Here is a 56,980-nt window from a genome sequence, read left to right as displayed (position 1 = left end):
GTCCGTGCGGACGTCGCCTTCGGGCCGGCCGCCGCCGGGGTGCGCGGCCCGGAGCTGGAGGCCAGGGTCACCGCGGCGCTGCGACAGGTCGGCATGGCCGAGTACGCGGAGAGGCCGCCGCACCACCTCTCCTTCGGTCAGCGGCGCCGCGTCGCGCTGGCGACCGTGCTGGTCATGGAGCCCGAGATCCTGGTGCTCGACGAGCCCTCCTCCAACCTCGACCCCGCCTCGCGCCGCGAACTCGCCGACGTCCTGCGCTCCTTGAGCGTCACCGTCCTGATGGTCACCCACGACCTCCCCTACGCCCTGGAGCTCTGCCCGCGCTCCGTGATCCTCCACGACGGCGTGATCGTCGCGGACGCCCCGACGGGGGCACTTTTGTGCGATCGAGAACTGATGCGGACGCACCGACTGGAGCTGCCCTTCGGTTTCGACCCCAGCTCCGTGACTCCTTGACCCGCTGACGCCGTGACTGGGTGGTCACCGCACCCGACTGACCCGGAAGTCACGAGGGCCCGCCGGCGTTGCACCATGGACGGATGCACGGAAGCGGAGCGGAGGGGACGACGGTGGACGTACGGGGCACGACCGACACGATCGACACGGCTGGTGCGGCCGACACGGCGGCCGGCGCGGTGGACGTACGGGGCGCGGTCGACGTACACGGCACGGTGGCGGCCGGTTACGAACCGGTGCGGGACGCCTTCATCCGCAACTTCCAGCAGCGCGGCGACCGCGGCGCCGCGGTCGCCCTCTACCGCGACGGCCACCAGGTCGTCGACCTGTGGGCGGGCACCCGCGACGTGGACGGCGACGTGCCCTGGGCCGCCGACACCGCGCAGATCGTGCGCTCCGTCACCAAGGGCGTGGCTGCGGCGGCCGTCCTCCTGCTCCACCAGCGCGGCCGGATCGACCTGGACGCGCCCGTCGGCACGTACTGGCCCGAGTTCAAGGCGGGGGGCAAGGAGCGCGTCCTGGTCCGTCACCTCCTCGCCCATCGCTCCGGGGTCCCTGCCCTGGACCGCCCGCTCACCCCCGCCGAGGCCGTCGACGGCGTCACCGGCCCGGCGGCGGTGGCCGCACAGGCCCCCGCGTGGGAGCCCGGCACCGCGCACGGCTACCAGGCGCAGACCCACAGCTGGCTGCTGTCCGAGCTGGTGCGCAGGGTCACCGGCCGCACCATCGGCCGCTGGGTCGCCGACGAGATCGCCCACCCCCTCGGCCTGGACTTCTGGATCGGGCTCCCCGCGGATCAGGCCGGCCGGGTGGGCCGGATCGGCCCGGTGGACGAGCCGGCGACCGCGGACGGCGGCGGCCTGAGGCTCCGCCCCAAGCGCTCGGTCTCCGAGGCGTACCGGGACCCGGAGTCCCTGACCCGCCGCGCCTTCGGAGCGATCACGCCGCTGCCCGACGAGAACGACCCCGGCTACCGGGCCGCCGAACTCCCCGCCTCCAGCGGGGTGTCCACGGCCCGCTCCATCGCCCGCTTCTACGCCGCCACGATCGGCGAGGTCGACGGCGGGCACCGGCTCTTCGCGCCCGCGACGCTCGCCCTCGCCCGCACCGAGGAGTCCGCCGGCCCCGACCGCGTCCTCGTCGTCCCCACCCGCTACGGCCTGGGCTACATGCTCCACGGCCCCGCGGCCCCCCTGCTGGGCCCCGGTTCCTTCGGCCACCCCGGCCGCGGCGGCTCCCTCGGCTTCGCCGACCCCGAGACCGGCGTCGCCTTCGGCTATGTGACCAACGGGCTGCGCAAGGGAGTTACCGCAGATCCCCGTGCCCAAGCGCTGATCCGGGCGGTACGTTCGGCGCTATGACCAGTGGACTGAAACGTTTCGACGGATACGGCGTGCTGATCACGGGCGCGGCTCGGGGCATCGGTGCGGCCACCGCCCGCCGGCTCGCGTCCGAGGGCGCACGGGTCCTCATCACCGACCTCGACGCCACGGCCGCGGAACGGACCGCCGCCGAGATACCCGGTGCCGACCACATCGGCTGCGACGTGGCCGACCGCGCCCAGGTGGAGGCGGCGGTGGCCCGCGCCGTCGAACGCTTCGGCACCCTCGACGTCCTGGTCAACAACGCCTTCTCCTGTTCCGTCGACGCCCCGGCCTTCGAGGACGAGTCCGATGTGACCTGGGCGCGCGACCTCGACATCACCCTCACCGGCGCCTTCCGCTGCGCCCGCGCCGCGCTGCCGCACCTGGCGGCGTCCGGGCGGGGCGCGATCGTCTCCATCGGCTCCGTCAACGCCGAAGCGGACTTCGGCAACCACGCCTACAGTGCCGCCAAGGCGGGCCTCGCCTCGCTGACCCGCACCCTCGCGGGCTCCGCCGCACCCCGGGGCGTACGCGTCAACCAGGTCAACCCCGGCACGATCCGCACCCCCGGCTGGGCCGGCCGTGAGGCCGCGCTGTCCGCGCTCGGCGAGCAGGTCTATCCGCTCGGCCGGGTCGGCGAACCGGAGGACATCGCGGCGGCCGTCGCCTTCCTCGCCTCGCGCGACGCGGCGTGGATCACCGGGACCGTGCTCAGGGTGGACGGCGGTCTGCTCGCGGTGCACCCGGAGTTCGCCCGCGTCATCACCGAGGCGGACACGGTGGACACGGTGGAGACAGAGGACGCGGGGGACTCGTAGGCAACCGCGGGCGGGTGAGGGGGAGGGCGCCGAACGGACACCGAAGGACACCCAACGGACTTCAACCGGGCGCCGAACGGACGTCGACCTGTCAACGGCGGCTGTCCGTGATGCGGTAGCCCCCCTCGATCACCTTGTCGGAGGGCGCCTTCACAGAGCACTTCCGCACTTCGGGCCGGTCCGCTGCCGCAGGGGCCGTGATGGCCACGCGCGCCGGGCCGTCGCCCTCCTTCGGTATGTGGAAGCTCAGGCCCATCCGCGCGGTCGGCTTGCGCTCCATGAACTCCTGCCAATACGGGCCGGCTTCGACGATCCGGCCGGTGACGGCCACCTCGGAGCCGTCGATGCGAAGGCAGTCGACCTTGAAATTCCCCCAGTTGAACAACGGGGGCTGGCCGTCCGGCTGCGGCACCAGGTGCTGGACCCGGAACATGCCCCAAGACCGCGTCGTCGTTCCGGAGCCAGCCCCCGAGTCAGCCCCGGATCCAGCCCCGGAACCGGGACCGGGACCGGCACCGTCACGCGCCGGAACCAGGCCGCGGGCATCGATGAAGATCCGGACCTCGTCCTGAGGGAGGGGATAGTCCATGCGGCCCCATCCCTTGATGCCCACGACGCCCGGCGTCTGTGCCGCCGTGATGACGGGCCGCTCCGCCGGCCTCCCGGAATCCGCACTGGCCGGGGCGCCGGCCACGCCCATCGTCGCGAGGACGAGGGCGAGCGGAATCGCGAATCGCATGGGCGACTTCAGCGTGGACCTCGCCGGTGACTTGAACATGGTGACCTTCCCCTTCGCACTGGGCCGCAGGGCCGAAGCAGCCGCAGCGACTCCCGGCAGCCGCCGCCCGTCGCGACGACCGCTCAGGTCCACTCCGATCCTGCTGGAACCACCGCCCCCAGCCATCGCGCCCAGGAGCGAACTCCCTCTCCCCCGTTTGGGGGAGCCCCCACCGCGAGCGCCTCTCCACCACCCGGCCTCGCAGGTCACAGCCGCTTTCCACAACCAGGACCCCGCGCTCGCGTCCATGATCACCCTGTGCAGAATGTCCGTATGGCGATAAAGAGCATGCCGAAGCCGGCCGTGATCGAGGACGCCGCGCAGATCAGTCGTTCCCTGGCGCTGGCCTTCGACGACGACCCGATGATGCGCTGGTTCTTCCCCGCGGACTCCTCCCGTGAGGCTTCCCTCACCAGCTACTTCTCCACGATCTTCACCCGGCAGTACGTCCACAACGGCGTGTGCGAGCGCACCGACGACGCCGCGGCCTTCTGGGTGCCGGCCGAAGCGCAGGCCAAGGCCGTGCCCGACGCGGAGACCATCCAGCACCTGACGGACCTCCTCGGCGAGCGCGCGGGCCTGTTCAAGGACGCCGTCGAGACGGCCGCGCAGCACACCCCGCAGGAGCCGCACTGGTCCCTGGCGCTGATCGGCGCCGACCCCGCCTGCCAGGGCCAGGGGCAGGGCGCCGCCCTGGTGCGCTCCGGCCTGGCGAAGGCCGACGGGGCGGGCCTGCCCGTCTATCTGGAGTCCTCCAAGAAGTCCAACCTGCCCTTCTACGAGCACTTCGGCTTCACCGTGCGCCACGAGGTGCAGCTCCCCGGCGGCGGCCCGGTGCTCTGGGGCATGTGGCGCGAGCCGCGTCCGGCCGGCGCGTAACCAAAGAGCGTCGAACGCACGCACAACGCAGCGCGTCGGACGGCACGTGTGACCACGGCGCTGCAAACGGCACGCGGGACCGCATCCCGCGTGCCGCTCCTCCGTACCGGCGCTGCCCGCACCCCCTGCGTACCCGCCCCCTGGACCACCGCGTCACGCCCCCGCGACCGCCGTGCGCACGGGGGACAGTCGATCACTCGATGGGGGAACGGCAGTGCCCGCGCCCGGTGCGCGTGGCTACGCTCCCCGCCATGGCCGTGCTTGAGCCCCCGTGGTGTCCCACCTGCTCCGGCAGGCCGTCCCTCTGGAAGGACACCACCAGCGTCGTGCCCGCCCGGCCCGACCAGTGGCGCTGGTACTGCACGGGGTGTCGCGGCGAGTGGGAGCCGACCTTCGAGCAGCGGATGAAGTTCACCTACGGGACGCACCGCGCCCCCCGCCGCTGACGCCCCAGCCGGTACCCCGCCGCTGACGCCCCAGCCGGTACCCCGCCGCTGACGCCCCAGCCGGTACCCCGCCGCTGACGCCCCAGCCGGCCCCCCGCCGCTGACGCCCCAGCCGGTACCCCGCCGCTGACGCCCCCGCTGACACACCCGCCCCGGACGCGTCCGTCAGCCGACGCCCGACGCCTCCGCATGCAGTTCCGCACGCACCAGCTCCAGCAGCCGCCCCATCCAGTTGCGGCCCCGCCCGCCGTTGTCGCCCCAGAAGGCCGAGTCGCCGTCGTCGTACACGAGCGTCGCGTCCCCCGTGCCCCGCAGCACCGCCGCCAACTCGGGGTGCTGGGCGTACTTGGCGCGCAGCAGGCGGGTCATCACGGCGGTGCGCGCCCCGTCGAAGCCCTCGCGGCGCGGCGCCCCCTGCGCGATGCGGCGCGCCGCGTGCGCGGACTCCGCCGCCACGACCTCCGCCGGTACGGCCGGCTCCGCCTCGGCCACCGACAGTGCCCAGTAGGCGTGCGCCACCGTCGGATAGGTCGTGCCGTCCAGCTCGACGGGCGCGGGGTAGTCGTTGCGCAGCGCCGACTTGCCGGGCGTCCCGGAGCGCTTGTTCGGGTAGGACTCGGGGAGCTTCAGCGCCGGCTCGTACGACTGCTCCGGGCCGTCGGTAGGGGTCCGCGCCGCGCGCTCGGCGGCCCACCGGTCGCGTTCCTCGAAGTACGCGACGGCCTCTTCGTACTCCTCCTCCGTCACGACCTCCGGGTCCTCCTCGGGGCCGTCCGGCAGCGCGCCGCCCGGCCCCGCGACCAGCGCTTGCAGCGGCCAGTCCCTGCGGTCCATGTCACCGAGCGCGTAGTGGCGCTGGGTCTCGGGGATCGCGAGGTACGCGGTGCGCGCCGCGGCGCGGTTGGCCTCGGTGCGGTCGGCGAGGAAGGCGTCCACCGCGCTCAGGCAGCGGTCCGTGGAGTCCGGGCGGTCGTTCAGCCGGTCGATCGTGTCGCGGATCTCCGCGAGCAGCAGCTCGGGGGTGATCCAGGTGCGCGGCTCGGTGAACTTCCAGCTCGCCAACTCGTGGCCGGACGCCCTACCGCCCTCCTCCAGCGTCGTCGCCACCCAGCCGGAGGCCAGCTTGCGCTCGAACTCCGCCAGCGTGACCAGGTCCCAGCAGTCGACGAGCCCGTCCGCGTAAATGAAGAGGTCGGTGAGGTAGTAGTCGCCGTTGCGGATGAAGACGGGGCGCCAGGTGCCCGGTATGCGACGGCCGTCCGCCGTGCGGTGGATCGTGCGCTTGCTGGAGATCATGCGGCCATTCTGTCGGCCGGACGGGAGCGGCCGAACGCCGTTTTGTGGCGCTATGCACGAGAACGCGCCGTGAAGCGCGGACCTTTGCGTGAGCACGACACTCCCCGGTTATCGTCGGTCCGGCCCCGGACACCGACCGCCCGGGGCCGCACCGACCGGGGGACGGCAGGGCGAGAACACCGTGAACACACCGCACGACGCGGCACTGCCGCACGCCCTCTCCTTCCAGATGCTGGGCCCGGTCACCGCCCGCACCGCCGACGGCCGGCCGGTCCCGCTCGGCTCGCCGCAGCAGCGCGCCGTCCTCGCCGTCCTGCTGCTGCGCGAGGGGCGGCCGGTCACCACGGAGGAGATCGTCGACGGCGTGTGGGGCGAGGCGACCCCGCGCTGTGCGTACGGCGCGGTCCGCACGTACGTCTCCAAGCTCCGCACCGCCCTCGCACCCGGAGCGCCGGCGGGCCCCGACCGCGGCCGGCCCGTGGCGTCCGTGCCCGGCGGGTACGCGCTACGGCTGACCGGCCACGCCGTCGACGCCCTGCTCTTCGAACGCGAGGCCGCCGACCGCGACGGCGACGCGCGCACCGTCCACGACCGGCTCGCCCGCGCCCTGGAGCGCTGGCAGGGCGTGCCGCTCGCCGGCGTCCCCGGGCCGTACGCCGAACGCCAGCGCACCAGGTTCGCCGAGGTCCGCCGCAGCGCCCGGGAAGCACTCCACGGGTGCGCGCTCGACCTCGGCCGGCACGCGGACGCCGTCCCCGCGCTCAGCGCGCTCGTCGCCGAAGAGCCCTTCCGCGAGCGGCCGTACGAGCTGCTGATGCTCGCCCTGCACCGCGCCGGCCGTCGGGCCGAGGCCCTGGAGGCGTACGGGCGGGCCCGTCGGCTCTTCCGCGCCGAACTCGGCATCGAGCCCGGGCGGCACCTCACCCTCCTGCACCGGCGCATCCTGACGGCCGATCCCGAGCTCGCCGCCTGGACCTCGGGAGTGCCCGCCGCACAACCGGGCCCCGTCGTTCCGCCGACCCCGGCGGCCCCACCGGCCCCCGCCCCCGACGGCCCGCCCCAGCAGCTCCCCGCCGACACCGCCGACTTCACCGGCCGCGCCGCCCTCGTCGACGAACTGCGCACCCTCCTCGCCCGCGCCGCCCACGGCCGCGACGGCCGGGCCGTGACCGTGGTCACCGTCACCGGCACGGCCGGCGTCGGGAAGACCGCCGTCGCCGTGCACGTCGCGCACGCGCTCGGCGCCGAGTTCCCCGACGGACGCTTCCACGTCGACCTGGGCGCCGGCAGTACCCCCGCCGACCCCTCCGCCGTGCTCCTCGGCTTCCTCACCGCCCTCGGCACCCCGCCCGACCGCATCCCGCTCGACCCCGACCAGCGCGCCGCGTACTTCCGCACCGTCCTCGCCGGCCGCCGGATGCTGCTCGTCCTGGACAACGCGTACGACGTCGAACAGGTCAGGCCCCTGCTGCCCGGCACCTCCGGCTGCGCCGTGCTCATCACCACCCGCTCCCGCTCGCTGGCCGTCCCCGGCGCGCACCGCCGTGACATCGATGTCCAACCGGAGGGCGAGGCGCTGACGCTGCTCGCGGCGATCGCCGGGGCCGGGCGGGTGGCCGCGGAGCCGGCCGCCGCTCGGTCGCTGGTCGCCGCGTGCGGTCGACTGCCGCTCGCCGTACGGATCGTCGGCTCCCGGCTCGCCGCCCGCCCCGGCCACGGCCTCGCCGCCCTCGACGCCCGGCTCCGCGACGAACGCGCCCTCCTCGACGAACTCCACGCCGGGGACCTGGCCGTCGAGACCGCCTTCCACCTCGGCTACCGCAACCTCGCGCCCGAACCTGCCCGCGCCTTCCGGCTGCTGTCCCTGCTGGACGCCCCGAGCCTGCCGCTCCCCGTCGCCGCCGCCCTCCTCGGGAAGGACGAGCGCACCGCGGAGCGACTCGCCGAAACCCTCGTCGACGCCGGCGTGCTGGAGCCGTACGGCCCCGAGCGCTACCGCTTCCACGACCTGCTGCGGCTGTACGCGCGCCGGCTCGCCGAACGCACCGACGGCGACGACGAGCGCGGCGCCGCGCTCCACCGCGTGCTGGACCTGCTGTGCGCCAGCGTCGTACGGGCCGCGCGGGCCGCGGTGGACCCGCCGCCGCCCGCGGTGTGGATCGAACCGGTCGTCCACGAAGGCATGCCCTTCGCCGACATCGACGAGGTCAGGGCGTGGTTCCGGGCCGAACACGCGCTCCTCGCCGGCACCGCGGACCAACTGCTGCGCTCGGGGCCGCGGTCGCTGCGCGGGACCGTCGACCTGCTCGCGATCACCGCGGTCTGCGGCATCTTCGAAGGGCAGGCGCACTACCAGGAACTGGGCCGGATCGCCGGGGTCGCGGCGGAGCGCGCGGCCGGCTCCGGCGACCTGCTGTACCGGGCGAAGGCGCTGCACATCCGGGGCTGGCTCGCCTTCGTCACCCAGCGGTACGCGGACGCGGAGGCGGAGCTGCGGGCCGCGCTCGACTGCGCGGACGAACTGGACTGCGCCCAGCGCCGCCACGTCTCGGGGACGCTGCTGGCGCTCGTGCTGTGGGGGCGGGGCCGGCCGAAGGAGGCGGAGGAGGCGATGCGCCGGGCGCAGCGGTACGCGGGGGACCCGGCGGACCCCGACAGCCCGGCGTCCGTGGTGCGCTACACCGCGCGGCTGCACACCGCGCTGGGGCCGGACCGGCAGGACCGGACGGGGGTCAGCCACGTGCTGCGGGAGGTCGACGCGACGGGGACGTCGCTGACGACGCCCGAGGGGGTACGGAAGTTGGGCGTGGCGCTGAGGGACGGCGCGCGCGGGTGAGGTCCGCCGGACCCGGCTTGACCCTCACGTAGCGTGAGGCCGGAGGGTGAGGCGCATGAGCGACCACTACAACGCGTTTGAGATCAGCCCCGTACCCACCCCCGGCCCGGACGCGGTGCCGCCGGAGCCGTTCCGCGGCATCTACGGCATGCCCGCCTTCGTGACCGTGCCCACCGGTGACCTGGCGGCATCGGTGGACTTCTGGACCCGCGGCCTCGGGTTCGTCGAACTGTTCGGCATCCCCGGCGAACTGGTGCACCTGCGCCGCTGGGCGTTCCAGGACGTCCTCCTCGTCCCGGGGAGCCCGGCGGAGCAGACGCCGACGACGAGCGTGAGCTTCGCGTGCGTGCTCAGCCAGCTCGACTCCCTCGTGGAGGCGTGCCGCGCGCTGCGCCCGACGTCGGTCGACGGTCCGGTGGACACCCCGTGGAACACCCGCGACGTGGCCGTGATCACCCCGGAGAACGTACGGGTCGTCCTCACCGCGGCGAAGCCCTTCGACCCGGACAGCGAGGAGGCGCGGAACCTCGCGGCCATGGGGATCACCCCGCCCGCCGTCGGCGGCGACAATGGGGTACATGCCTGAGGACACCGACGTCGACGGCCTGACCGTCGGGCAGGTCTCGACGCGGGTGGGCGTGACGGTCCGCGCGCTGCACCACTGGGACGAGATCGGCCTGGCGCGGCCGTCGCTGCGCACCGCCGCCGGCTACCGGCTCTACACCGCCGGCGACCTGGAACGCCTCCACCGCATCGTCGTCTACCGGGAGATCGGCCTCGGCCTGGACAAGATCCGGGCCGTCCTCGACGACTCCGCCGCGGACGTGCCCGGAGCGCTGCGCGCGCAGCGCGCCCAGGTCACCGAACGGATCGGGCGGCTCCGCCAGCTCGGCACCGGGCTGGACCGGATGATCGACGCCCACGAGCGCGGTCTGCTGCTCACCGTCGAGCAGCAGACCGCGATCTTCGGCCCCGGGTGGAACCCGCGGTGGCCCGCCGAGGCCCGGCAGCGCTACGGGAACACGCCGCAGTGGCAGCAGTACGCCGAACGCTCGGCCGCCCGCGGCCCCGAGGAGTGGCAGGCCGTCGCCGCAGCGGTCACCGACCTCGACCAGGTGCTCGCGGACGCCATGGCCGCCGGCGTCGAGCCCGGCGGCCCGGAGGCGAACCGGCTCGTCGAGCGGCACCGCGAGGTCTTCGCCGCGTACTTCCCCCTCAGCCGGCAGATGCAGGTCTGTCTGGCCCGGACGTACGAGGCGGATCCGGCGTACGCGGCCCATTACGACGGCATCCGCGCCGGCCTCGCCGCGTGGTTCCGGCGCGCCGTCGACGCGAGCGCCCGCGCCCACGGCATCGACCCGGCGACGGCGACGTGGGAGTGAGGTCCCACCTCCCGCGCGGTCGCAGGTCGCGTCCCTTGAGCCTCTGGACGTGGCACCGTAACTCCGCCGGAGCGTTGGTCCCTACCGGCCCGTGGTGGGTTTGTCGCGCAGTTCCGCCCCCTGTGCCCTGCGGGCACGGGGGGACCCCCAGCGCCCCTGAAACCCCGTCCTCGGCCCCGCAGGCACATGACGGGGGAAGCGAATCAGGGGCGCGGGGAACTGCGCGAACAGCCACAGACGGGTCGCAGACGCCATCACTGCACACTCATCGCGTCGCAACGGCAACGGCAACGGCAACGGCACTGGCCAGTCAGGCGGGACCCTGCGGACAAGACCTACGGCTTTCTCGCCACGAAGCCGTAGACCGCCACGTCCCCGTCCGCGAGGCCGTGCTGGCGGGCGTCGGGGCGCCAGTGGTGGACCGGGAGGACGCCGGGCGGGACGAGGTCCAGGCCCTCGGCGAACGCGGACGCCTCGGCGTGGGTGCGGGGGTGGACCGTGATGCCCTGGCGTTCGTACTGGGACACCATGTCCCGGGAGGTCTCCTCGTCGCTGAAGTCGGACGTGCCCATCGACAGCGCGACGAAGCTCCCGGACGGCAGCGGGTCGACCAGTCGCCGCACCAACGCGTGGTCGAGCGGCGGCGGAATGAAGTGCAGCACCGCGATCACCGTGAGCGCCACCGGCTGCCCCAGGTCGATCAGGGACCGGACCTCCTCCGCCCACAGGATCGACTCCGGCTCGCGCATGTCCGCGTCCACGTAGGCCGTACGGCCCGGGGACGCGCTGGTGAGCAGGGCCTCCGCGTGCGCCAGCACGATCGGGTCGTTGTCCACGTACACCACCGACGCGTCCGGGACCTCCCGCTGCACCAGTTCGTGGAGGTTGGGGGAGGTCGGCAGGCCGGTGCCGATGTCGAGGTACTGCCGAACGCCCTCCTCGCGGGCGAGGTACCGGGCGACCCGCTCCATGAAGAGCCGGTTCTGCCGCATGGTGATCGGCAACGACGGCAGCCGCGCCACCAGTGCGTCGCCCATCTCCGCGTCGACGTCGTAGTGGTCCTTGCCACCCAACAGATAGTCGTACACCCGTGCGGCGTGCGCCTTCGTCGTGTCGATCCGGTCGCGTGCCGAATGCCGTGCGCGGTCCGCCATGTGTGCCTCAGTCCTCACCGTGGTGGAGCGTGCCGTCGTCGTCCATCGTCGGGTGCAGCTTCATGGGGCCCCAGTGGTCGGCGTCCGACGGCCGTGGGGGTTCGGGTCCGTCGGGGCCGTAGCGGATCGCCCGTTCGATGCGGCAGACGCGGAAGAGGGAGTCGCCCACCCGAGCGTCGTTGGCCCGACCTGCGGCCCGGAACTCCTGCGCGGCGCGCGCGTACGCCTCCCGGTCCTCCTCCTTCAACCGGTAGATGAGGGGCCAGAACTCGTTGAGCCCGTCGAAGAGGACGCGCCGGGCGTCGTGCGGCGAGGGCATCAGCACGCCCCGGGTGGTCCACGTCCCGTCGTGCAGCTCGACGACGCTGAACCCGACGGGCAACAGGGCGACCTCCGGATGCGTCTCCATCGCCCGCGTCGCGTCGCGGCGCATCTCCACGGGGAAGACGCCGCCCGAGTAGCAGAAGGTGCGCAGCCCCAGCTTCATCGCACCGGCCATCAGCCCCTCCTCCCGGTCGGGGTCGACGAGCTGGCCCTCGTCGGTCCAGGTGCGGTTGCGCTGGCTCTCCCAGGTGCGGTCCAGCGGCTCCGGGTCCGTCGGGCGGGGCGGCTCCAGGCCCTCGGCGCCGCGGCGGGCGAACTCGTCGGCGCGCACCACCCGGTAGCGCAGCCCCAGCACCTCCAACTCGTCCACCGGCTCGCTCTCCAGGACGGCGACGGCGTCGAGCAGCGCGCGGCGCTCGCGCGGGTCGTCGGTCTCGTCCTTCGCACGGAACCACAGATGGGAGTTGAGACTGTCCCGGGCCTCCTGCGGGGTGCCGCTGATCACCGGCTTCAGTAACCGCCACTCGCCGGGGCACCCGGGGTCGTGGGTGGCGAGTCCGAAGACGGGGCCGCGCACGAGGAGGTCGGGATAGCGGTACGACGCCTCGACCGCGTCCGCCTCGGTGACCCAGGCCGCGGGGTCGTCCCGCCGCACCAGGTTCTCGTGGAGCTCGTCGATCCGTCGCTTCCAGTCATCAACCATATGCACATTGTTGTCCCGGCTTACTGGCGGGACAGTTGATGATGCGTCAAGTGGCCAGAAGACAACGCCCAGTTGGGGGAGGCTTCGAACGTTCGGTCACATTCGCGGGGTGGTGCTGCGGGGCAGTGCGGTCAGGGCGGCGCACTGGGTGGCGCTCAACCGGCTCGCGCGGACGCCGAGCGCGTACGCGTCGGGCGCCACCCGCCGCGGGGCGACGGGGTCCGTGAGGTCGGGGTGCCGCTCCGCGTCCGCGATCGCCCGCACGACGCGGTCCACGGGCCAGTCGAGGCCGGTGGCCAGCTCGGCGGCGGTGAGCGGGGCGCCGGCGTGCGCCAGGGCCGCGACCACGGTCAGCGCGTTCTCCCCGGCGGCGGTGGCGACGGGGCCGCCCGCCATGTCCTCGCTGAGGCGGGTGAAGAACAGCGCCATCTGGTCGAGCCGGGCGCCGGCCGGCGACGTCGGGTCGAACACCTCGGCGCCCCGGCGCGCGGTGTCGGCCCACACCGCGGTCGTGCGGGCGCTGGAGGACCACGCGCCGAACCAGACGTCGTCGGCGATGACGTACCGCTCGTGCCGGCGCCCCGCCTCGCGCTCGCGCCGCAGCAGGTCGAGGCCGTCGAGATAGCCGACGGCCTGGGAGACGGAGGCGGGGCTGACGCGCAGCTCGTGGACGAGTTCGGCGGCCGTGAGGCTGCCGGAGTCGGTGGTGAAGAGCGCGGCAAGGACCCGGGCGACCATGCGGGGCAGGCCCGTGCCGACCATCATCTCGGTGAACTGCTCGCGGAAGGCGCGGGCTTGCGCGGGGTCCGGGGCGGGGTGCCCGCCCGGCGCGTCGGTATCGGCGCCGGTGTCGGTCGGGGCGTCGGGGGCCGTCGGGCCGCGGCGGCGGGCGCGCCACCCCGTCGCCCGGTGCGCGTACTCGGCGCGGTAGCGGCTCCGGCCGCCGTTGCGCGCCACCTCCCGGCTGACGGTGGACGTCGGCCGGTCGAGCCGTCGGGCGATCTCCGCGTAACCGAGCCCTTCGGCCAGCCCTGCGGCGATGGCTCGGCGCTCCTCGTGGCTCAGTCTGCCGCCCGGCATGGTGCTGCCCGCCTCCCCGTCGTCGTACGCGTCAGTATGCGTTCAGCGCCAGTCCATTGCAACGGACCCGTGCGATGTCGCTGGGTGCATTCATCGTCAGTGCCATTGCAACAACGCGAGAAATTCCCCTCTCTGCTGCGACATTGGCCTACCGACCGCCCCTTGACGCACCTCCAACGCAACATAACCTTCGCCAAATCGTGAAGGAAGAGGCAGTGCAATGAGCGATCAGCGAGCGGTCGTCGACGTCGCCGGGCTACGGATGCGCTACGGGCCCGACGACGTCCTGCGGGACGTCACGTTCCAAGCCCACCACGGCGAAGTGCTGGCCCTGCTGGGCCCCAACGGCGCCGGCAAGACCACCACCATCGAGATCCTGGAGGGCTTCCGCACCCGCTCGGCGGGCCGCGCCGCGGTCCTCGGCGTCGACCCGGCCACCGGCGACGAGGGGTGGCGCGCCCGCATCGGCGTCGTCCTCCAGTCCTGGCGCGACCACGGCAAGTGGCGCGTGCGGGAACTCCTCGCCCACCTCGGCCGCTACTACGCGCCCCACGCCAGCGCCGCGTTCCCGCGCCCCTGGGACGCCGACGAACTGATCGCCGCGGTCGGGCTGACGGAGCACGCCGGCAAGAAGATCCGAACGCTCTCCGGCGGGCAGCGGCGCCGGCTGGACGTCGCGATCGGCATCGTGGGACGGCCCGAGGTGCTCTTCCTCGACGAGCCCACCGCCGGCTTCGACCCCGAAGCCCGGGCCGACTTCCACGGCCTGGTCAAACGGCTCGCCGTGGACCAGCGGACCACGGTCCTGCTCACCACCCACGACCTCCACGAGGCGGACAAGCTCGCCGACCGGATCCTCGTCCTCACCGGCGGCCGGATCGTCGCCGACGGCACCTCCGCGGAACTCGCCCGACGGGCCGCCGTCCGCGACGAGGTGCGCTGGACGTACGGCGGACGGCGCTTCGCCTCCTCGCCCGCGGACTCGACGGGCTTCGTCCGCGACCTCCTTCGGCGCCTCGGCGACGAGGTCGGCGAACTGGAGGTCCACCGGGCCTCCTTGGAGGACACGTACCTGTCGCTGGTGCGCGACGGAGAGGCGGACGCCCGATGACGAACCCCGTGCGTCCCGGGCTGCCCGTCCTGTGGGCCGGCTGCCGCCGCGGGCTGATCGAACTGCGACAGTCCTTCACCAACGGCGCCGACCTGACGTCGCACTTCCTGTGGCCGCTGCTGATGCTGGTGGTCCTCTTCTTCCTCCGGGACCGGGAGTACGGCGCCTCCGGCTACCCCCTCGGCACGCTCGCGCTCCCCAGCATCCTCGGGATGAACGTCGCCATGGGGATGGTGAGCATGAGCCAGGTCCTCACCGCGGACCGCGAGGACGGCACCCTGCTACGGGCCCGTGCCACGCCGCACGGCGTGCGCGGCTACCTCGTCGGCAAGGTCGTCAGCGTCGGCGGCGGGCTGCTGGCGGACCTCGCGATCCTCCTCGTCCCCGGTCTGCTCCTGATCGACGGCCTCTCGATCGACGGCGCCGCGGCGTGGTCGACCCTCGCGTGGGTGCTCGTCCTCGGCATGCTGGCGACGCTGCCGATCGGGGCGGTGCTGGGGGCGGTGTTCACCTCCACGCGGGCGCAGGGGCTGATCCAGCTCCCCGTGCTCGGGATGATCGGGATCTCCGGCATCTTCTACCCCGTCACGGCGCTGCCGGAATGGGTCCAGTGGCTGGCCCAACTCACCCCCGTGTACTGGCTCGGCCTCGGCATGCGCTCGGCGCTGCTGCCGGACGCGGCGGCGGGGCTGGAACTGGCAGGCTCCTGGCGGGTGCTTGAATCGGCCGGGGTGTTGGGGGCGTGGGCGGTGGTGGGCCTGGTGGTGGCCCCGCGCGTCCTCCGGCGGATGGCGCGGGGCGAGTCGGGCTCGACGGTGGCCGCCCGCCGCGCCCGCGTCCTCTCCCGCACGGGCTAGCCCCCCACGAGTGACCTCGCGCCCGCGCCCGTGACGAGTACGTCCAGGCCGGCACACAGCGCCGCAGGGCTATTGCGTACGCGCGTCGACCAGCGTCGCGTTCGCGTGGGCGATCAGGTCCTTGGGGGGCAGCGGGAACACCGTGTACGGGGTTCCCGCCGCCGCCCAGACCACGTCGTGGGTCAGCAGCGCACGGTCCGCCAGCACCCGTGTCCGCGTCACGTGGCCGAACGGCGGCACGCCGCCGATCGCGTAACCGGTCGTCGCCCGGACCAGATCCGCGTCCGCGCGCTTCACGGCGCCCGCGCCGAGTGCCTCCCGTACGCGCTCGACATCCACCCGCGACGCGCCGTCCACCAGGACCAGCACCGGCTCGCCGTCCGCGGTGAAGATCAGGGACTTGACGATCTCGCTGACGTCGCATCCGATGGCCGCCGCGGCCTCCGCGGCGGTGCGGGTCGCCTCCGGGAAGCGGCGGACCGGGACGTCCAGGCCCAGTTCCGTGAGGGCCGCGGCGAATCGGGGGTGGGCTTCGGTGCTGCCGTGGGTGCTGTCGTGGGTGCTCATGCCCCGGCACCGTACCGATCCGCGCGGCCCCGGGCGAACCAGTGATGCCGGAAGCGCGTCGCTCACCGCGCCTTGAGGACCTGCGCCACCACCGGCCCCGCCGACTCCCCGCCGCGCCCGCCCGACTGCACGGCCGCCGCAGCCGCCAGGTCACCGGCGAACGCGGTGAACCAGGAGTTGCTCTTGGTCTGTCCGCTGACCTCCGCGGAGCCCGTCTTGGAGCCCTTGTCGCCCGGCACCGACGCCATCGCCTTCTGCCCCGAACCGCCCGTCGCGTCCGCCCGCATCAGTGCGCGCAGCGTGTCCGCGGTGGCCGCGGGCAGCGGGGTGGCGGTGGCGAGTTCCCGGTCGTCCAGGGACTGCGGCACGATCACCGGCTGCTTGAACGCGCCCTGCTTCGCGGTCGCGCTGACCGACGCCATCGTCAGCGCGTTCATCGTGATCTTGCCCTGGCCGATGTACGACGCCGCCGTCTCCGTGCCGCCGGACTCCGGCACCTTCCCGTCGTAGCTGGACGCGCCCGTCTTCCAGTCGAGGCCGATGCCGAAGTACTTGCGCGCGGTCTCGCCCAGCGCCGTCCCCGCCATGCCCTTGTCGGTGAGCGGCTTGATCGCCTTGATGAAGGTGGTGTTGCAGGACCGGGCGAACGCCTGCCGGAAGGTGGGGTCGGTGAGTTCGAACTGCTTCAGGTTCTCGAAGGTGCGGCCGTTCCACTGCACCGTCTTCGGACACTCGACCTTGCTGTCCGCGCCCTCGACCAGGCCGTGCTCCAGCATCATCGCCGCCGACACGATCTTCATCGTGGAGCCGGGGGCCTGCGCGCCCAGCATCGCCGTGTTGTAGCCGCCCGCCGGGCTGTTGGCGATGGCGCGGATCTCGCCCGTGCTGGGCTTGATCGCGACGACCGACGCCTGCCCCGCGGCCTGCACCGCCTTCTCCGCCGCGGCCTGCACCGCCGCGTCGATGGTGGTCTTCAACTCGCCCGGCTTGCCCTCGGTGAGGGCGAGCAGGGTGTGGTCGGCGACGTTCTCGTCCGGGGAGGAGACCACCAGCTCCACGCCCGGCGTGCCGCCCGCCGCCGTGCCGTACTTCTTGCGCAGCGCATCGACGACGGCCGTCAGCGAGGGGTACGCCTCCTTCGACAGCTCCTTGCCGTTGCGGTCCACCGCCTTGATCGGCGGCGCGGACGCCGGGGCCGTCTTGAGGGTGGCGCCCTTCGTCAGCTTCGGGTGGACGACCGTCGGCTTCCAGTCCACCAGCGCCGCGCCGGTCTTCACCCCGCGCACCACGGTCAGTTCGGAGGCGTACGACCAGGGCTTGCTGGTGCTCTCGTGCGTCACGGTCGCCTGCACCGAGAACGACACCTTCGCACCCAGCGTCTCACCCGGGGTGATCTTGGCTTCGGAGACCTTGGCCTCGGTGCGGTAGCCGGCGAGCAGCGGCTGTGCCGCGGCGGCGTCGGTGGTGAGCTTCGCCGCCTTCGCCGCGTCGCCGCCCGCCCAGGCGGCGAGGAAGTCCTTCGTCGTCTTCTGGATCTCCTCCGCCGTGGGCGGCCCGGTCTTCTTGGCTGGTGTGTTGTCGTCGTCCCCGGCGAGGAAGGTGTAGCCGCCGTACGCGACGCCCCCGACCACCACCAGAAAGACTCCACCGACGACGGCTACCTTCGCTCCACTGCGCATGACCCGAGGTCCCTCCCGAACTGCAACTGCTACGACGCCCTGAACGCGTTCAAGACCCTAGGACTACCAGGTGGGAAAGGGGCGGAACTGTTACGGGACCGCTACGTACGACCGCTTTGCGCACGTGATAAAGGGACGCACGTCACACCCAGGTGTCCAACCACATCCGGGCCCGCCACTCGTCCATCGGGATCAGCGTGCCCGTGTACAGCGGGTGGAAGTAGATGAAGTTCCACAGGATCAACAGCACCAGCACGCCAGCGCCGATCGCGCCCACCGCCCTGCGCCGCTCGTCCGTGCCCGGCGGGCCCAGCATCGCACCGATCATCATCGCCACCGCGAGGCAGAGGAACGGCACGAAGACCACCGCGTAGAACACGAAGATCGTGCGCTCCTGGTACAGGAGCCACGGCACCCAACCGGCCGCGATGGCGCAGACGATCGCGCCCGCGCGCCAGTCGCGGCGGAAGAACCAGCGCCACAGCACGTACAGGATCGCGAAGCAGCCCGCCCACCACAGCAGCGGCGTGCCGAGCGCCAGCACCTCGGCGGCGCAGTTCCCCCGGGTGTCCGCGGGGCAGCCGTCCACGCCGGGCTTGGGGTCCTCGTAGTAGTACGAGACCGGGCGGCCCATCACCAGCCAGCTCCACGGGTTCGACTGGTACGTGTGGCCGGAGGTGAGGTTCACGTGGAACTCGTACACCTCCGTCTCGTAGTGCCACAGGCTGCGCAGCCAGTCCGGGACGAAGCCCCAGGAGGTCTCCCGGCCCGGGCCGGTGGACGCCCACTGCCGGAAGTGGCCGTTGTCGGTGAAGATCCACCCCGACCAGCTCACCACGTACGTCACCAGCGCCACCGGGACCGTCGCGACGAACGCCGGCACCAGGTCGCGCCGGGCCACCGCGCGGTACGGCCGCACCGCGCCGGCGGTGCGCCGGGCGCCCACGTCCCACAGGACGGTCAGCAGCCCGAACGCGGCCATCATGTACAGCCCGTTCCACTTGGTGCCGGCCGCCAGGCCCAGCATCACGCCCGCCGCGATCCGCCACGGACGGGCACCGAGCCGCAGCGTCTGCGCGACGTGCGCGTCCGGGCGCAGCACCCCCTCCGCGTCCACCGGCAGCGCCGCCGCCAGCCGCGCCCTGGCCCAGTCGCGGTCGAGCAGCAGACAGCCGAACGCGGCGAGGACGAAGAACATCAGCACCAGGTCGAGCAGCGCGGTGCGGCTCATCACGAAGTGCAGGCCGTCCACCGCGAGCAGCAGGCCCGCGAGACAGCCGAGGAAGGTGGAGCGGAAGAGCCGGCGGCCGATGCGGCAGAGCATCAGCACCGAGAGCGTGCCGAGCACGGCGACCATGAAGCGCCAGCCGAAGGGCGTGAAGCCGAAGAGCTTCTCGCCGACGCCGATGATCCACTTGCCGACCGGGGGATGGACGACGTACCCGGGGTCCGTGGGGATCGGGACGGCCGACGGGTCCTTCAGGATCCGCTGGTCGACGTCCTTGGGCCAGGCGCCCTCGTACCCCTGGTTGATCAGGGCCCAGGAGTCCTTGGCGTAGTACGTCTCGTCGAATATCACCGCGTCCGGCTCGCCCAGGTTCCAGAACCTCAGCGCGCCGGCGACCAGGGCGACCAGCAGGGGGCCGAGCCAGGCGGCGTGCCGCAGCAGCGGCTCGACGCGTTCGGGCGGCAGCCCGAACACCGACCAGATCCGCTCGGACGGCTTCGCGTAGGGCGGCACCAGCCGCTCGCGCAGCCCGATGACGGGCCTCGGCGCGTACCCGAACCGCCGCAGGCGCTGGGGCCAGCCGGGCGGTTGCGGATCCGTTTCCCTGCCGCTGAGGGGCGATGGCGCGGTACTGGTCACCGCGCCATCGTAAGGAACCCGTCTGTGCCCCACCCCCGTCCGCGCCCAGTTGCCCCCGATGCGACGGGACGAGCCGCCGCCCGAGCGGCCCCGGGGCGGTCCGCGCGACGGGACGACGGCGGGGACAATGGCGGGGTGAACAACGCGTCGCCGCAGGCAGCCCCCACCGATGGCCCCACCGCCGGCACCCTCGTGCTCGCCGGCACCCCGATCGGCGACCCGGCGGACGCCCCGCCCCGCCTCGCCACCGAACTCGCCGCCGCGGACGTCGTCGCCGCCGAGGACACCCGGCGGCTGCGCCGGCTCGCGCAGGCGCTGGGCGTGCAGCCGGCCGGCCGGGTGGTGTCGTACTTCGAGGGGAACGAGTCCGGGCGCACCCCGGAGCTGGTGGAGGCGCTGCTGCGCGGGGAGCGCGTGCTGCTGGTCACCGACGCCGGGATGCCGTCCGTCTCGGACCCGGGCTACCGCCTGGTCGCCGCGGCCGTGGCGCAGGACGTGCGGGTGACCGCGGTGCCCGGCCCGTCCGCCGTGCTCACCGCGCTCGCGCTCTCCGGGCTGCCGGTGGACCGGTTCTGCTTCGAGGGCTTCCTGCCGCGCAAGCAGGGCGAGCGGCTCAGCCGGCTGCGGGAGAACGAGCGGGAGCGCCGTACGCAGGTGTACTTCGAGTCGCCCCGGCGCCTGGACGACGCCCTCGCCGCGATGGCCGAGGTCTTCGGGCCCGAGCGGCGCGCCGCGGTGTGCCGGGAGCTGACGAAGACGTACGAGGAGGTCAAGCGCGGCGGTCTGGGGGAGCTCGCGGCCTGGGCGGCCGACGGCGAGGTGCGCGGCGAGATCACCGTCGTCGTGGAGGGCGCCCCGGCGCCGGGCCCGGGCGACGTCGACGCGGACGAACTGGTCGCGCGGGTGCGGGCGCGGGAGGAGGCGGGGGAGCGCCGCAAGGAGGCGATCGCCGCGGTGGCGGCGGAGGCCGGGGTGCCGAAGCGGGACGTCTTCGACGCCGTGGTGGCGGCGAAGAAGTCCGGTGCGTGAGCTGGGCCGGTGCGTGAGCAGGTGAGTCGTACCGGTATTTGTCCGGTGATTTCTGTCGGTTTCCGGGGGCGCCGTGCTTTTCGCGGGTTCCGCTGGTTCCGCGGGGCGTAAAACCCGGGTGCGCGGCTCGGTTCCCCCGTGGGGCACGGGATCCCGGGCGGTCATGAAGTCGGTAAAGGACTAGCCTGGAATGCAAAGCAATGACCGGGTTCCATGCCCACAGGGCATGGAAAGTCCCAAGCCCACACCATTATTCGACAGGCGCTGATGCGCTCCCGCCGGAATGGGCGTCCACTGGTTCAGTGGAGAGGAGCTGGCATGAGTGAGATCACCGGCGCGGCAAGGGTCCACGAGGCATACGCCTTCGCCTGCATGCGCTGCGGACACGGTTGGGAACAGTCGTACGAGATCGAGCACCACGTCGACGCCGTCGGGCGGAAGTACGTCGTCTACCGGGCGGACGGGGTGCGCGTGCCGTCCCCCCTGTCGAGTCCCACCTGCACGAACTGCGGCGGACACGTCGTACGGATCATGCGCGCCGGACAGGTCTCCTCGGTGCTGGACCGCGCGGCCCGGTCCGCCTACCCGGGGCGCACGCCCCGGCCCGGCGGACCGGTCGAGCGGCGCCCGGTGCCGATCGCCGGGCCCCTGGGGGCGGAGGAGTACAGCCTGGAGGGCGACGGGGACGAGTCGGTGGAGCCGCCGCGCCCACCACGCCAGCACAAGCACCACTGGCACCTCTCCGACCTGCTCCACCCCTTCCAGCACCGCAGGTGACCGCCCGGGGCGCCCACCGCCCGTGACCGTCGGGGCTGTGGGCGTCGGGGGCCTCGTACCATCGGCCCCATGAGTGCCAAGTCCGCCCCGCCGCCGCTGCCCGAACCGCTGCGGGTCCCCGTCGCCGACTCCCACACGCACCTGGACATGCAGGGGGGCACCGTCGAGGAGGCCCTGGCCAGGGCGGCGGCGGTGGGCGTCACCACCGTCGTCCAGGTCGGCTGTGACGTCGAGGGGTCCCGCTGGGCGGCGCGCACGGCCGCCGAGCACGCCGCCGTGCACGCGTCCGTGGCGCTGCACCCGAACGAGGCCCCGCGGATCGTCCTCGGCGACCCGGGCGACGGCGGGCCGCGGCAGAGCGTGCGCGAGCCCGGCGGGGACGCCGCCCTCGACGGGGCCCTGGCCGAGATCGACGCGCTGGCCGCGCTGCCGCACGTGCTGGCCGTCGGCGAGACCGGGCTCGACCACTACCGCACCGGACCGGAGGGCGTCGCCGCGCAGGAGCGCTCCTTCCGCGCCCACATCGAGATCGCCAAGCGCCGCGGCAAGGCGCTGGTGATCCACGACCGGGACGCGCACGCCGACGTGCTGCGGGTGCTCGCGGAGGAGGGTGCGCCGGAGCGCACGGTCTTCCACTGCTTTTCCGGAGATGCGGAAATGGCGAAGACGTGCGCGGACGCGGGCTACTACATGTCGTTCGCCGGAAACGTCACCTTCAAGAACGCCCAGCCCTTGCGGGACGCGCTGGCGGTCGCCCCGCGCGAACTCGTGCTCGTCGAAACGGATGCGCCCTTTCTCACGCCGGTGCCGTACCGCGGACGGCCCAATGCGCCGTATCTCATTCCGGTCACGCTGCGTGCCATGGCGGAAGTGAAGGGCCTGGACGAGGACGTGCTGGCCGCGGCAGTGGCGGCGAACACCGCCGAGGCTTTTGGTTACTGACGGATAACGCTCCGTAGCCCGTCGGGGCGCTCTCGTCCGGGTGGTCCGCCGCACGGGGCGAGTGGCTGGCTTGGGCGAGCGACGCCGCTCGGATAGCGTCCCGGCGCATCACATCGGGGCACCCCTCACGGGCGTACCCCCACGGGCGGACGGAGCGTCGTGAGCGATCTGGGCACTGCGGGCGGTGGTTGGCACACGGGGGCGGCGCCCCCTCAAGGCGGCTCCGGCGCGGAGCCCCGGCCGGACCTGCGGCGCGTCCCCAGCGGGCTGCCGGCGCTGACCCGGGCGCCGGCGGGCCCGGACCCGGCCGCCAGCGAGCCGGATGCCGCGGTCTTCGCCACACCGACGTTCTCGGTTCCCGTGCAGAGCACCACCGACCCCGGGCCCGCCCCCGCGCCGCCGCCCCGCCCCGACCGCCGCCGACGGGCCCCCACCCGCTCCGGCCGCCCGGGACGCCCCGATGTCGCGCTGCGCAAGCTGCTGCCGCAGGCCCTCGTCGTCGCCTTCCTCGCCGGCGGCACCTCCGCGTTCCTCGTCAGCGACAAGTCGATCCGCCTCACCGTCGACGGCGTGCCGCGCACCCTGCACACCTTCGCCGACGACGTCGGGGAACTGCTGGACCAGGAGGGCCTGGACGTCGGCGACCACGACATCGTCGCCCCTGCCCCCGGCGCCGACCTGGTCAGCGGGGACGTCGTCGTCGTCCGCTACGGCAGACCGCTCACCCTCACCCTCGACGGGGTGCGCCGCCGCGTCTGGACCACCGCCGAGACCGTCGACGACGCCCTGCGCCAACTCGGCGTGCGCGCCGAGGGCGCCCACCTGTCCGCGTCCCGCTCCGCCGCGATCTCCCGCCGCGGGCTCGCGCTCGACGTGCGCACCGAACGCGCCGTGACCTTCCTCGCCGACGGCCGCGCCCGCACCGTCCGCACCAACGCCGCGACCGTCGCCCAGGCCCTCGCGGAGGCGGGCATCGCACTCGGCGGCCAGGACACCACGTCCGTCCCGGGCGACGGCTTCCCGCGCGACGGACAGACGATCACCGTCCTGCGGATCACCGCCTCCCGCGAGGTGCGGGAGGAGCCCGTCCCGTACGACGTCGTCCGCACCGCCGACCCGACCGCGTTCGTCGGCACCGAGGTCGTCACCCGGCCCGGCCGCCCCGGCGCCCGCCGCGTCACCTACGCCCTGCGCAGCGTCAACGGCGTGCCCCAGCCGCCGCGCAAGCTCACCGACGAGGTGGTGCGGGCGCCGGTCACCCAGCGCGTACGGTTCGGCACCCGCTCCCTGCCGCGCTCCGTCGCCGGCGCGGACGGCCTGGACTGGGCCGCGCTCGCCCGCTGCGAGTCCGGCGGCCGACCGGACGCGCTGGACCCCTCGGGGACGTACGGCGGGCTGTACCAGTTCGACGTCCCGACCTGGCGCTCCCTCGGCGGCACCGGCAGCCCCCAGGACGCCCCCGCGCACGAACAGACGCTCCGCGCGAAGAAGCTCTACGTCCAACGCGGCGCCACCCCCTGGCCGCACTGCGGCCGGTACCTCTGACCACCCTTAGGCTGTATCGGTGAGCACCACTGAGCCTTCCGGCGCGCCCGACCCCGCCGCGACCGACGTCCGTGACGCCCTGCTGAGCCCGGCCGACGTGCGCGAGCTGGCGGCGGCGCTGGGCGTGCGTCCCACCAAGCAGCGCGGCCAGAACTTCGTCATCGACGCCAACACCGTCCGCCGCATCGTGCGCACCGCGGACGTCCGCGCCGACGACGTCGTGGTGGAGGTCGGCCCCGGGCTTGGCTCGCTGACCCTCGCGCTGCTGGAGGCCGCGGACCAGGTCGTCGCGGTCGAGATCGACGACGTGCTCGCCGCGGCGCTGCCCAGCACGATCGTGGCCCGGATGCCGGAGCGGGCGCTGCACTTCTCGCTCGTCCACTCCGACGCGATGCACGTCGACGAGCTGCCCGGGCCCGCGCCCACCGCGCTCGTCGCCAACCTGCCGTACAACGTGGCCGTCCCCGTGCTGCTGCACATGCTCGACCGCTTCCCCAGCATCGAGCGGACCCTCGTCATGGTCCAGGCCGAGGTCGCGGACCGGCTGGCGGCGGGACCGGGGAACAAGGTGTACGGCGTGCCGTCGGTGAAGGCGAACTGGTACGCCGACGTCAAGCGCGCCGGCGCGATCGGGCGCAACGTCTTCTGGCCGGCGCCCAACGTCGACTCGGGCCTGGTCTCCCTCGTGCGCCGCGAGCCGCCGAAGACCACGGCCACCAAGGCGGAGGTCTTCGCGGTCGTCGACGCGGCCTTCGCACAGCGCCGCAAGACGCTGCGCGCGGCCCTCGCGGGCTGGGCGGGCTCCCCGGCGCTCGCGGAGGAGGCGCTGGTCGCGGCGGGCGTCTCGCCGCAGGCCCGCGGGGAGTCCCTGACGGTGGAGGAGTTCGCACGGATCGCGGAGGCGAAGGCGTGAGCAGCGGCACGGTGAGCGGCGGCACGGCGGTGACGGTCCGGGTGCCGGCCAAGGTCAACATCCAGCTCGCGGTCGGCGGCGCCCGCCCCGACGGCTTCCACGACCTGGCGAACGTCTTCCTGGCGGTGTCGCTGTACGACGAGGTCACCGTACGGCCCGCGACGGCGCTCACGGTGACCTGCGAGGGCCCCGACGCGGACCAGGTGCCGCTGGACCGGACGAACCTCGCGGCCCGCGCCGCGCTGCTGCTGGCCGAGCGGCACGGCATCGAGCCGAACGTGCACGTCCACATCGCCAAGGACATCCCCGTCGCGGGCGGCATGGCCGGCGGCAGCGCGGACGGCGCGGGCGCGCTGCTCGCCTGCGACGCGCTGTGGGGCCTTCGCTCCTCCCGTGCCGAACTCCTCGACATCTGCGCCGAGTTGGGCTCCGACGTGCCGTTCAGCCTGGTGGGCGGGGCGGCGCTGGGCACCGGGCGGGGCGAGCGGCTGACGCCGCTGGAGGTCGGCGGCACCTTCCACTGGGTGTTCGCGGTCGCCGACGGCGGGCTGTCGACACCGGCGGTGTACGGCGAGTTCGACCGCCTCAACGAAGGCGTGGCCGTACCGGCCCCCGAGGCGTCCGAGCCCCTGCTGGCGGCGCTGCGCGCCGGCGACCCCGTCGCGCTGGCGGCCTCCCTCAGCAACGACCTCCAGGCGGCGGCGGTGTCGCTGCGGCCGTCCCTGCGGGAGGTGCTGGCGGCGGGCCTCGCCGCGGGCGCGCTGGGCGCGCTGGTGTCGGGCTCGGGCCCGACGACGGCGTTCCTGACGAAGGACGCGGACGCGGCGACGCAGGTGGCGTCCGCCCTCCTCGCCTCGGGCACCTGCCGCACCGCCCGCACGGCGACGTCCCCCGCGGCGGGTGCGACGGTCCGCTAGACCTTTTGGGCTTCGTCGCCGTGTCGGGACCTCGCCTCGGTGATCTCCGCCTCGTGCCGCACCGCCCAGTCGGCCAGCGCCGACAGCGGTTCGAGGAGGGACGCGGCGGGGCTGCGGAAGCCGTTTCGCGGGCCTAGGGGCAGGGCCCAGCAGGCGAGGCGCGGGGCCACGCCCCGGGGGCGCCCCGCCCGAACGCTTCCCGGAGGGGCCGCGCACCAGCGCGCGAGGCGTGGACTGGCGTGCGTACACGTCGCAGGGGCGGGAGATCTTTCGGGTGATCAGACCGCTCGGACGGTGTGTGGTGCCACCGCTGCCGCACCGCGCGTGATCGATTGGGCCCGAGGCCCGTCCGGATGACGGGGCTCGGAGAGGAACCCATGAAGAGCATGCTGGGCAAGGCGCTGGTGACCGCCGGTGCCGCGCTGGCCCTTGCCGCCGTGGCGGCACCCGCGCACGCGCACAACGGCGTGACCGCCGGCGGTGCCGGGGAGTACGTCGCCTCCGCGGAGCACCCGACCCCCTTCGTCGCGGGCTGGGGACTCGGCTTCGCCGAGACCCCGCACGCCTTCGCCGAGGGCGGCGGCTTCGGCTGGGCCACGGACACCGCCGCCGGCGGTGGCTTCGAGGGCGTCGCGGGCACCCGCTGACGCGCCGGCCGTCCCTTTCGGCCGGGGCCGGACCGCGCGAGCTGCGCGGTCCGGCCCCGTGCCGTCTCCGCACTCCGCCAACGGTTAGCATCGCCACGCATCACCCTTGAGGAGCGGAGAGTTCATTGGTGCGTCACCCGAGCATCGGCGTCGCGATCCTGACCATGGGCAACCGCCCGGCCGAGCTGACGGAACTGCTCGAATCGGTCGACCGGCAGGACACCCCCGCGGCCCGGATCGTGGTCGTCGGCAACGGCGCGCCCCTGCCCCCGCTGCCCGAGGGCGTCACCGGCGTCGAACTCCCGGAGAACCTCGGCGTCACCGGAGGCCGCAACGCCGCCATCGCGCGGCTGCGCGAGTTCGGCGACGTGGACGTCGTGGTCGACCTCGACGACGACGGCCTGCTGATCGACACCGACGTCTTCTCCCGGCTCGTGAAGCTGTACGAGCAGGACGAACACCTCGGCGTCGTCAGCTTCCGCATCGCCGACGAACGCGGACGCACCGCCCGCCGCCACGTCCCGCGGCTGCGCGCCAGCGACCCGATGCGCGGCGGCTACGTCACCACCTTCCTCGGCGGCGGCCACGGCCTGTCCATGCGGATGCTGTCCGAGACCGGCGACTGGCCGGAGGCGTTCTTCTACGCGCACGAGGAGACCGACCTCGCCTGGCGCGCCCTGGACCACGGCTGGAAGATCCTCTACGAGCCCGAGCTGGTGCTGCGCCACCCCTGGACCTCGCCGACCCGGCACGCCGTCTTCCACCGGATGGTCGCCCGCAACCGGGTCTGGCTGGCCAAGCGCCATCTGCCGGCCCTCCTCGTCCCGCTCTACCTGGGCACGTGGACGCTGCTCACGCTCGCCCGCACCCGCTCGGCCAGCGGGCTGCGCGCCTGGTTCGGCGGCTTCGTGGAGGGCGTGCGCACGCCCTGCCCGCCGCGCCGGCCGATGCGCTGGAGCACGGTGTGGCGGATGACCCGGCTGGGACGCCCGCCGATCATCTGACCCGTGCGGGGCGGGGCAGCGCCGGACGCCGACTACCCTGGTAGGTCGATCCGTCCCGCCCCACGCATGGAGAGAAATGGCCGTCAATCTGGTCAATGTCGAGGCCGTCAGCAAGGTGTACGGGACGCGAGCCCTGCTCGACACCGTCTCCCTCGGCGTCTCCGACGGCGACCGCATCGGTGTCGTGGGACGCAACGGCGACGGCAAGACCACCCTGATCCGCATGCTGGCGAAGCTGGAGGAGCCGGACGAGGGCCGGGTCACCCACAGCGGCGGGCTGCGCCTCGGGGTGCTCACGCAGCACGACTCGCTGGACTCCGCGGCCACCGTCCGCCACGAGGTGATCGGCGACCTCGCCGACCACGAGTGGGCGGGCAACGCCAAGATCCGCGACGTGCTCACCGGCCTCTTCGGCGGGCTGGACATGCCCGGCTTCCCGCAGGGCCTGGACACCGTCATCGGCCCGCTCTCCGGCGGCGAGCGCCGTCGGATCGCGCTCGCCAAGCTGCTGATCGCCGAGCCGGACCTGATCGTCCTCGACGAGCCCACGAACCACCTCGACGTCGAGGGCATCGCCTGGCTCGCCGCCCACCTGCGGGCGCGCCGCTCCGCGCTGGTGTGCGTCACCCACGACCGCTGGTTCCTGGACCAGGTCTGCACCCGCATGTGGGACGTGCAGCGGGGCACCGTGTACGAGTACGAGGGCGGCTACAGCGACTACGTGTTCGCCCGGGCCGAGCGGGAGCGGATCGCCGCCACCGAGGAGGTCAAGCGGCAGAACCTGGTCCGCAAGGAGCTGGCGTGGCTGCGCCGCGGCGCCCCGGCCCGCACCTCCAAGCCGCGCTACCGCATCGAGGCGGCCAACGAACTCATCGCCGACGTCCCCCCGCCGCGCGACACCAGCGAGCTGATGAAGTTCGCCAGCGCCCGGCTCGGGAAGACCGTCTTCGACCTGGAGGGCGTGACCGTCCAGGCCGGCCCCAAGCTGCTGCTGCGCCAGCTCACCTGGCAGCTCGGCCCCGGCGACCGCATCGGCCTCGTCGGCGTCAACGGCGCCGGCAAGACGTCCCTGCTGCGGGCGCTCGCGGAGGCTTCGGAGAGCGACGGCGAGAAGCAGCCCGCCGGCGGGCGGATCGTCGTCGGCAAGACCGTACGGCTGGCGTACCTGTCGCAGGACGTGACCGAACTCCCCGCGCAGCTGCGCGTCCTGGAGGCGGTGCAGCAGATCCGGGACCGCGTCGACCTCGGCAAGGGCCGGGAGATGACGGCGGGGCAGCTCTGCGAGCGCTTCGGCTTCGGCAAGGAGAAGCAGTGGACGCCGGTGGGCGACCTCTCCGGCGGCGAACGGCGCCGGCTCCAGCTGCTGCGGCTGCTGATGGACGAGCCGAACGTCCTCTTCCTCGACGAGCCCACCAACGACCTCGACATCGAGACCCTGACCCAGCTGGAGGACCTGCTCGACGGCTGGCCCGGCTCGCTGGTCGTGATCTCGCACGACCGGTTCTTCATCGAGCGCACCACGGACCGGATCCTCGCGCTGCTCGGCGACATGACGCTGCGGATGATGCCGCGCGGCATCGACGAGTACCTGGAGCGCCGCCGCACCGCCGTGGAGGCGGCGGCCACCGCCGCCGCGCCCGCCCGGTCCGCGGCCCCCGCCGCCGATGCCGTACGGACCAAGTCCGCGGGCGAGTTGCGCGCCGCGCAGAAGGAGCTCCAGCGCGTCGAGCGGCAGATGGACAAGGTCTCCGCGAAGGAGACCGCCCTGCACGCGCAGATCGCCGAGCACGCCACGGACTTCGAGAAGGTGGCCAAGCTCGACGCCGAGCTGAGGGAGCTGGTCGGGCAGCGCGAGGAGCTGGAGCTGCGCTGGCTGGAGCTCGCCGAGGATGTCTGATATCAGCCCCCGGCGCGCGAGCGCCGGGGCTGCGTGTGGGCCGCGTGCAGGTCTCATAACGACGGCGTCACGTCGCGGTCCTTCGTAGGCCACAGCGTGGACCGGGCCCGTTCATGACAGGGCGCGAGTGATAGAAATGAGCTCCGCTCGACTGCCGTGAGAACGCGGCTCCATGTCCGAAAACGCTCCTTTCCGGGATACGGCACACGCGTCGAAGTGCGCACCGGAACAGCGGGGGAGGCAGTCGGACAGTGGACCGCACGAAGGGGGATGCGCTGATGTCCCAGCCGCCCAACCAACCACCGTCGGGGGGCTTCGGAGCGTCCCCGGACGCCTACGGTCCCCCGGAACCCGGGGCCCCTCAGGGGCCCCAGGGACCGCCGGTGCCTCCGCCGCCGCAGGCACCCCCTCCCACACCGCCGCTGCCGCCGGCCGCGCCCCCGTTCGTACCGCCGCCGGCCGCGCCGCCGTCGGCCGGATACGGCTACCCGGGCGGCGACCAGCAGCCCGGCCCGTACGCACCGCAGCCCGCCGGGCCCTACGGCCAACAGCCGGGTCCGTACCAGCCGGCTCCCGGGCCCTACGGCCACCCCGGCGCGGACGCACCGCACCAGCAGGGCGCCTACCCGGGGCCGTACCAGAGCGCCTACCCCGGCCCGCCGACGCCGCCCGCTCCGCTCCCGCCCCGGGGCGGCGGCCGGTTCAAGGGCCGCGCCGCCGTCGTCGTCGCCGCGTCCGTCGCCGCGCTGCTGCTCATCGGCGGCGGCTCGTACGTCGCCCTCAGCGGTGACACCGACGACGGCAAGGACGCCAAGAGCGGCGGGCAGGGGAAGGCGAGCCAGGGCACCGACCCCGCGCCGTCCGGCTCCTCCTCCGCCTCGACGGACGCGGGCGGTGGCAGCGGCACCGGGCTCGGCGAGGGCGACGAGGACCTCAACGCCGGGCGCAAGCCGGGCGACGCCAAGGCCCTCTTCCACGTCAAGAACGACGTCGACCTGCCGCGCAACGGCGCCGAGGTCTTCGGCCCGTGGGTCGTCGGCGACACCGTCGTCAAGGCGATGTACCAGCAGGTCGTCGGCTACTCGGTGACCGACGGCCGGGCCAAGTGGACCGTGCCGCTGGCGCAGGAGGCGTGCTCCGCGACCCCGCGGCCGTCCGCCGACGGCAAGATCGTCATCGGCTACAAGAACGGCCCCACCGACAAGGCCAAGTGCCGCAGCCTCCAGATGATCGACGCCACCACCGGCAAGGCCGGCTGGCAGAAGGAGATCCCGGAGGCGGAGGGCTTCCTCGGCCTGTCCGACCACACGCTCACCATCGCCGGCACCACCCTCGCCGCGGGCGGTTCCGGGGTGTCGTACGGCTTCTCGCTCGCCGACGGCCGCGAACTCTTCAAGAGCCCCGCGTCCGGCTGCAAGCCCTTCTCGTACGCGGGCGGGCCGAAGCTGCTGGCCGCGCTGAGCTGCCCGACGAAGGACTACAGCAAGCCGCGCCACCAGCTCCAGGAGGTCGACCCGACCACCGGCAGGGCGAAGTGGACGTACAGCGCCCCCGTCGGCTGGGAGATCGACAAGGTCTACTCGGCCGATCCGATCGTGATCTCGCTGACCCAGCGCGAGCCCAAGGGCTGGACCGTGCTGGCGCTGCGGTCCGACGGCAAGCTGCGCTCGCAGATCGCCGGCGGCAAGGACAAGTTCCAGGTCCGCTGCGGTGGGTCCCTCGTGGTCTTCGGCCAGAACCTGGAGGGCTGCACCGGCGTCGTCGCCGACGCCCGCAACCTCTACCTGGGCACCGCGCCCACCCGCCCCGGCGGCGCGAACGAGGTCGTCGCCTTCAACCTCGACACCGGGAAGCCGAGCTGGCGCGCGCCCGCCGGCGGGGAGACCTCGGTCGTCCCGCTGCGGATGGACGGCGACCGGCTCGCGGTCTACCGGGAGCCGTCGTACGACAAGGGCGGCGCGGTCGCCACCCTCGCCCCCACCGGGGGTGCGCCGCAGGTCGTCCTCCAGCACCCGGACGCTGCGGCGGAGGTCGAGAACGGGCTGTACTCGCCCCGCCTGGCCTACGCGGACGGCCGGCTCTTCATCGCGTCGGGCCGGGTGAGCGCACCGAACGACAAGGCCGAGGCGGAGACCTCGACGATGCTCGCGTTCGGCAAGTGAGCGCGCCCGGCGCCCGCGCCCGTACCCTCTTCTGCTTCCCGTGCCCTCGAAAGGTCCACTCCGAGGGCGACTTCCAAGGACACCAGTCATGACACAGCCTCCGCCTCCGCCGCCCAACCAGCCGCCGCAGGGCGGTGGGTTCGGTGCGCCGCAGACCCCGCCGCCGGGCGGGTTCGGTCCGCCGCCGGCGTCACCGCCGCAGCCGCCGACCCAGCCTGCGCAGCCGGCCGTGCCGGCGCCGCCCGCACCGCCTGCCCCGCCGGCTCAACCCGCGCAGTCGCCGCAGGCACCGCAGGGACCCCCGGCGCCTCAAGCGCCCCAGGGCCCGCCCGGGTTCCCGCCGCAGCAGCCCGGCTACGGATATCCGCAGGCGCCGCCCGCCGGCGCGCCGTACGGCTACCCGGGCCAGCCGCAGCAGCCCCAGCAGCCGCAGGGGTACGGCTACGGCTTTCCGCAGGGCCCCGGCGGACCCGCCGGCCCCGGCGGCTTCCCGACCCCGCCGCCCGCGCCGCAGCCGCCCCGGAAGGGGCTCACCACCCAGCTGAAGATCGTCATCGCCGCGGTCGCCGCCGTCGTGCTCATCGTCGGCGGAGGCGTGGTGTACGCCGTCACGCAGGACGACGGCAAGAAGAACGACACCTCCTCGTCCGGCTCCAAGAAGGGCCGCGACAAGGGGGACGACAAGGGCGACGGCGCGGCGACCGACGGCGAGGGCAAGGAGAAGGCGCCCGACGACGTGAAGTCCAAGGTCGCCTTCCAGCTCGCCCCGCCGGAGCTGACGGACATCACCAGCTTCGACGGCTCCTGGGCCACCGACAAGGCGTTCGTCAAGCCGCACCTGAACTCGGTCGTCGGCTACGACCGCACCAAGGGCACCCAGCTCTGGCAGATCCCGCTGCCCGGCCAGATCTGCGGGGCGTCCCGCCACAAGTCCGACGACAACAAGGCCGCGGTCCTTTTCGAGGCCGGCAAGCGCACCGGCTCCGGCGCGAAGAACTTCCTGCCGTGCACCGAGGTCGGCGTCATCGACATGACGAACGGCAAGCTGCTGTGGTCCGCCTCCGTCACCTCCGACGCCGGCGGCGACCGCAAGATCCGCTTCGCCGAGGTCACCCAGAGCGGCACCACGGTCGCCGCGGGCAGCCTCTACGGCGGCGCCGCCTTCGACCTGAACACCGGAAAGGTGCTCTGGAAGCCGACCGCCACGGCGGACGAGTGCGAGGACCAGGGGTACGCCGGCGGGGCCGAGTTGGTGGCGGTCCGCAAGTGCGGTGACTACAACAACGAGCAGCTCACCATCGAGCCGCTGAACCCGACGGACGGCAAGCCCCGCTTCTCGTACAAGATGCCGGCCGGCGTCGAGTACGCCAGCGTCATCAGCACCAAGCCGCTGGTGGTGGCGGCGGACGTCGGCGACACCGGGAAGTTCGGCATCTCCGACTTCTTCTCCATCGACGACAAGGGCACGCTGAAGGCGAAGATCTCGGCGACGGGCGACAAGTTCGAGGCGCGCTGCCGTTCCAGCGAGGTCGAATCCTGCGTCAAGGTCGTGGTCGGCAACGGCCGGATCTATCTGCCGACCGCCGAAACCCAGGCGTCGGGCGAATCGTACGGCTACACCAACTCGATCGTGTCCTTCGACCTCAACACCGGAAAGCCGCTGCCGGGCCGTGCGGACGCGGGCGAGAAGTTCACCATGTTCCCGATCCGCATGGACGGCGGGAACGTGATCGCGTACAAGGAACCGCCCTACTCCAAGGGCGGCCAGGTCGTCTCCCTGCACGGCACCACGCTCAAGGAGACGGTGCTGATGGAGAACCCGGGCGACCAGCCCAACCGGGAGGCGGAGACCAGTTTCTCCTCCGACTACGCCGAGTACGTTTACGAAGACGGCCGTTTGTACATCAGCTCGATCCTGCTGAACAAGGGAACGAGTAGCAGCTCCACCCGGCGTTGGTTGTCCGTTGCATACACGACAGCCGACTGAATAACGCCCCCGGAAGTCCCTGGAGATCCCGCAGAATTTCCCGTCCTGCTCCGGAACGGGTTGACTCGTGGGACAGTAGCGACCCGGCGCACCGGAAATTCCGGGCGTCGGGTCGTCGCCTTTCGGCCGCGGACGGTCGGGCCATTGCGGCTTTTGGGGGCGCGCGGAGTCGTACGAGCGTGTAGCTTGCCGGGGCACATGACCGCCGGGGACGGCAGGACGCCGGGGATGGGAGGAGCTCGATGGGCGTGCGGCTCATGGTGGTCGACGACCACCGATTGCACGCCGAGGCGCTCGCCTCGGCGCTCAAACTGCGCGGGCACCGGGTGCTCGCCGCGACGGCGCCTGCGGCGGGCTCGGCGGAGCTGGTGGTCTCACGGGCGCCCGAGGTGTGCCTGCTGGGCACGGCGGCGCCGGCGGAACCGGGCGCGTTCGACCCGGTCGTACGGATCAAGCGCGACCGGCCCCAAGTGGCGGTCGTGGTCCTCGGCCCGGTTCCCAACCCCCGCGGGATAGCCGCGGCCTTCGCGGCCGGCGCGTCGGGGTACGTGCGCCACGACGAGCGCATCGAAGGCGTGGAACGCGCGCTGATCAAGGCGCGGGCGGGGGAGGCGGTGGTCGCCCCGACGCTGCTCCAGGGCGCGTTCGCCGACCTGCTGAACCCGGTCGCCCAGCCCGACGACGAAGGCCAGCGGCTGCTGCGGCTGCTGACGCCGCGGGAGGTGGAGGTGCTGGTGCGGGTCGCGGAGGGCGAGGACACCCGGCTGATCGCGGTCGGCATGGGCATCGCCCCGAGCACGGCACGGACGCACGTGCAGCGGGTCCTGATGAAGCTGGGCGTGGGATCGCGGCTGGAGGCGGCGGCGCTGGCTGCGCGTACGGGCCTGCTGGACCGAGCGACCCCGGGCGCGAGCTGACCCGACCGCCCCGGGCACCCTTGGCAACCTCGCCGTTGCCCTACGGGCGCGTTGCCCTCTGCGGGTGCTTCGTGGCTGTTCGCGCAGTTCCGCCCCCTGTGCCCTGCGGGCACGGGGGGACCCCCAGCGCCCCTGGAACACCTGCCCTCAGCCCGCAGGCAAGTGACGGGGGCAGCAAAACAGGGGCGCGAGGCACTGCGCGAACAGCCACAGACGGGCCGCAGAGGCCACCGCACCCGCGGAGCGACCTCTCATTGACTTGGGGTGTTGGGTTGTGGTTCTTTGTGTTTGTTTCTGTTGGGAGGGAAGGGGCGCCTTCGGTGAAAAAGACCTCCACCCGGCTCGCCGACGGCCGCGAACTCCTCTACTACGACAGTCACCACACACCCCGCGCCACCACCGACCACCGCCCCCTCGGCCCCCCCGTCGCGACCACCTCCGAGATCCGGCAGGATCCACTGCTCGGGGACTCCGTCGCCATCGCGTCGCACCGGCAGGGGCGGACGTACCTGCCGCCCGCGGACGAGTGTCCGCTGTGTCCGTCGCGGGACGGGCGGCTCAGCGAGATCCCCGCGGACGACTACGACGTCGTCGTCTTCGAGAACCGCTTCCCCTCCCTCGCCGGCCCGACCGGCCGCTGCGAGGTCGTCTGCTTCACCTCCGACCACGACGCCTCCTTCGCCGACCTCGACGAGGACCGCGCCGCGCTGGTGCTCGACGTGTGGAGGGACCGGACCGCCGAACTCGCCGGGTTGCGCCAGGTCGAGCAGGTCTTCTGCTTCGAGAACCGGGGCGCCGAGATCGGCGTCACCCTCGGGCACCCGCACGGGCAGATCTACGCGTACCCCTTCGTCACCCCGCGCACCGCGCAGATGCTGCGCTCCGCGGCCGAGCACCGGGAGCGCACCGGGCGGAACCTCTTCGACGACGTCGTGGCGCGCGAGGTCGCCGAGGGGTCGCGGGTGGTCGTCGACGCGGCCCACTGGGTCGCCTTCGTGCCGCACGCGGCGCGCTGGCCGTACGAGGTGCACCTCCACCCCCGCCGCCGCGTCCCCGACCTCCGCGGGCTCGACGACGCCGCGCGCGCCGAGTTCCCCGGGGTCTATCTGGAGCTGCTGAAGCGGTTCGACCGGCTCTTCGGGGAGGGGCAGGCGCCCACGCCGTACGTCTCCGCCTGGCACCAGGCGCCGGTCCGTGCCGCCGGGCGCGCGGGGTTCGGGCTCCATCTCGAACTCTTCACGATCCGACGGGCCATCGGCAAGCTGAAGCACCTGGCGGGGTCCGAATCCGGTATGAGCGTGTTCATCAATGACGTGCCGCCGGAGACCGCGGCACGGCGGCTGCGGGAGGCGGCGAGCGCATGAGCGAGCACAAGTACCTGGTGACGGGCGGGGCCGGTTACGTCGGGGGCGTGGTGGCGCGCCACCTGGTGGAGGCGGGGCACGAGGTCGTCGTGCTCGACGACCTGTCCACCGGGTTCCGCGACGGCGTGCCCGCGGGCGCGGAGTTCGTCGAGGGCGACGTCCGCGACGCCGCCAAGTGGCTGGACCCCTCCTTCGCCGGGGTGCTGCACTTCGCCGCGTACTCCCAGGTCGGCGAGTCCGTGGTGCACCCGGAGAAGTACTGGGAGAACAACGTCGGCGGCACGATGGCGCTGCTGGCCGCGATGCGCACGGCCAGGGTCCGCACCCTCGTCTTCTCCTCCAGCGCCGCGACGTACGGCGAACCGGTCCGCACCCCGGTCACCGAGGCCGACCCGACCGTGCCGACCAGCCCGTACGGTGCGACGAAGCTCGCCGTGGACCACATGATCGCCGGCGAGGCGCGCGCCCACGGCCTGGCCGCGGTCTCGCTGCGCTACTTCAACGTGGCCGGCGCGTACGGCGAGCTGGGCGAGCGGCACGCCCCCGAGTCCCATCTGATCCCGCTCGTCCTGGACGTCGCCCTCGGCCGCCGCCCCTCGATCGCGGTGTACGGGGACGACTACCCGACGCCCGACGGCACCTGCGTCCGCGACTACATCCACGTCGCCGACCTGGCCGAGGCGCATCTGCTGGCCCTGGGCGCGGCCCGGCCCGGCGAGCACCTGATCTGCAACCTCGGCAACGGCAACGGCTTCTCGGTGCGTGAGGTCGTCGAGGCCGTGCGGCAGGTCACCGGCCGTGAGGTGCCCGAAGTCGTCGAGGGGCGGCGCCCCGGCGACCCGGCCGTCCTCGTCGCCTCCGCCGACACCGCCCGCGAACGGCTCGGCTGGACCCCGGCCCGCCCCGACCTCGGGACCATCGTCGCCGACGCGTGGCGCTTCGCCCGGGCGCGGCTGCGATGACCGGGGCCGGCGCGGTGCGCGCAGGGGTGTGGGCGGCGCCCGGCCGGGTGAACCTGATCGGTGAACACACCGACTACAACGACGGTTTCGTGCTGCCCTTCGCGCTGTCCCAGCAGGTCACGGCCGAAGCCGCCCGCCGCTCCGACGGCCTGCTGCGGCTGCGCTTCCCGGCCGCGACGGGCGGCGGCGAGCACGCCGTGGACCTGCGGGTCGACGCGTTGGAGCCCGGGCGCGGGCCGCGCGGCTGGGCCGGCTACGCGGCCGGCGTCGTCTGGGCGCTGCGGGACGCGGGCCACGCGGTCGGCGGCGCCGAGGTGACCTTCGCGTCCACCGTGCCGCCCGGCGCCGGGCTGTCCTCGTCGGCGGCGCTGGAGGTCGCCTGCGCCCTCGCCCTGAACGACCTGTACGGACTGGGCGTCCCGGGCGACGCGTTGGCGGTGCTGTGCCGCCGGGCGGAGAACGCGTACACGGGCGCCCCCACCGGGATCATGGACCAGGCGGCCTCGGCGTGCTGCACCCCGGGGCACGCCCTCTTCCTGGACACCCGCGACCTGTCGCGGCGCCACGTCCCCTTCGACCCCGCCGCCCACGACCTCGCGCTCCTCGTCGTCGACACCCGCGTCCAACACGCCCACGCCGACGGCGAGTACGGCCGGCGCCGCGCGGGCTGCGAGGCCGCCGCGCGCGCACTGGGCGTACGGGCGCTGCGCGACGTGCCGCACGGCGAGCTGGCCGCGGCACTGCGCCGACTGCCGGACGCCGCGTCCCGGGGCCTGGTGCGGCACGTCGTCACCGAGAACGAGCGGGTGCTGCGCGCCGTCGAACTGCTCGCCGCGGGCGACCTGCCGGCGCTGGGCCCGGTCCTCACCGCGGGCCACGCCTCGTTGCGCGACGACTTCCGGGTCTCCTGCCCCGAGGTCGACCTCGCGGTGGGCACCGCCCTGTCGGCCGGGGCGCTGGGTGCCCGGATGACGGGCGGCGGCTTCGGCGGGTCCGTGGTGGCGCTGGTGGCGCAGGGTGAGGAGGAGACGGTGGGGGAGGCGGTCGCGGCGGCGTTCGCCACGGCGTCGTACGCGCCGCCGCGCTGGTTCCGGGCCGAGGCGTCGGCCGGTGCCCGCCGACTGTCCTGACGTCGCGCCATACGGTCCGCGTCGCACCGGTCCGTTGCGCACGGCCCGCGCCGTACGGGTCCGCGTCGTACGGTCCCGGCCGTACGGGACACCTGGCCGATTCCCGTTCGGCTCCGCTCGGCACCAACCGTCCCACCCGACGCAGCCACCCCCGCAGGCACACAGTGGTTCGACCTGAGCGGATGGACTCTCCCATGCCCTGGTCATCAGTTGTGCAAATACACTTCCGCTTCCGCTCACCGCCCGTACCCTGATGCTCAACGCCGGTGGGGGCCGGTGTTGATCAGGGGACAGGACAGCGGGGTACGACGCCCGGGGTGGGGTATCAGTCACTGCGCGGCGGCGGCCGGGCGGGCTGGAGCCCGGTCGGGCGGCGTATCCGCGCCCGAGCCGTCCTCCGACACAGGGGGTGTGTCTGTGATCCGTATCCGGGTCCTGGTGGTGGACGACCACCGAATCTTCGCCGAGTCCCTGGCCGCCGCGCTGGCGGCCGAGCCCGACGTCGACGTGGCGGCGGCGGGCAGCGGACCTGCCGCGCTGCGATGTCTGGAGCGGGCGGCGGCCGACGGCCGACCGTTCGACGTGATGCTCGTCGACGGCGACCTGGGGGTGGGCGCGCCCCATCCGCCGGGCGGCCGGGCCGCGGTCGCGCGCGCCGTCCCCGACGAGGGCGAGCACGGGGTGGTCAGCATCCTCGACGGGCTCTCGCTCGTCGCGGGGGTGCGTTCCGGCCAGTCCGCGGTGCACTGCGTGGTGCTCGCGGAGAAGGACGATCCGCACCGCGCGGCCCTCGCGCTCCAGGCCGGCGCCTCCGGCTGGGTCGCCAAGGACTGTTCGCTCCAGCGACTGCTCGCCGTGATCCGGGGGGTGCTGCGGGACGAGACGCACCTGCCGCCCGCGTTGCTCACCGGGGTGCTGCGGGAGCTGACGGCCGCGCGCAAGCACCGCACGGAGAGCGAGCGGCTGGTGGAGTCGCTCACCCCGCGCGAGCGCGAGGTGCTGCGGTGCATGGTGGCGGGCCTGGGGCGCAAGGCGGTCGCCGAGCGCCTGTTCCTGTCGCCGCACACCGTCCGTACGCACATGCAGAACGTCCTGGGGAAGCTCGGCGTGCACTCGACGCTGGCCGCCGTGGCGCTGGCCAGACGCGCGGGCGTCGGCCCCGTCGACCTAGGGGACGTTGTCGAACGGGGCGGTCAGCTGGCGTAGCAGCGCGGCCAGCTCGGCCCGCTGCGCGCCGGACAGCTCGACGAGGATCGCCCGCTCCTGGGCCAGCAGCCCGGCGAGTGCCCGGTCCGCGCGGTCCCGCCCCTCGGGCGTGAGCCGCACCAGGACGCCGCGCCGGTCGGAGGGGTCCGGCAACCGCTCGACCAGGCCGCGCTTGGCCAGCCGGTCGATGCGGTTGGTCATGGTGCCCGAGGTCACCAGGGTCTGGGTGAGCAGCTGCCCGGGCGAGAGCTGATAGGGCGCGCCGGCGCGGCGCAGCGACGTGAGGACGTCGAACTCCCACGGCTCCAGGTCGTGCTCGGAGAAGGCGATGCGGCGCGCCCGATCGAGATGGCGGGCCAGCCGGGAGACCCGGCTCAGCACTTCCAGCGGTTCCACGTCGAGGTCGGGGCGCTCACGGCGCCACGCCGCGACCAGTCGATCGACCTCGTCCTCCATGACGATCAGTGTAGAGGGTCTGTCGACATGAAGTCTCTTGACGTCAAGAGATATTTCGCGTGAGTCTTGGGCATGGACGGGCCGGACCCGTTCCGTTTCGGCCAAACGCTCTTGCTAGGGAGCACGACCATGCCAACTGCACCCATCTGGGATCCCCGTCAGTACCTGCGCCACTCGGGGCATCGGACCCGACCCTTCCTGGATCTGCTGGGACGGATTCCGGACCTCCCGACGACCGGCGGACGCGCGCCGCGCATAGCCGACGTCGGCTGCGGCCCGGGCAACGTCACCGCGCTGCTCGCCGAGCGCTGGCCCGACGCCCGGATCACCGGCTTCGACAACTCGCCCGACATGCTCGACCGGGCCGAGAAGGACCACGCCGGCGCCACCAGCGGCGGCGGCTGGCTGGACTTCCGTCCCGCCGACGCCGCGCACTGGACGCCCGAGGAGCCGTACGACCTGATCGTCTCCAACGCCGCCCTCCAGTGGGTCCCCAACCACCCGGAGTCCTTCGCCCGCTGGATCGACGGCCTCACCCCCGGCGGCACCTTCGCCTTCCAGGTGCCCGGCAACTACACCGCGCCCAGCCACGCCCTCCTCGGCACCCTGTGCGGGCTGCCGCAGTGGCGCCAGCGCCTCGGCGGCCGGGGCCGCGACTACACCTACGTCCTCGACCCCGCCGACTACCTGGTGCGCCTCACCGACCTGGGGTGCGCCACCGACACCTGGGAGACCACCTACTTCCAGGTGCTCACCGGTGACGACCCCGTCCTCGACTGGGTCAAGGGCACCGCGCTGCGGCCGATCCTGACCGAACTCGGCGACGACGCGGCAGCCGTGGAGGAGTTCCTCGGCCAGTACCGCGAGCTGCTGCGCGACGCCTATCCGCCGGGTCCGCACGGCACGGTCTTCCCCTTCCGCCGGATCTTCGCCGTCGCCCGCAAGCCCACGGCCTGAACGCGACGAGCGGCGCCCGCCCCGATCCGTACCGGGGCGGGCGCCGCCCGGGGCGCGCACGCGAGCCGTCAGTTCTTGCGGTGCCCTATCAAGCGGGGCTTCTGCTCCAGGCCGTCCAGCCCGTGCCAGGCCAGGTTCACCAGGTGCGCGGCGACCTCCGCCTTCTTCGGGCGGCGGGCGTCCAGCCACCACTGGCCGGTCAGCGCGACCATCCCCACCAGCGCCTGCGCGTACAGCGGCGCCAGCTTGGGATCGAAGCCGCGGTTCTTGAACTCCATGCCGAGGATGTCCTCGACCTGGGTCGCGATGTCGCTGATCAGCGAGGCGAAGGTGCCCGTCGACTGGGCCACCGGGGAGTCCCGGACCAGGATCCGGAAGCCGTCGGTGTACCGCTCGATGTAGTCGAGCAGGGCGAACGCGGCCTGCTCCAGCAGCTCCCGCGGGTGCCCGGCGGTCAGCGCGCCCGTCACCCCGTCCAGCAGCTGGCGCATCTCCCGGTCGACGACGACCGCGTACAGCCCCTCCTTGCCGCCGAAGTGCTCGTACACCACCGGCTTGGAGACGCCCGCCTTCGCGGCGATCTCCTCCACCGAGGTGCCCTCGAAGCCCTTGTCCGCGAAGAGGGCCCGGCCGATGTCCAGCAGCTGCTCGCGGCGCTCCGCGCCCGTCATCCGCACCCGGCGGGTGCGCCGCCCCGATGACCTGGTCTTCTCCGTGCTACTGCTGCCGTCCGTCGCCACGTCGTCCATCATGCCGTGTCGGTGGCCCCGGCGGGTCGTCGGCCGGTGTCCCGCTTGGCGTCGATGCGGGCCTCGCTCGGCCAGCGGACGTCGTACGCCCACCCCAGCTTCTCGAACCAGCGGATCAGCCGCGCACTGGAATCGACCTGTCCGCGCAGTACACCGTGGCGGGCGGAGGTCGGATCGGCGTGGTGCAGGTTGTGCCAGGACTCACCGCAGGACAGCACCGCGAGCCACCACACGTTCCCGGAACGATCACGTGATCGGAACGGCCGCTTGCCCACCGCGTGGCAGATCGAGTTGATCGACCACGTCACGTGGTGCAGCAGGGCCACCCGCACCAGCGAGCCCCAGAAGAACGCGGTGAACGCGCCCCACCACGACATCGTCGCCAGCCCGCCGACCAGGGCGGGGAAGAACAGCGAGAGCGCGGTGTAGAAGACGAAGTGGCGCGAGATCCGGCGCACGTCCGGGTCCTTCACCAGGTCCGGGGCGTACTTGTGCTGCGAGGTCTGCTCCGAGTCGAACATCCAGCCGATGTGCGCCCACCACAGGCCCTTGAGCAGCGCCGGCACGGTCTCCCCGTACCGCCACGGCGAGTGCGGGTCGCCCTCCGCGTCCGAGAACTTGTGGTGCTTGCGGTGGTCGGCCACCCAGCGCACCACCGGGCCCTCGACGGCGAGGGAGCCGGCGATCGCCAGGGCGATCCGCAGCGGGCGCTTGGCCTTGAAGGAGCCGTGGGTGAAGTAGCGGTGGAAGCCGACCGTGATGCCGTGGCAGCCGATGAAGTACATCGCGACCAGCAGCCCGAGGTCGAGCCAGCTCACTCCCCAGCCCCAGGCCAGCGGCACCGCGGCGACCAGGGCGAGGAAGGGAACCGTGATGAAGAGCAGCAGGGTGATCTGCTCGATCGACCTCTTGTCGTCCCCGCCGAGGGTGGCGGAGTCGACGGGCGCGGCGCCCGCGGCGCCGGCAGCCGTCGCTCTCCCCTCGGCGCTCCCTTCTGCGGTCCCGTCCGCGGCTGCGTCCGGGACGTCGTCGAGGAGGTCGGGGCTTGTCGTCATGGAAGGTCCCCTGGGGGGTGTGAGATGGGGTGGAAGATCCACATACGGGCCGTACTACGGATGCGTAACCTACGGCAACGTAAGTATGGCAGTGCGCGGCGGCGCGGCAAGAGCCCCTCCAGACGGCGTCAGCGGGCGGACACCTATCCTGGGACCTGCCGGACAGCGCGGTCCGCCGACTCCAGTACCCCTCCAGACGTGCTCAAACACCGCAAGGAGCAGCACCTGTGAGCAGTGCCGACCAGACATCCACGGCCAGCGCCGAACTCCGGGCCGACATCCGCCGACTGGGCGACCTCCTGGGCGAGACCATCGTCCGTCAGGAGGGCCGAGAACTGCTGGACCTCGTCGAGCGCGTCCGCGCCCTGACCCGCAGCGACGGGGAGGCGGCGGCGCACCTGCTGGGCGACACCGACCTGGAGACCGCGGCCAAGCTGGTGCGCGCGTTCTCCACCTACTTCCACCTCGCCAACGTCACCGAACAGGTGCACCGCGGCAAGGAGATGCGCGAGCGGCGCGCCGCGGAGGGCGGGCTGCTGGCCCGCACCGCGGACCTCCTCAAGGACGCCGACCCCGAGCACCTGCGCCAGACCGTCGGCAACCTGAACGTCCGTCCCGTCTTCACCGCCCACCCCACCGAGGCCGCCCGGCGCTCCGTCCTCAACAAGCTGCGCCGCATCGCGGAGCTGCTGGACCGGGACGCGGCCGGGGGCGCCGACCGGCGCCGCTGCGACCTGCGGCTCGCGGAGAACATCGACCTCATCTGGCAGACCGACGAGCTGCGGGTGGTCCGCCCCGAGCCCGCCGACGAGGCCCGCAACGCGATCTACTACCTCGACGAACTCCACGCCGGCGCCGTCGGCGACGTCCTGGAGGACCTCGCGGCCGAGCTGGAGCGGGTCGGCGCCCCGCTGCCCGCCGGCACCCGTCCGCTGACCTTCGGCACCTGGATCGGCGGCGACCGCGACGGCAACCCGAACGTCACCCCGGACGTCACCTGGGAGGTGCTGATCCTCCAGCACGAGCACGGCATCACCGACGCGCTCGAACTCGTCGACTCGCTGCGCGGACTGCTGTCGAACTCGATCCGCTACACCGGCGCCACCGACGAGCTGCTGGCCTCCCTGGAGGACGACCTCGCGGCGCTGCCCGAGATCAGCCCCCGCTACAAGCGGCTCAACGCGGAGGAGCCGTACCGTCTGAAGGCCACCTGCATCCAGCAGAAGCTGCACAACACCCGGGCGCGGCTGGCGAAGGGCACCAAGCACGAGCCCGGCCGCGACTACCTCGGCACCACCCAGCTGCTGGCCGACCTCACCCTGATCCAGTCGTCGCTGCGCGCGCACCGCGGCGGGCTCTTCGCCGACGGCCGCCTGGAGCGCACGATCCGCACGCTCTCCGCGTTCGGCCTCCAACTCGCCACGATGGACGTGCGCGAGCACGCCGACGCGCACCACCACGCGCTCGGCCAGCTCTTCGACCGGCTCGGCGAGGAGTCCTGGCGGTACGCGGACATGCCGCGCGAGTACCGGCAGAAGCTGCTGGCCAAGGAGCTGCGCTCGCGCCGGCCGCTGGCGCCCACGCCCGCGCCGCTGGACGCGGCCGGCCAGAAGACCCTCGGCGTCTTCCACACCGTGAAGCAGGCGTTCGAACGCTTCGGGCCCGAGGTCATCGAGTCGTACATCATCTCCATGTGCCAGGGCGCGGACGACGTCTTCGCGGCGGCCGTCCTCGCCCGCGAGGCCGGCCTGCTCGACCTGCACGGCGGCTGGGCGAAGATCGGGATCGTGCCGCTGCTGGAGACCACGGACGAGCTGCGCGCGGCCGACGTCATCCTCGACGACATGCTCTCCGACCCGTCCTACCGGCGGCTGGTCTCCCTGCGGGGCGACGTGCAGGAGGTCATGCTCGGCTACTCGGACTCGTCCAAGTTCGGCGGCATCACCACCTCCCAGTGGGAGATCCACCGGGCGCAGCGACGGCTGCGCGACGTGGCGCACCGGCACGGGGTGCGGCTGCGGCTCTTCCACGGCCGCGGCGGCACCGTCGGCCGCGGCGGCGGCCCCACCGCGGACGCGATCCTGGCGCAGCCCTGGGGCACGCTGGAGGGCGAGATCAAGGTGACCGAGCAGGGCGAGGTCATCTCCGACAAGTACCTGATCCCCTCGCTGGCCAGGGAGAACCTGGAACTGACGGTGGCGGCCACGCTCCAGGCGTCCGCGCTGCACACCGCGCCCCGCCAGTCCGTGGAGGCGCTGGCCCGCTGGGACGCGGCGATGGACACCGTCTCGGACGCGGCGCACGCGGCGTACCGACGGCTGGTGGAGGACCCGGACCTGCCGGCGTACTTCTTCGCCTCCACCCCGGTCGACCAGCTCGCGGAGCTGCACCTGGGCTCCCGGCCCTCCCGCCGCCCGGACTCCGGCGCGGGCCTCGACGGGCTGCGGGCCATCCCGTGGGTCTTCGGCTGGACCCAGTCGCGGCAGATCGTGCCCGGCTGGTTCGGCGTGGGCTCCGGCCTCAAGGCGCTGCGGGAGGCCGGCCTGGACACGGTGCTCGACGAGATGCACGAGCACTGGCACTTCTTCCGCAACTTCCTGGCGAACGTGGAGATGACGCTCGCCAAGACGGACCTGCGGATCGCCCGGCACTACGTGGACACGCTGGTGCCGCAGGAGCTGAAGCACGTCTTCGCCACGATCGAGGCGGAGCACCAGCTGACGGTCAGCGAGGTCCTGAAGATCACCGGCGGCGAGCGCCTGCTGGACCCCCACCCGGTGCTCCAGCAGACCTTCGCGATCCGTGACGCGTACCTGGACCCGATCTCCTACCTCCAGGTCTCCCTGCTGGCCCGCCAGCGCGAGGCGGCGGGCCGCGGCGAGGAGCCGGACCCGCTGCTGTCCCGCGCCCTGCTGCTGACGGTCAACGGCGTGGCGGCGGGCCTGCGCAACACCGGCTGACGCCGCAGCCGACGCCCTGACGGGCGTCAAGCGCTGCCGGCCCCGTCACTCGATGTGAGGACGGGGCCGGAAGCGTGCCGATACCGTGGAAGGGGTAGGCCAAGATCCCGTCCATGGGAGGAACGATGACCGCTGAGCCGATCCCCGAGACGACCGTGCCGACAGGGGACGCCGGGTCGGGTGTCCGCTGGCCCGTGCCGCCCCCGGACGGCTACACGGTGGACGACCTGTTCTCGCTGCCCGACCTCCCGCCGCACACGGAGTTGATCGACGGGAGTCTGGTGTTCGTGAGTCCGCAGCGCTATTTCCATTCCGCTGTGATCGACCTGCTCCTGAACGGACTGCGGCCACTGCTGCCGAAGGACGTCAAGGCGGTCCGCGAGATGACGGTCGTCCTCGACAAGCGCAACGGTCCCGAGCCGGACATCTGCGTCGTCCGTGCCGAAGCCGTCACCGGTCCCGACGTGACTCACTTCGCGGCGGAGGACGTACTGCTCGCCGTCGAGGTGGTCTCTCCGGAGTCCAAGGCGCGCGACACGGACTCCAAGCCGCACAAGTACGCCGCCGCTGGCATCCCGCACTTCTGGCTCGTCGACCGCTCCGGCACCGGCATGCGCCCGGTCGTGCGGGTCTACGAACTCGACCCGCTGGCCAAGACGTACGTCCTGCGGGGCATCCACCACGACGAGCTGAAGGTGGACGGCCCCTTCGAGGGAGTCGTCGACCTCACGGCGGTCGACGGCCTGTAGGGGCCGGGTTCAGGAGTTGTACGTGCTCTGGGCGCGTTCCAAACCGTCCGAGACCAGGCTCTCCACCGCGTCCGCCGCGCGGTCCACGAAGTAGGAGAGTTCCTTGCGTTCGGTGGCGGAGAAGTCCTTCAGGACGAAGTCGGCGACCTGCATCCGGCCGGGCGGGCGGCCGATGCCGAAGCGCACCCGGTGGTAGTCGCTGCCCAGCGACTTGGTGACGGACTTCAGGCCGTTGTGGCCGTTGTCGCCGCCGCCCAGCTTGAGGCGGAGCGTGCCGTAGTCGATGTCGAGTTCGTCGTGGACGGCGACCACGTGCGCGGTGGGGACCTTGTAGAAGTCCCGCAGCGCGGTCACCGGGCCGCCGGAGAGGTTCATGTACGACATCGGCTTCACCAGCACCACGCGCCGGCTCGCCGGACCGGGCGGGCCGATGCGGGCCTCCAGGACCTGGGCCTGTGCCTTCTGGGCTCGCTTGAACGTACCGCCGACGCGTTCCGCGAGCAGGTCGGCGACCATGAAGCCCACGTTGTGGCGGTTCGCCGCGTAGCCGGGCCCGGGGTTGCCGAGGCCCACGACCAGCCAGGGCGCACCGGGGTCGGGGGTCGTCATCTGCGGATCGTCTCCATCGGGAAAGGGGAGCGCCGCCCGCGCCCCGGGGAGGGGCACGAGCGGCGACCTGTCGTCAACGACGGGGCGTGATCACGCCTCGGCGGCTTCGCCCTCGGTCTCGCCCTCGGCGGCCGGCTCCTCGGCCTGGGCGGCCAGGACCTGGAGGACGACCGCGTCCTCGTCGACGGCCAGGGTCACGCCGGACGGCAGCGTGATGTCCTTGGCCAGGATGGAGGCACCGGCCTCCAGGCCCGCGACGGAGACGGTGACGGCCTCGGGGATGTGGGTGGCCTCGGCCTCGACCGGCAGCGCGTTCAGCACGTGCTCCAGCAGGTAGTTACCGGGGGCCAGGTCGCCCTCGGCGTTGACCGGGACCTCGACGTTGACCTTCTCGCCGCGCTTGACCAGGAGCAGGTCGACGTGCTCCAGGAAGCCCTTCAGCGGGTCGCGCTGGACGGCCTTCGGGATGGCCAGCTCGTTCTTGCCGTCGAGGTCAAGGGAGAGCAGGACGTTCGGCGTGCGCAGCGCCAGCAGCAGCTCGTGGCCCGGCAGGGTCAGGTGGACCGGGTCGGTGCCGTGGCCGTACAGGACGCCGGGGACCTTGTTGTCCCGGCGGACGCGGCGGGCGGCGCCCTTGCCGAACTCGGTGCGGATGCTCGCGGAGAGCTTCACCTCGGACATGTGCACTCCTCATGCAACAGACGGATATCTGGGTCACCCGGCCGTGACCGGCCTGCTACGCCTGATGCGAAGAGCGCGTCGATAACGGACCGCCGCACACAACGGTGCGGCCTCCCTCGCCGAGCAACCCCAGCAGTCTACGCGAAAGGGCCGTGACCACCGAAAACGGCAGGTCACGGCCCTCTCGTGGGCGGGTGTGGCTTACGCCTGCTCCTCGAAGAGGCTGGTCACCGAGCCGTCCTCGAAGACCTCGCGCACCGCGCGGGCGATCGTCGGCGCCATCGACAGCACCGTGATCTTGTCGAGCTCCAGGTCGCCGGGGGTCGGCAGGGTGTTGGTGAGGACGAACTCGCTCACCTTCGAGTTCTTCAGGCGGTCCGCGGCCGGGCCGGAGAGCACGCCGTGCGTGGCGGTGACGATGACGTCCTCCGCACCGTTGGCGAACAGCGCGTCCGCCGCGGCGCAGATGGTGCCGCCGGTGTCGATCATGTCGTCGACCAGGACGCAGACCCGGCCCTCGACGTTGCCGACGACCTCGTGGACGGTCACCTGGTTGGCGACGTCCTTGTCACGGCGCTTGTGGACGATCGCCAGCGGCGCGCCGAGCCGGTCGCACCAGCGGTCGGCGACCCGGACGCGACCGGCGTCGGGGGAGACGACGGTCAGCTTGGCCGGGTCCACCTTCGCGGCCACGTAGTCCGCGAGGACCGGCAGCGCGAAGAGGTGGTCCACCGGGCCGTCGAAGAAGCCCTGGATCTGGTCGGTGTGCAGGTCCACCGTGAGGATGCGGTCCGCGCCCGCCGTCTTCATCAGATCGGCGATCATCCGGGCGGAGATCGGCTCGCGTCCGCGGTGCTTCTTGTCCTGGCGGGCGTAGCCGTAGAACGGCACGATCACGGTGATGCTGCGCGCGGAGGCCCGCTTCAGCGCATCGATCATGATCAGCTGTTCCATGATCCACTTGTTGATGGGGGCCGTGTGGCTCTGCATCAGGAAGCAGTCCGCACCGCGCGCGGACTCCTGGAAGCGGACGTAGATCTCGCCGTTGGCGAAGTCGAATGCCTTGGTCGGCACCAGGCCGACACCCAGTTGATGCGCGACTTCCTCGGCCAGCTCGGGGTGGGCGCGGCCGGAGAAGAGCATGAGCTTCTTCTCGCCGGTCGTCTTGATCCCGGTCACAGCACTGTCTCCTCAGAGGTGTTCTCTGGCCGCGGACAGGGTGATCGCGGGCCAGCCGAATGTGTGCACGTATCACGGTACGCCCAGTTCGGCGCACCTGTTTCCGGTCAGTTCTCGTAAGAACCCGTCAGCGGGCTTCGGAAGGCTTCTCGGCAGCTGCCGCCGCGGCCTGTGCCGCGGCGCTGCCGGGACGCTTGCGGGCCACCCAGCCCTCGATATTCCTTTGCTGGCCACGGGCGACGGCCAGCGACCCGGCGGGGACGTCCTTGGTGATCACGGAGCCCGCCGCCGTGTAGGCGCCGTCCCCGACCGTGACGGGAGCCACAAACATGTTGTCCGACCCCGTCTTGCAGTGGGAGCCGATGGTGGTGTGGTGCTTGGCCTCGCCGTCGTAGTTCACGAAGACGCTGGCCGCGCCGATGTTGGAGTAGTCGCCGATCGTGGCGTCGCCGACGTACGACAGGTGGGGGACCTTGGTGCCTTCGCCGATCGCCGCGTTCTTCATCTCCACGTACGTCCCGGCCTTGGACTTCGTGCCGAGCCGGGTGCCGGGGCGCAGATACGCGTACGGGCCGACCGACGCCTCGGCGCCGATCTCCGCACGGTCCGCGACCGTGTTGTCCACGCGGGCGCCGGCGCCCACGGCGGTGTCCTTGAGGCGGGTGTTGGGACCCACTTCCGCACCTTCCCCGAGATGGGTGGCGCCCAGCAGCTGGGTGCCCGGGTGGACCACTGCGTCTGGCTCGAAACTTACGGTGACGTCGACGAGGACGGACGTCGGGTCCACCACGGTGACGCCCGCCAACATCGCCTGCTCCAGCAGGCGCTGGTTCAGCAGCCGGCGCGCCTCCGCGAGCTGGACCCGGTTGTTGATGCCCAGGATCTCGCGGTGGTCGCCCGCCACGGAGGCGCCCACGCGGTGACCCGCCTCGCGCAGGATGCCCAGGACGTCGGTGAGGTATTCCTCGCCCTGGCTGTTGTTCGTGCGCACCTTGCCCAGCGCGTCCGCGAGCAGCTGCCCGTCGAAGGCGAACACCCCGGAGTTGATCTCCCGGACCGCCCGCTGCTCCGCCGTCGCGTCCTTGTGCTCCACGATCGCGGTCACCGCGCCGGTGGCCGCGTCGCGCACGATCCGCCCGTATCCGGTGGCGTCCGGGACCTCGGCCGTGAGTACCGTCACCGCGTTCCCGTCGGCGGCGTGGGTCGCGGCGAGGGCGGTCAGCGTGGCGCCGGACAGCAGCGGGGTGTCGCCGCAGACCACGACGACCGTGCCCGACACGCTCTGCCCCAGCTCCTCCAGCGCGATGCGCACCGCGTGTCCGGTGCCGTTCTGCTCGGCCTGGAAGGCGGTGCGGGTACCGGCGTATCGATCCGTCAGGTGGGCCCCGACCTGATCGGCGGCGTGGCCCACGACCACGACCAGGTGCTCCGGGTCCAGCTCGCGTGCCGCACTGACGACGTGTCCGACGAGGGATCGCCCGCAGATTTCATGCAGGACCTTGGGGGTCTTCGACTTCATGCGGGTGCCCTCACCCGCTGCGAGGACGACGACGGCTGCCGGGCGGTTGGCGCTCACGGGAATGCCCTTCGGCTTCGAGTGGTGGACATCCGAAGGATACCCAGGGCTCCTACCAGCGAAATGAGGGCGGGTCCGGACCGTCGCTGGTCAGGACCCGCCCTCGCGGTGCTCCCAGGGAAGGAATCGAACCCTCATTCAATGGACCAAAACCATTTGTCCTGCCATTAGACGACCTGGGAAGGCCGCTCGTGGTGATGCGGATCTCATGTCCGCGGATCACCGGAGCAGCCCCCACTATGCCGTACCGCCCGGCCCCGCCGCGACGGTGTTCGCTTGAGAGTCCGTACAGAAGAGCGAATCTCCGACGAAACTGCTGGGAATTCGGGTACGGGCCGCCCGTAGGCTGGAGGACATGACCACAACGGGGGCACACCAGGACGCCACGGGCGACACCACCCGTACCTGGCTGTGGTGGGGACGGCGGCGGAGCATCGCGCTGGACGTGGGGATCGGTCTCGCCTCCGCCGTCGAGTGCGCTGTCGAAGGGGCGTACTTCGCGGACCGCAGCGGCACCCCGACCGCCCTCGCGGTGGTCTTCGGACTCCTCGTCGGCTCCGTGCTCACCGTACGGCGCCGGTGGCCGATCGCGGTCGTCCTGGTGGCCGTCGCGATCACGCCCGCCCAGATGGGGTACCTGCTGACGGTCGTCGGCCTCTACACCCTCGCCGCGTCCGACGTGCCGCGCCGGATCATCGGCACGCTCACCGGCATGTCGCTGGTGGCCACGCTCGTCGTGGTCTACGTGGAGATGGAGAAGGACATCCGGGACATGCCCCGGGAGGAGTACGTCGACCCGGGCGCCTGGTTCATCCCCACGATGTCGGTCTTCGTCGCCGTCGCGATGACGCTGCCGCCGATCCTCTTCGGCCTCTACATCGGCGCGCGGCGCCGGCTCATGGAGAGCCTGCGCGAGCGCGCCGACAGCCTGGAGCAGGAGCTGTCCCTCCTCGCCGACCGGGCGGAGGAGCGGGCCGAGTGGGCGCGCACCGAGGAGCGCACCCGGATCGCGCGCGAGATGCACGACGTGGTGGCGCACCGCGTCAGTCTGATGGTCGTGCACGCGGCGGCGCTCCAGGCGGTCGCCCTCAAGGACCCCCAGAAGGCCGTGAAGAACGCGGCGCTCGTCGGCGACATGGGCCGCCAGGCGCTGACCGAGCTGCGCGAGATGCTCGGCGTGCTGCGGGCGGGCGCGGAGGGGGAGCGCAAGGCGGCGGTGCCGCTGGCCGCGGTGGGCGCGGCGGCTGCTGCGGCTGCTGCGGCGGCCGGGGCCGGGGACGGCGCCGGGAGCGCGAGCATCGCCGACGTGGAGGTGCTCGTCGGCCAGTCCCGGCAGGCGGGGATGGTCGTCGAGTTCGCCGTCCAGGGCGAGGTGCGGGAGTACGCGCCGGAGGTCGAGCAGACCGCGTTCCGCGTCGTCCAGGAGGCGCTGACGAACGTGCACAAGCACGCGGCGGGCGCGAAGGTCAGGGTGCGGCTGGCGCACCGCGACGCGGAGGTCGCGATGCAGGTGGAGAACGGCGCGCCGGACGCCGCGGACGGCGCCGCGCACGCCCCCGACCTCCCGAGCGGCGGCAACGGCCTGGTGGGCATGCGGGAGCGGGTGCTGGCGCTGGGCGGGGTGTTCGTGTCGGGCCCGACGGATGTGGGTGGCTTTCGCGTCTCGGCGGTCCTCCCGGCGAAGTAGCCTCCCGGCGGGAAGCGATCCCGGGTGCGGGTGGCCCGCGAAGCAGGCGCTCCGCCGCCCGGGGGACTCGCCGGACCTCTTGGCATGCTCGCCGTTGCTCCGCGAGTGCGTCGGCCTCTGCACCCCTGTGGTCGGTTGCTCGCGCAGTTCCCTCTCGGCCCCAGAGAGCCGGGGCCCAGCGCCCCTGACCCCACCGCCGTGACCCTGCGGGAGCGTCGATCTCCACCGGCCGGTGGTGGGCTTGTCGCGCAGTTCCGCCCCCTATGCCCGAAGGGCATGGGGGTACCCCCAGCGCCCCTAAACCCCCTGCCCTCGCCCCGTGGACAAGTGACGGGGGTAGCGAAACAGGGGCGCTGGGGGTACCCCCAGGCCCTCTGGGGCCGAGGGGGCGGAACTGCGCGAACAGCCACGAATTACCCGCGGAGGGCAGCGCTCTCGCAGAGCAACGGCGCGGATGCCAGGCGCGTCCAGGCCCTAGCTCGGGAGGGTGAGGCGGTGGGGCTGGTGGCCCAGGAGGAGGCTGGTGAGCGCGGCGTCGACGTCCGCGCCGAGGTACCAGTCTCCCGTGTGGTCCACGCTGTACACCCGGCCCTCCACGTCGATCGCCAGCACCGCCTGGTCCTCGCCCTCCACCCCCAGCGGTGCGATCTCCGTGTCCAGCGCGCGGCCCAGGTCCGAAAGGGTGCGGGCGAGGTGGAGGCCGTACAGGGGGTCCATGCGTATCTCCGGCGGCGGTGCGGTCTGCCGGCCGGGGCCGAGCGCCGCGATCCGCAGGCCGCCGAACTCCGCCCACGCCTCCACCGCCGCCGGGAAGACGACGTGCCGGTGACCGGCGGGGGAGGCGTACGCGCGCAGGGCGTCCGCCCAGTGCTCGGCGAGCTTGATGTCCCAGCGTCCGGGCTGCCAGCCCGCCTCCCGCAGCGCCGCGTCGACGCCGACCGGGAAGCGGGTGGTGCTGTGGTTCGCGTGGTGGTGGTTGCGGTCGTCGGACATGGTGGGCGGGTCAGCCGTTCTCGGGTGCGGTGGGGTCCACGGCTCGTACGCCGAAGTGGTCGAGCATCGCCGTGCAGGAGCGGCACGGCGGCGCGTAGGTGCCGTGCAGCGGGTCGCCGTCCTCCCGGATCCGGCGCGCCGTCACCTTCGCCTGCTTGAGCGCGCGTTTGGCCTCGCTGTACGTCAGCGGCTTGCGCTGCGCCCGCTTGGAGCGCTTGCCGTCCGCCGCGGACAGCTGTCGCGACAGCAGGATCGCCTCCGGGCAGCGCCCGGTGAACCGCTCGCGCTGCGCGCTGGTGAGGGTGTCCAGGAAGTCCTGGACGAGCGGGTGGAGCACGGGCGCCTGGTCGCCCTTGGCCGCGGTGGACGTCAGCGTCTGGCCGCGGACGGAGAGCGCCGCCGCGACCGTCGGCAGGATGCCGTCGCGGCGGTGGTGCAGAGCGGGCGCACGCGTTCCCTCGTCGCTGCTCCAGCTGAGACGAGGATCACCCGTGTCGCTCTTGGTATTCGGTTGCGCTGTGTGCATGGTGCGGTGGCCCCTCCCGTCCGCTCCCCCCGAGCAACGAACAGCCTGCCAAACGCCGTGCTGTAGGGGGAAGCTGGGGCGATGAAACGTGTCTGCCCGTGGCCGTTCGGTCACGCGGATGTGACGCGCCGTGACGGCGGGTGGCGGCCCCCGGCGCACGGGCGACGCCCGTGCGCCCACCCGCATAGGCTGTCCCGAACATTCGGAAGCCAGCAGGGGGCATAACCCATGACGACAGGTCGGCCAGGACCGGGAGCCGCGCCTCCCGGCCCCGGAGCCCAGGAGCCCGCCGCGGCGCCCGCAGCGCCGCCGAACGCGGCGTACGCCGGTCAGGTCGTGAACTTCCCGGATCCGGTACGGGCCGCCCGCCACCCCCGCGGGGTGCGCGTGGATGCCGACGGCTACCCGGACTTCTCGCCGTACGCCCGCGCCGCCGCGGAGATCGCCGACCCGCCCGAGGGCTTCGGCATCGACGAACTGCGCCTCACCGACTACGTGTCCGCGAACGCCGCGCTGCACGCCGAGGGCCACGAGCTGTGGGACACGGTCCCCGCCGTCGCCACCCCGCACGGCTGGACCTGGCACCACGTCCCCGGCACCCGCCGCCTCGAACTCGTCCCCGCCGAGGTCAAGGCGCTGCTGCGGCACCACGGCGGACTCGCCACCGCCGTCGTCAACCAGGACAAGCGCGGCACCCGCCCCCTCCAGGAGACCCGGCCCGCGCACTTCGGCCTGCCGCGCCGCGGCGTCGCCGTCAGCGAGCAGCAACTGCTCGGCGTGGAGGAGGACCTGGGCTACCGCCTCCCCGGCGCGTACCGCACCTTCCTCAAGGCCGCCGGCGGCTGCGCCCCGGTCGGCGCGGCGCTCGACCCGGAGCTGGGCCTCCTCGTCGACCAGCCGTTCTTCACGGTCCGCGACGAGGCCGCGGTCAACGACCTGGTGTACGCGAACAAGTGCCTGCGCGACCACCTGACCAAGGACTACCTCGGCGTCGCCTTCCTCCAGGGCGGCCTGCTCGCGGTCAAGGTCAGGGGCGAGGCCGTCGGCTCCGTCTGGTTCTGCCCGTACGACGACGGGCGCGACCGGGACGGCTGGCACGCCCAGGAGCGGGTGGAGCGGCTGCTGCTGCCCTGCGGCGACGACTTCGACGCGTTCCTCAAGCGGCTCGCGGGCAGTCCGCCCGAGTTGGAGACGGTGGCCGGGCTCATGGTGGACGGCGGTTTCGCACGGGCCGTGCCCGTGGCCGACGCGGTCGGCGCTGCCCGGGTGTTCGACGGATCGGATGGGGAGTGACGCTCCGATGGTGACCTTCGCGCAGGCGCAGGAGCGCGCGGAAGAGTGGGTCAACGGCGACGTGCCCGCGTACCAGCACCGCGAGGTGCAGGTGCGCGAGTTCGACCTCGGCTTCGTCGTCTGGGCGGAGGACCGCGAGGGCGGCGTCCGTTCCGACGACGGCGCGCAGCGGCTCGTCATCGCCCGCGACAGCGGCGAGGCCACGCTGTGGCCGGCGCTGCCGGTGGGCGAGGTGATCAGGCGGTACGAGGAGGAGTACGGGACGGCCGGGGACGCGCCGGCGCCCGCCGCGCCCGAACGGCCCCAGCGCATCGACCTGAACCAGACGTCCTTCCTGATCACGCCGCCGGAGTGGCTCCAGGAGGCCGCGGACCGCAGGGGCGCGTCGGACCGGCGCGAGGACGCGACGTCCGGCTCCGACGCCGCTTCCGGCGGTACGGCGGGGGGCCGCGATCCGTTCGTGCCCTCGTCGCCGTCGCCGTCTGCTGAACCTGCTGGTTCTGCTGGCACTTCCGACCGAGCCGACCGATCCGACCCATCCGACCGGGACGATCCCTTCGCGCCGGTCGGCTCGTCGGACGCCTCCCGGGGCGGCGGGTCCTGGCCCACGCCGAGCCATGGCGCTCCGGCCGCGGGTGCGGGCGCGGACGACGGGTCCGTACCGCTGCCGGCGACCGTGTTCGAGCCGCCGCTGGCCGGGGCGGACGCCGACGGGACGAACGCGGACGCGCCCACCGCGTACATGTCGGGCGGCAGCCAACTGCCCCCCACGGCGGTCGAGCGTCCGTTGCGGCCGGGACAGGACGTGTCCTCCGGTACGGGCGACGCGACGGGCGGCACGGCCGGCGGGCCAACGGGCAGCGCCGGCACGTCGGGTGGCATGGGTACGTCGGGTGGTGCCGGTACGTCCGGTGGCGCCGCCACGCCGGTGGGGTCCACGCCTCCGCCCGCCGCGCCCACGCCGCCCCCCTCCGTGCCGCCCACCCCGCCGCCGTCCGCACCGACGCCGCCACCGCCGGTCGGCGCGACCCCGCCGCCCGCTCCCTCGGCTCCTTCTCCGACGGGGCCCGGTGCGCCCGGTGCGCCCGCGGCCGGCTACCTGCCGACCCAACTGGTCTCCCAGGTCGGCCCGGACACCCCGCCGCCGGGACCGCCCGGTCCGCCCGCGCCTCCCGGTCCGCCCGGTACGCCCACGCCGCCGCCGTCCCACCCGTCGGTCGGCGGGGGAGTGCACCACGCGGCGACGATGCTCGCCGGCCCCAACCCGTTGGGTCCCGGCGCGCCCCCGCCGCCGGGTCCGCCGGGAGCGCCTGGCGCGGTGCGTCCTCCGGGGCCGCCCCCTGCGCCCGGTGCCACGCCGCCGCCCGGCCCGCCCCCGCCCGCACCCGGGGCGCCTGGTGCTCCCGGTGCGTACGGCTATCCGCAGCAGCCGACCCGGCCCACGGTCGGCCCCGGCTACCAGGCCGTGCTGCGCTACCGCGCGCCCGACGGCTCGGAGGCCCAGCTCATCCGCCGCAGCGCCCCCGGCACCCCGCACCCCGAGTGGCAGATCCTGCACGAGCTGCGGGCGCTGAACGTGCCCCCGTCGCAGGTGCTGGAGCTGCACACGGAGCTGGAGTCCTGCGAGCTGCCCGGCGGCTACTGCGCCCGGATGATCCGCGAGACCTGGCCGCAGGCACGGATCACCAACATCGCCCCGTACGGCACCGACCACGCCGGTCGCCAGCAGGGCATGCAGCAGCTCATCACCCACCAGGGCGAGCTGCACCAGGTCGCGGACGGGCCGGCGCGCCCGGCGCCGGTGCGCGCCCCGCTGCCGCAGGTGCAGCCGGCGCCCGCGGTGCCGCCGCAGGGCCTGGCGCAGGAGCTGGCGAACGCCTTCGGGCCGCACGGCATCTGCCGGTTCGACCAGCGGGCGGTGTCGCGCCAGGGCGTGCCGGAGGTGGTCGCCACCACCCTCGTGTACGCGGGCGTGCCGATCGACTTCAACCCGTTCTTCTGGGCGCAGCCGGCCCAGCCCGTCATCCCGACGCTGGCCGAACTGGCGCTCCAGCGGCAGGTGCAGCCGGCCGCGGACGCCTCCTCGTACCTGGTCGTCGGCAGTGACTTCGGCCGGGCGATCTGCGTGCAGTACGGGACGGCGAACATCGTCGCCGTCCCGGTGGAGGCGCCGGCGGACGGCCGGCCGGTGACGCCGCAGTTCGTGAACTCGGGGCTGCCCGAGTTCGTGCGCTGCATGGCGCTGCTGGGGCACATGTGGCGGCTGCGGTACGGGCTGAACCCGGAGCAGGCGGGCCGGTGGACGGTCGACTTCCAGGCGTACCTGGCCGCGCTCGACCCGGCGGCGCTCGCCTCCCCGGAGAGCTGGTGGTCCGTCCTGCTGGAACAGATGTGGGACGGGTTGTTGTAGCGCGGTGCTCTAGTAGTGCTTCGTTAGGTTCTGTGTCTGGTTCGGTTGTGGGGTAGGGGTCGGTTGCAGGTGGTGCAGGTGCCGGTCCAGCCCTTGAGGAGGTG

General features: G+C 73.2%; 50 protein-coding genes and 1 tRNA gene (1 of these 51 cut by a window edge). 32 read left to right on the top strand and 19 right to left on the bottom strand.

The features are described from left to right. The 3 genes from AB0E05_RS25050 to AB0E05_RS25040 all read left to right on the top strand — a co-directional run. Positions 1-456: the 3' portion of an ABC transporter ATP-binding protein gene (locus AB0E05_RS25050; RefSeq protein WP_361967243.1), read on the top strand. It extends 330 nt beyond the left edge of the window; 456 of the gene's 786 nt are visible here — the last part of the coding sequence; its start codon lies beyond the left edge, outside the window; its stop codon occupies positions 454-456. An 83-nt stretch (positions 457-539) separates the two neighbouring features. Then, a complete protein-coding gene (locus AB0E05_RS25045) occupies positions 540-1,817 on the top strand; it encodes a serine hydrolase domain-containing protein (protein WP_361967241.1) in 1,278 nt (425 codons plus the stop codon). Further along, on the top strand, positions 1,814-2,638 hold the full coding sequence (locus AB0E05_RS25040) for an SDR family NAD(P)-dependent oxidoreductase (protein WP_361967239.1): 825 nt from the start codon (positions 1,814-1,816) through the stop codon (positions 2,636-2,638). Before AB0E05_RS25045 ends, AB0E05_RS25040 begins: the two co-directional genes overlap by 4 nt. 91 nt (positions 2,639-2,729) lie before the next feature. On the opposite strand, the gene AB0E05_RS25035 is transcribed toward AB0E05_RS25040, so the two are convergent. Beyond that, positions 2,730-3,071: a hypothetical protein gene (locus AB0E05_RS25035; RefSeq protein ID WP_361967237.1), complete on the bottom strand. Its 342-nt coding sequence runs from the start codon at positions 3,069-3,071 to the stop codon at positions 2,730-2,732. A gap of 618 nt (positions 3,072-3,689) precedes the next feature. On the opposite strand from AB0E05_RS25035, the gene AB0E05_RS25030 reads away from it, so the two are divergent. Further along, positions 3,690-4,295, top strand: a complete 606-nt coding sequence (locus AB0E05_RS25030) for a GNAT family N-acetyltransferase (RefSeq protein WP_361967235.1) — start codon at positions 3,690-3,692, stop codon at positions 4,293-4,295. Positions 4,296-4,546: 251 nt separating this feature from the next. After that, a complete protein-coding gene (locus tag AB0E05_RS25025) occupies positions 4,547-4,741 on the top strand; it encodes a hypothetical protein (RefSeq protein WP_361967233.1) in 195 nt (64 codons plus the stop codon). Positions 4,742-4,906: 165 nt separating this feature from the next. Here the strand turns inward: AB0E05_RS25025 and AB0E05_RS25020 are convergent, their stop codons facing one another. Then, positions 4,907-6,037 carry an NADAR family protein gene (locus AB0E05_RS25020; RefSeq protein ID WP_361967231.1) on the bottom strand — a complete coding sequence of 377 codons (1,131 nt, stop codon included), beginning with the start codon at positions 6,035-6,037 and terminating at the stop codon, positions 4,907-4,909. Between the two features lie 181 nt (positions 6,038-6,218). Here AB0E05_RS25020 and AB0E05_RS25015 point away from each other — a divergent pair, with 181 nt between their 5' ends. From AB0E05_RS25015 to AB0E05_RS25005, 3 genes are read left to right on the top strand one after another with little or no spacing between them, the layout of a single operon-like run. Further along, on the top strand, positions 6,219-8,873 hold the full coding sequence (locus AB0E05_RS25015) for a BTAD domain-containing putative transcriptional regulator (RefSeq protein WP_361967229.1): 2,655 nt from the start codon (positions 6,219-6,221) through the stop codon (positions 8,871-8,873). A 55-nt stretch (positions 8,874-8,928) separates the two neighbouring features. Beyond that, positions 8,929-9,459 carry a VOC family protein gene (locus AB0E05_RS25010; RefSeq protein WP_361967227.1) on the top strand — a complete coding sequence of 177 codons (531 nt, stop codon included), beginning with the start codon at positions 8,929-8,931 and terminating at the stop codon, positions 9,457-9,459. Beyond that, positions 9,452-10,255 (top strand): MerR family transcriptional regulator, encoded by an 804-nt coding sequence (locus AB0E05_RS25005; protein WP_361967225.1) that lies wholly within the window; start codon positions 9,452-9,454, stop codon positions 10,253-10,255. The genes AB0E05_RS25010 and AB0E05_RS25005 overlap by 8 nt, the downstream gene beginning before the upstream one ends. A gap of 335 nt (positions 10,256-10,590) precedes the next feature. Here the strand turns inward: AB0E05_RS25005 and AB0E05_RS25000 are convergent, their stop codons facing one another. The 3 genes from AB0E05_RS25000 to AB0E05_RS24990 all read right to left on the bottom strand — a co-directional run bounded on the left by AB0E05_RS25000 (position 10,591) and on the right by AB0E05_RS24990 (position 13,516). Next, positions 10,591-11,409 carry an SAM-dependent methyltransferase gene (locus AB0E05_RS25000; protein WP_361967223.1) on the bottom strand — a complete coding sequence of 273 codons (819 nt, stop codon included), beginning with the start codon at positions 11,407-11,409 and terminating at the stop codon, positions 10,591-10,593. Between the two features lie 7 nt (positions 11,410-11,416). Further along, positions 11,417-12,436 carry a DUF5954 family protein gene (locus tag AB0E05_RS24995; RefSeq protein WP_361967221.1) on the bottom strand — a complete coding sequence of 340 codons (1,020 nt, stop codon included), beginning with the start codon at positions 12,434-12,436 and terminating at the stop codon, positions 11,417-11,419. Positions 12,437-12,532: 96 nt separating this feature from the next. Continuing rightward, complete coding sequence (locus AB0E05_RS24990; RefSeq protein WP_361967219.1) at positions 12,533-13,516, bottom strand: helix-turn-helix domain-containing protein; 984 nt, start codon at positions 13,514-13,516, stop codon at positions 12,533-12,535. 220 nt (positions 13,517-13,736) lie between these two features. Between AB0E05_RS24990 and AB0E05_RS24985 the strand changes: the two genes are divergently transcribed. Together AB0E05_RS24985 and AB0E05_RS24980 are read left to right on the top strand one after the other, a co-directional pair. Beyond that, the gene (locus AB0E05_RS24985; protein WP_361967217.1) at positions 13,737-14,627 is read left to right on the top strand and encodes an ABC transporter ATP-binding protein; all 891 of its coding nucleotides are present in this window, start codon (positions 13,737-13,739) and stop codon (positions 14,625-14,627) included. Beyond that, the gene (locus AB0E05_RS24980; RefSeq protein WP_361967215.1) at positions 14,624-15,484 is read left to right on the top strand and encodes an ABC transporter permease; all 861 of its coding nucleotides are present in this window, start codon (positions 14,624-14,626) and stop codon (positions 15,482-15,484) included. Before AB0E05_RS24985 ends, AB0E05_RS24980 begins: the two co-directional genes overlap by 4 nt. A gap of 69 nt (positions 15,485-15,553) precedes the next feature. On the opposite strand, the gene AB0E05_RS24975 is transcribed toward AB0E05_RS24980, so the two are convergent. The 3 genes from AB0E05_RS24975 to AB0E05_RS24965 form a co-directional block, all read right to left on the bottom strand. Further along, complete coding sequence (locus tag AB0E05_RS24975; protein WP_361967213.1) at positions 15,554-16,051, bottom strand: YbaK/EbsC family protein; 498 nt, start codon at positions 16,049-16,051, stop codon at positions 15,554-15,556. Between the two features lie 62 nt (positions 16,052-16,113). Continuing rightward, positions 16,114-17,730: a penicillin-binding transpeptidase domain-containing protein gene (locus AB0E05_RS24970; RefSeq protein ID WP_361967211.1), complete on the bottom strand. Its 1,617-nt coding sequence runs from the start codon at positions 17,728-17,730 to the stop codon at positions 16,114-16,116. 142 nt (positions 17,731-17,872) lie between these two features. Further along, positions 17,873-19,597, bottom strand: coding sequence for a phospholipid carrier-dependent glycosyltransferase (locus AB0E05_RS24965; RefSeq protein WP_361967209.1), 1,725 nt, complete (start codon positions 19,595-19,597; stop codon positions 17,873-17,875). Positions 19,598-19,732: 135 nt separating this feature from the next. On the opposite strand from AB0E05_RS24965, the gene rsmI reads away from it, so the two are divergent. The 6 genes from rsmI (at position 19,733) to AB0E05_RS24935 (ending at position 25,720) form a co-directional block, all read left to right on the top strand. Further along, positions 19,733-20,626: a 16S rRNA (cytidine(1402)-2'-O)-methyltransferase gene (gene rsmI, locus AB0E05_RS24960; RefSeq protein WP_361967207.1), complete on the top strand. Its 894-nt coding sequence runs from the start codon at positions 19,733-19,735 to the stop codon at positions 20,624-20,626. Positions 20,627-20,944: 318 nt separating this feature from the next. Continuing rightward, the gene (locus tag AB0E05_RS24955) at positions 20,945-21,403 is read left to right on the top strand and encodes a hypothetical protein (protein ID WP_361967205.1); all 459 of its coding nucleotides are present in this window, start codon (positions 20,945-20,947) and stop codon (positions 21,401-21,403) included. Between the two features lie 69 nt (positions 21,404-21,472). Next, positions 21,473-22,345 carry a TatD family hydrolase gene (locus tag AB0E05_RS24950; RefSeq protein WP_361967203.1) on the top strand — a complete coding sequence of 291 codons (873 nt, stop codon included), beginning with the start codon at positions 21,473-21,475 and terminating at the stop codon, positions 22,343-22,345. Between the two features lie 159 nt (positions 22,346-22,504). Further along, positions 22,505-23,890, top strand: a complete 1,386-nt coding sequence (locus AB0E05_RS24945; RefSeq protein WP_361967201.1) for a ubiquitin-like domain-containing protein — start codon at positions 22,505-22,507, stop codon at positions 23,888-23,890. A gap of 19 nt (positions 23,891-23,909) precedes the next feature. Next, the gene (rsmA, locus tag AB0E05_RS24940) at positions 23,910-24,803 is read left to right on the top strand and encodes a 16S rRNA (adenine(1518)-N(6)/adenine(1519)-N(6))-dimethyltransferase RsmA (RefSeq protein ID WP_361967199.1); all 894 of its coding nucleotides are present in this window, start codon (positions 23,910-23,912) and stop codon (positions 24,801-24,803) included. Between the two features lie 11 nt (positions 24,804-24,814). Continuing rightward, entirely contained in the window at positions 24,815-25,720 is a 906-nt protein-coding gene (locus AB0E05_RS24935; RefSeq protein WP_361967410.1) for a 4-(cytidine 5'-diphospho)-2-C-methyl-D-erythritol kinase, read from the top strand. On the opposite strand, the gene AB0E05_RS24930 is transcribed toward AB0E05_RS24935, so the two are convergent. Then, positions 25,717-25,890 (bottom strand): hypothetical protein, encoded by a 174-nt coding sequence (locus AB0E05_RS24930; protein ID WP_361967197.1) that lies wholly within the window; start codon positions 25,888-25,890, stop codon positions 25,717-25,719. The genes AB0E05_RS24935 and AB0E05_RS24930 overlap by 4 nt on opposite strands. Positions 25,891-26,097: 207 nt before the next feature. Between AB0E05_RS24930 and AB0E05_RS24925 the strand changes: the two genes are divergently transcribed. From AB0E05_RS24925 to AB0E05_RS24880, 10 genes are all read left to right on the top strand, one after another. Beyond that, the gene (locus AB0E05_RS24925; protein WP_361967195.1) at positions 26,098-26,367 is read left to right on the top strand and encodes a hypothetical protein; all 270 of its coding nucleotides are present in this window, start codon (positions 26,098-26,100) and stop codon (positions 26,365-26,367) included. A 128-nt stretch (positions 26,368-26,495) separates the two neighbouring features. Then, the gene (locus tag AB0E05_RS24920; protein WP_361967193.1) at positions 26,496-27,371 is read left to right on the top strand and encodes a glycosyltransferase; all 876 of its coding nucleotides are present in this window, start codon (positions 26,496-26,498) and stop codon (positions 27,369-27,371) included. A gap of 76 nt (positions 27,372-27,447) precedes the next feature. Continuing rightward, positions 27,448-29,268: an ABC-F family ATP-binding cassette domain-containing protein gene (locus AB0E05_RS24915; protein WP_361967191.1), complete on the top strand. Its 1,821-nt coding sequence runs from the start codon at positions 27,448-27,450 to the stop codon at positions 29,266-29,268. Between the two features lie 383 nt (positions 29,269-29,651). Further along, a complete protein-coding gene (locus AB0E05_RS24910; RefSeq protein WP_361967189.1) occupies positions 29,652-31,430 on the top strand; it encodes a PQQ-binding-like beta-propeller repeat protein in 1,779 nt (592 codons plus the stop codon). A gap of 88 nt (positions 31,431-31,518) precedes the next feature. Next, positions 31,519-33,417 carry a PQQ-binding-like beta-propeller repeat protein gene (locus tag AB0E05_RS24905; protein WP_361967187.1) on the top strand — a complete coding sequence of 633 codons (1,899 nt, stop codon included), beginning with the start codon at positions 31,519-31,521 and terminating at the stop codon, positions 33,415-33,417. Between the two features lie 242 nt (positions 33,418-33,659). Then, entirely contained in the window at positions 33,660-34,334 is a 675-nt protein-coding gene (locus AB0E05_RS24900; RefSeq protein WP_361967185.1) for a response regulator transcription factor, read from the top strand. A 320-nt stretch (positions 34,335-34,654) separates the two neighbouring features. After that, a complete protein-coding gene (gene galT / locus AB0E05_RS24895) occupies positions 34,655-35,698 on the top strand; it encodes a galactose-1-phosphate uridylyltransferase (protein ID WP_361967183.1) in 1,044 nt (347 codons plus the stop codon). After that, positions 35,695-36,660 (top strand): UDP-glucose 4-epimerase GalE, encoded by a 966-nt coding sequence (gene galE, locus AB0E05_RS24890; RefSeq protein ID WP_361967181.1) that lies wholly within the window; start codon positions 35,695-35,697, stop codon positions 36,658-36,660. The genes galT and galE overlap by 4 nt, the downstream gene beginning before the upstream one ends. Next, the gene (galK, locus tag AB0E05_RS24885) at positions 36,657-37,790 is read left to right on the top strand and encodes a galactokinase (RefSeq protein ID WP_361967408.1); all 1,134 of its coding nucleotides are present in this window, start codon (positions 36,657-36,659) and stop codon (positions 37,788-37,790) included. Before galE ends, galK begins: the two co-directional genes overlap by 4 nt. 417 nt (positions 37,791-38,207) lie before the next feature. Further along, positions 38,208-38,996 carry a response regulator transcription factor gene (locus AB0E05_RS24880; RefSeq protein WP_361967406.1) on the top strand — a complete coding sequence of 263 codons (789 nt, stop codon included), beginning with the start codon at positions 38,208-38,210 and terminating at the stop codon, positions 38,994-38,996. Here AB0E05_RS24880 and AB0E05_RS24875 read toward each other — a convergent pair. Further along, on the bottom strand, positions 38,958-39,452 hold the full coding sequence (locus AB0E05_RS24875; protein ID WP_361967179.1) for a MarR family transcriptional regulator: 495 nt from the start codon (positions 39,450-39,452) through the stop codon (positions 38,958-38,960). The two genes, AB0E05_RS24880 and AB0E05_RS24875, sit on opposite strands and share 39 nt — an antisense overlap. A gap of 129 nt (positions 39,453-39,581) precedes the next feature. On the opposite strand from AB0E05_RS24875, the gene AB0E05_RS24870 reads away from it, so the two are divergent. Continuing rightward, a complete protein-coding gene (locus AB0E05_RS24870) occupies positions 39,582-40,409 on the top strand; it encodes a trans-aconitate 2-methyltransferase (RefSeq protein ID WP_361967177.1) in 828 nt (275 codons plus the stop codon). 68 nt (positions 40,410-40,477) lie between these two features. Here AB0E05_RS24870 and AB0E05_RS24865 read toward each other — a convergent pair whose 3' ends face one another. Then, the gene (locus AB0E05_RS24865; protein WP_361967175.1) at positions 40,478-41,161 is read right to left on the bottom strand and encodes a TetR/AcrR family transcriptional regulator; all 684 of its coding nucleotides are present in this window, start codon (positions 41,159-41,161) and stop codon (positions 40,478-40,480) included. Beyond that, positions 41,158-42,213 (bottom strand): fatty acid desaturase, encoded by a 1,056-nt coding sequence (locus AB0E05_RS24860; RefSeq protein WP_361967172.1) that lies wholly within the window; start codon positions 42,211-42,213, stop codon positions 41,158-41,160. The genes AB0E05_RS24865 and AB0E05_RS24860 overlap by 4 nt, the downstream gene beginning before the upstream one ends. A gap of 227 nt (positions 42,214-42,440) precedes the next feature. On the opposite strand from AB0E05_RS24860, the gene ppc reads away from it, so the two are divergent. Together ppc and AB0E05_RS24850 are read left to right on the top strand one after the other, a co-directional pair. After that, positions 42,441-45,173 (top strand): phosphoenolpyruvate carboxylase, encoded by a 2,733-nt coding sequence (gene ppc / locus AB0E05_RS24855; RefSeq protein WP_361967170.1) that lies wholly within the window; start codon positions 42,441-42,443, stop codon positions 45,171-45,173. 125 nt (positions 45,174-45,298) lie between these two features. Next, a complete protein-coding gene (locus AB0E05_RS24850; protein ID WP_361967168.1) occupies positions 45,299-45,922 on the top strand; it encodes a Uma2 family endonuclease in 624 nt (207 codons plus the stop codon). Positions 45,923-45,931: 9 nt separating this feature from the next. On the opposite strand, the gene pth is transcribed toward AB0E05_RS24850, so the two are convergent. From pth to AB0E05_RS24825, 5 genes are all read right to left on the bottom strand, one after another. Next, on the bottom strand, positions 45,932-46,531 hold the full coding sequence (pth, locus tag AB0E05_RS24845) for an aminoacyl-tRNA hydrolase (RefSeq protein ID WP_361967166.1): 600 nt from the start codon (positions 46,529-46,531) through the stop codon (positions 45,932-45,934). Positions 46,532-46,621: 90 nt separating this feature from the next. After that, on the bottom strand, positions 46,622-47,212 hold the full coding sequence (locus AB0E05_RS24840) for a 50S ribosomal protein L25/general stress protein Ctc (protein WP_361967164.1): 591 nt from the start codon (positions 47,210-47,212) through the stop codon (positions 46,622-46,624). Positions 47,213-47,413: 201 nt separating this feature from the next. Then, positions 47,414-48,391, bottom strand: coding sequence for a ribose-phosphate diphosphokinase (locus tag AB0E05_RS24835; RefSeq protein ID WP_361967161.1), 978 nt, complete (start codon positions 48,389-48,391; stop codon positions 47,414-47,416). A 127-nt stretch (positions 48,392-48,518) separates the two neighbouring features. Further along, entirely contained in the window at positions 48,519-49,967 is a 1,449-nt protein-coding gene (glmU, locus tag AB0E05_RS24830) for a bifunctional UDP-N-acetylglucosamine diphosphorylase/glucosamine-1-phosphate N-acetyltransferase GlmU (RefSeq protein WP_361967159.1), read from the bottom strand. Positions 49,968-50,078: 111 nt separating this feature from the next. Continuing rightward, positions 50,079-50,149: transfer RNA gene (locus AB0E05_RS24825), tRNA-Gln, on the bottom strand. A 173-nt stretch (positions 50,150-50,322) separates the two neighbouring features. Between AB0E05_RS24825 and AB0E05_RS24820 the strand changes: the two genes are divergently transcribed. Further along, positions 50,323-51,654, top strand: a complete 1,332-nt coding sequence (locus AB0E05_RS24820; protein WP_361967157.1) for a histidine kinase — start codon at positions 50,323-50,325, stop codon at positions 51,652-51,654. Between the two features lie 474 nt (positions 51,655-52,128). Here the strand turns inward: AB0E05_RS24820 and AB0E05_RS24815 are convergent, their stop codons facing one another. Continuing rightward, positions 52,129-52,647 (bottom strand): SUKH-3 domain-containing protein, encoded by a 519-nt coding sequence (locus AB0E05_RS24815; RefSeq protein ID WP_361967155.1) that lies wholly within the window; start codon positions 52,645-52,647, stop codon positions 52,129-52,131. Between the two features lie 10 nt (positions 52,648-52,657). After that, positions 52,658-53,173 carry a YwqJ-related putative deaminase gene (locus AB0E05_RS24810; protein WP_361967153.1) on the bottom strand — a complete coding sequence of 172 codons (516 nt, stop codon included), beginning with the start codon at positions 53,171-53,173 and terminating at the stop codon, positions 52,658-52,660. Positions 53,174-53,401: 228 nt separating this feature from the next. Between AB0E05_RS24810 and AB0E05_RS24805 the strand changes: the two genes are divergently transcribed. Together AB0E05_RS24805 and AB0E05_RS24800 are read left to right on the top strand one after the other, a co-directional pair. Further along, positions 53,402-54,466: an SMI1/KNR4 family protein gene (locus AB0E05_RS24805; RefSeq protein ID WP_361967151.1), complete on the top strand. Its 1,065-nt coding sequence runs from the start codon at positions 53,402-53,404 to the stop codon at positions 54,464-54,466. A 7-nt stretch (positions 54,467-54,473) separates the two neighbouring features. Beyond that, complete coding sequence (locus AB0E05_RS24800; protein ID WP_361967149.1) at positions 54,474-56,876, top strand: SUKH-4 family immunity protein; 2,403 nt, start codon at positions 54,474-54,476, stop codon at positions 56,874-56,876. The last annotated feature ends 104 nt before the right edge of the window (positions 56,877-56,980 follow it).

This window comes from Streptomyces sp. NPDC048057 (assembly GCF_040653095.1).
Lineage (GTDB): Bacteria > Actinomycetota > Actinomycetes > Streptomycetales > Streptomycetaceae > Streptomyces.
Note: the sequence above shows the minus strand (reverse complement) of the source record. Positions and strands in the feature narration are given on the sequence as shown.

Coding starts and splice junctions, on each gene's coding strand:
- AB0E05_RS25045 (WP_361967241.1), top strand. CDS start 540: ATGCACGGAAGCGGAGCGGAGGGGACGACGGTGGACGTACGGGGCACG.
- AB0E05_RS25040 (WP_361967239.1), top strand. CDS start 1,814: ATGACCAGTGGACTGAAACGTTTCGACGGATACGGCGTGCTGATCACG.
- AB0E05_RS25035 (WP_361967237.1), bottom strand. CDS start 3,071: ATGTTCCGGGTCCAGCACCTGGTGCCGCAGCCGGACGGCCAGCCCCCG.
- AB0E05_RS25030 (WP_361967235.1), top strand. CDS start 3,690: ATGGCGATAAAGAGCATGCCGAAGCCGGCCGTGATCGAGGACGCCGCG.
- AB0E05_RS25025 (WP_361967233.1), top strand. CDS start 4,547: ATGGCCGTGCTTGAGCCCCCGTGGTGTCCCACCTGCTCCGGCAGGCCG.
- AB0E05_RS25020 (WP_361967231.1), bottom strand. CDS start 6,037: ATGATCTCCAGCAAGCGCACGATCCACCGCACGGCGGACGGCCGTCGC.
- AB0E05_RS25010 (WP_361967227.1), top strand. CDS start 8,929: ATGAGCGACCACTACAACGCGTTTGAGATCAGCCCCGTACCCACCCCC.
- AB0E05_RS25005 (WP_361967225.1), top strand. CDS start 9,452: ATGCCTGAGGACACCGACGTCGACGGCCTGACCGTCGGGCAGGTCTCG.
- AB0E05_RS25000 (WP_361967223.1), bottom strand. CDS start 11,409: ATGGCGGACCGCGCACGGCATTCGGCACGCGACCGGATCGACACGACG.
- AB0E05_RS24995 (WP_361967221.1), bottom strand. CDS start 12,436: ATGGTTGATGACTGGAAGCGACGGATCGACGAGCTCCACGAGAACCTG.
- AB0E05_RS24990 (WP_361967219.1), bottom strand. CDS start 13,516: ATGCCGGGCGGCAGACTGAGCCACGAGGAGCGCCGAGCCATCGCCGCA.
- AB0E05_RS24985 (WP_361967217.1), top strand. CDS start 13,737: ATGAGCGATCAGCGAGCGGTCGTCGACGTCGCCGGGCTACGGATGCGC.
- AB0E05_RS24980 (WP_361967215.1), top strand. CDS start 14,624: ATGACGAACCCCGTGCGTCCCGGGCTGCCCGTCCTGTGGGCCGGCTGC.
- AB0E05_RS24975 (WP_361967213.1), bottom strand. CDS start 16,051: ATGAGCACCCACGACAGCACCCACGGCAGCACCGAAGCCCACCCCCGA.
- AB0E05_RS24970 (WP_361967211.1), bottom strand. CDS start 17,730: ATGCGCAGTGGAGCGAAGGTAGCCGTCGTCGGTGGAGTCTTTCTGGTG.
- AB0E05_RS24955 (WP_361967205.1), top strand. CDS start 20,945: ATGAGTGAGATCACCGGCGCGGCAAGGGTCCACGAGGCATACGCCTTC.
- AB0E05_RS24950 (WP_361967203.1), top strand. CDS start 21,473: ATGAGTGCCAAGTCCGCCCCGCCGCCGCTGCCCGAACCGCTGCGGGTC.
- AB0E05_RS24925 (WP_361967195.1), top strand. CDS start 26,098: ATGAAGAGCATGCTGGGCAAGGCGCTGGTGACCGCCGGTGCCGCGCTG.
- AB0E05_RS24915 (WP_361967191.1), top strand. CDS start 27,448: ATGGCCGTCAATCTGGTCAATGTCGAGGCCGTCAGCAAGGTGTACGGG.
- AB0E05_RS24905 (WP_361967187.1), top strand. CDS start 31,519: ATGACACAGCCTCCGCCTCCGCCGCCCAACCAGCCGCCGCAGGGCGGT.
- AB0E05_RS24900 (WP_361967185.1), top strand. CDS start 33,660: ATGGGCGTGCGGCTCATGGTGGTCGACGACCACCGATTGCACGCCGAG.
- galE (WP_361967181.1), top strand. CDS start 35,695: ATGAGCGAGCACAAGTACCTGGTGACGGGCGGGGCCGGTTACGTCGGG.
- galK (WP_361967408.1), top strand. CDS start 36,657: ATGACCGGGGCCGGCGCGGTGCGCGCAGGGGTGTGGGCGGCGCCCGGC.
- AB0E05_RS24875 (WP_361967179.1), bottom strand. CDS start 39,452: ATGGAGGACGAGGTCGATCGACTGGTCGCGGCGTGGCGCCGTGAGCGC.
- AB0E05_RS24870 (WP_361967177.1), top strand. CDS start 39,582: ATGCCAACTGCACCCATCTGGGATCCCCGTCAGTACCTGCGCCACTCG.
- AB0E05_RS24865 (WP_361967175.1), bottom strand. CDS start 41,161: ATGATGGACGACGTGGCGACGGACGGCAGCAGTAGCACGGAGAAGACC.
- AB0E05_RS24860 (WP_361967172.1), bottom strand. CDS start 42,213: ATGACGACAAGCCCCGACCTCCTCGACGACGTCCCGGACGCAGCCGCG.
- AB0E05_RS24850 (WP_361967168.1), top strand. CDS start 45,299: ATGACCGCTGAGCCGATCCCCGAGACGACCGTGCCGACAGGGGACGCC.
- pth (WP_361967166.1), bottom strand. CDS start 46,531: ATGACGACCCCCGACCCCGGTGCGCCCTGGCTGGTCGTGGGCCTCGGC.
- AB0E05_RS24840 (WP_361967164.1), bottom strand. CDS start 47,212: ATGTCCGAGGTGAAGCTCTCCGCGAGCATCCGCACCGAGTTCGGCAAG.
- AB0E05_RS24820 (WP_361967157.1), top strand. CDS start 50,323: ATGACCACAACGGGGGCACACCAGGACGCCACGGGCGACACCACCCGT.
- AB0E05_RS24815 (WP_361967155.1), bottom strand. CDS start 52,647: ATGTCCGACGACCGCAACCACCACCACGCGAACCACAGCACCACCCGC.
- AB0E05_RS24810 (WP_361967153.1), bottom strand. CDS start 53,173: ATGCACACAGCGCAACCGAATACCAAGAGCGACACGGGTGATCCTCGT.
- AB0E05_RS24805 (WP_361967151.1), top strand. CDS start 53,402: ATGACGACAGGTCGGCCAGGACCGGGAGCCGCGCCTCCCGGCCCCGGA.
- AB0E05_RS24800 (WP_361967149.1), top strand. CDS start 54,474: ATGGTGACCTTCGCGCAGGCGCAGGAGCGCGCGGAAGAGTGGGTCAAC.